This window comes from Arthrobacter glycogeni (assembly GCF_054511155.1).
Map to the genome: position 1 here is coordinate 1 of NZ_JBTNDE010000025.1, position 48,975 is coordinate 48,975.

Annotated in this window: 31 protein-coding genes, 1 tRNA gene and 1 pseudogene; 8 read left to right on the forward strand and 25 right to left on the reverse strand. The window is 63.1% G+C overall.

The window, feature by feature from the left end:
- Both ACX80O_RS14605 and mfd read right to left on the reverse strand, forming a co-directional pair.
- Window positions 1-501 (reverse strand): annotated as a pseudogene (locus ACX80O_RS14605) (deoxyribose-phosphate aldolase); the annotation flags it as partial.
- A gap of 176 nt (window positions 502-677) precedes the next feature.
- A complete protein-coding gene (mfd, locus tag ACX80O_RS14610; RefSeq protein WP_459307814.1) occupies window positions 678-4,337 on the reverse strand; it encodes a transcription-repair coupling factor in 3,660 nt (1,219 codons plus the stop codon).
- A gap of 222 nt (window positions 4,338-4,559) precedes the next feature.
- Between mfd and ACX80O_RS14615 the strand changes: the two genes are divergently transcribed.
- The 3 genes from ACX80O_RS14615 to nhaA are packed head-to-tail and all read left to right on the forward strand — an operon-like array spanning window position 4,560 to window position 6,667.
- Window positions 4,560-5,063 (forward strand): DUF2505 domain-containing protein, encoded by a 504-nt coding sequence (locus ACX80O_RS14615; protein ID WP_459307813.1) that lies wholly within the window; start codon window positions 4,560-4,562, stop codon window positions 5,061-5,063.
- Window positions 5,064-5,074: 11 nt separating this feature from the next.
- A complete protein-coding gene (locus ACX80O_RS14620) occupies window positions 5,075-5,296 on the forward strand; it encodes an SCO4848 family membrane protein (protein WP_459307812.1) in 222 nt (73 codons plus the stop codon).
- Window positions 5,297-5,314: 18 nt separating this feature from the next.
- Window positions 5,315-6,667, forward strand: a complete 1,353-nt coding sequence (nhaA, locus tag ACX80O_RS14625) for a Na+/H+ antiporter NhaA (RefSeq protein ID WP_459333880.1) — start codon at window positions 5,315-5,317, stop codon at window positions 6,665-6,667.
- A 24-nt stretch (window positions 6,668-6,691) separates the two neighbouring features.
- On the opposite strand, the gene sufU is transcribed toward nhaA, so the two are convergent.
- The 6 genes from sufU to ACX80O_RS14655 all read right to left on the reverse strand — a co-directional run bounded on the left by sufU (window position 6,692) and on the right by ACX80O_RS14655 (window position 14,705).
- Window positions 6,692-7,144, reverse strand: a complete 453-nt coding sequence (gene sufU / locus ACX80O_RS14630) for a Fe-S cluster assembly sulfur transfer protein SufU (protein WP_459307810.1) — start codon at window positions 7,142-7,144, stop codon at window positions 6,692-6,694.
- Entirely contained in the window at window positions 7,144-8,442 is a 1,299-nt protein-coding gene (locus tag ACX80O_RS14635; RefSeq protein ID WP_459333881.1) for a SufS family cysteine desulfurase, read from the reverse strand. The genes sufU and ACX80O_RS14635 overlap by 1 nt, the downstream gene beginning before the upstream one ends.
- Before the next feature lie 119 nt (window positions 8,443-8,561).
- Window positions 8,562-10,196 carry a hypothetical protein gene (locus tag ACX80O_RS14640; protein WP_459333882.1) on the reverse strand — a complete coding sequence of 545 codons (1,635 nt, stop codon included), beginning with the start codon at window positions 10,194-10,196 and terminating at the stop codon, window positions 8,562-8,564.
- A 252-nt stretch (window positions 10,197-10,448) separates the two neighbouring features.
- On the reverse strand, window positions 10,449-11,882 hold the full coding sequence (locus ACX80O_RS14645; protein ID WP_459333898.1) for a glycerophosphodiester phosphodiesterase: 1,434 nt from the start codon (window positions 11,880-11,882) through the stop codon (window positions 10,449-10,451).
- Between the two features lie 21 nt (window positions 11,883-11,903).
- The gene (locus ACX80O_RS14650; protein ID WP_459333883.1) at window positions 11,904-13,124 is read right to left on the reverse strand and encodes a hypothetical protein; all 1,221 of its coding nucleotides are present in this window, start codon (window positions 13,122-13,124) and stop codon (window positions 11,904-11,906) included.
- A 150-nt stretch (window positions 13,125-13,274) separates the two neighbouring features.
- Entirely contained in the window at window positions 13,275-14,705 is a 1,431-nt protein-coding gene (locus tag ACX80O_RS14655) for a tyrosine-protein kinase domain-containing protein (RefSeq protein ID WP_459333884.1), read from the reverse strand.
- Between the two features lie 229 nt (window positions 14,706-14,934).
- On the opposite strand from ACX80O_RS14655, the gene ACX80O_RS14660 reads away from it, so the two are divergent.
- From ACX80O_RS14660 to ACX80O_RS14670, 3 genes are read left to right on the forward strand one after another with little or no spacing between them, the layout of a single operon-like run.
- On the forward strand, window positions 14,935-16,089 hold the full coding sequence (locus ACX80O_RS14660; protein ID WP_459307804.1) for a glycosyltransferase family 4 protein: 1,155 nt from the start codon (window positions 14,935-14,937) through the stop codon (window positions 16,087-16,089).
- A complete protein-coding gene (locus ACX80O_RS14665) occupies window positions 16,074-17,582 on the forward strand; it encodes a lipopolysaccharide biosynthesis protein (protein WP_459333885.1) in 1,509 nt (502 codons plus the stop codon). Before ACX80O_RS14660 ends, ACX80O_RS14665 begins: the two co-directional genes overlap by 16 nt.
- 30 nt (window positions 17,583-17,612) lie before the next feature.
- Window positions 17,613-18,581 carry a glycosyltransferase family 2 protein gene (locus ACX80O_RS14670; protein ID WP_459333886.1) on the forward strand — a complete coding sequence of 323 codons (969 nt, stop codon included), beginning with the start codon at window positions 17,613-17,615 and terminating at the stop codon, window positions 18,579-18,581.
- On the opposite strand, the gene ACX80O_RS14675 is transcribed toward ACX80O_RS14670, so the two are convergent.
- The 14 genes from ACX80O_RS14675 to ACX80O_RS14740 all read right to left on the reverse strand — a co-directional run bounded on the left by ACX80O_RS14675 (window position 18,562) and on the right by ACX80O_RS14740 (window position 43,942).
- Entirely contained in the window at window positions 18,562-21,207 is a 2,646-nt protein-coding gene (locus tag ACX80O_RS14675; protein ID WP_459333887.1) for a PKD domain-containing protein, read from the reverse strand. The two genes, ACX80O_RS14670 and ACX80O_RS14675, sit on opposite strands and share 20 nt — an antisense overlap.
- Window positions 21,208-21,219: 12 nt before the next feature.
- Entirely contained in the window at window positions 21,220-22,230 is a 1,011-nt protein-coding gene (locus tag ACX80O_RS14680) for a hypothetical protein (RefSeq protein ID WP_459333888.1), read from the reverse strand.
- Window positions 22,231-22,292: 62 nt separating this feature from the next.
- Window positions 22,293-26,150: a PKD domain-containing protein gene (locus ACX80O_RS14685; RefSeq protein ID WP_459333889.1), complete on the reverse strand. Its 3,858-nt coding sequence runs from the start codon at window positions 26,148-26,150 to the stop codon at window positions 22,293-22,295.
- 2 nt (window positions 26,151-26,152) lie between these two features.
- Complete coding sequence (locus ACX80O_RS14690; RefSeq protein WP_459333890.1) at window positions 26,153-27,022, reverse strand: hypothetical protein; 870 nt, start codon at window positions 27,020-27,022, stop codon at window positions 26,153-26,155.
- Complete coding sequence (locus tag ACX80O_RS14695; RefSeq protein WP_459333891.1) at window positions 27,019-27,849, reverse strand: CDP-alcohol phosphatidyltransferase family protein; 831 nt, start codon at window positions 27,847-27,849, stop codon at window positions 27,019-27,021. The genes ACX80O_RS14690 and ACX80O_RS14695 overlap by 4 nt, the downstream gene beginning before the upstream one ends.
- Window positions 27,846-29,069: a DUF1972 domain-containing protein gene (locus ACX80O_RS14700; protein ID WP_459307796.1), complete on the reverse strand. Its 1,224-nt coding sequence runs from the start codon at window positions 29,067-29,069 to the stop codon at window positions 27,846-27,848. Before ACX80O_RS14700 ends, ACX80O_RS14695 begins: the two co-directional genes overlap by 4 nt.
- A complete protein-coding gene (locus ACX80O_RS14705; protein ID WP_459307795.1) occupies window positions 29,069-29,566 on the reverse strand; it encodes an FAD synthase family protein in 498 nt (165 codons plus the stop codon). Before ACX80O_RS14705 ends, ACX80O_RS14700 begins: the two co-directional genes overlap by 1 nt.
- Window positions 29,566-31,062, reverse strand: a complete 1,497-nt coding sequence (locus ACX80O_RS14710; protein ID WP_459333892.1) for a sugar transferase — start codon at window positions 31,060-31,062, stop codon at window positions 29,566-29,568. The genes ACX80O_RS14705 and ACX80O_RS14710 overlap by 1 nt, the downstream gene beginning before the upstream one ends.
- A 497-nt stretch (window positions 31,063-31,559) precedes the next feature.
- Window positions 31,560-34,250 (reverse strand): helix-turn-helix transcriptional regulator, encoded by a 2,691-nt coding sequence (locus tag ACX80O_RS14715; RefSeq protein WP_459333893.1) that lies wholly within the window; start codon window positions 34,248-34,250, stop codon window positions 31,560-31,562.
- Window positions 34,243-36,891 (reverse strand): helix-turn-helix transcriptional regulator, encoded by a 2,649-nt coding sequence (locus tag ACX80O_RS14720; RefSeq protein WP_459333894.1) that lies wholly within the window; start codon window positions 36,889-36,891, stop codon window positions 34,243-34,245. Before ACX80O_RS14720 ends, ACX80O_RS14715 begins: the two co-directional genes overlap by 8 nt.
- Before the next feature lie 442 nt (window positions 36,892-37,333).
- Window positions 37,334-40,030 carry a LuxR C-terminal-related transcriptional regulator gene (locus tag ACX80O_RS14725; protein WP_459333895.1) on the reverse strand — a complete coding sequence of 899 codons (2,697 nt, stop codon included), beginning with the start codon at window positions 40,028-40,030 and terminating at the stop codon, window positions 37,334-37,336.
- Entirely contained in the window at window positions 40,027-42,366 is a 2,340-nt protein-coding gene (locus ACX80O_RS14730; protein ID WP_459333896.1) for a LuxR C-terminal-related transcriptional regulator, read from the reverse strand. The genes ACX80O_RS14725 and ACX80O_RS14730 overlap by 4 nt, the downstream gene beginning before the upstream one ends.
- A gap of 345 nt (window positions 42,367-42,711) precedes the next feature.
- Window positions 42,712-43,299, reverse strand: coding sequence for an aminoacyl-tRNA hydrolase (gene pth, locus ACX80O_RS14735; RefSeq protein WP_459307789.1), 588 nt, complete (start codon window positions 43,297-43,299; stop codon window positions 42,712-42,714).
- A 19-nt stretch (window positions 43,300-43,318) separates the two neighbouring features.
- Window positions 43,319-43,942 carry a 50S ribosomal protein L25/general stress protein Ctc gene (locus ACX80O_RS14740; protein ID WP_459307788.1) on the reverse strand — a complete coding sequence of 208 codons (624 nt, stop codon included), beginning with the start codon at window positions 43,940-43,942 and terminating at the stop codon, window positions 43,319-43,321.
- Window positions 43,943-44,281: 339 nt separating this feature from the next.
- Between ACX80O_RS14740 and ACX80O_RS14745 the strand changes: the two genes are divergently transcribed.
- Window positions 44,282-45,595 carry a UDP-glucose dehydrogenase family protein gene (locus ACX80O_RS14745; protein ID WP_459307787.1) on the forward strand — a complete coding sequence of 438 codons (1,314 nt, stop codon included), beginning with the start codon at window positions 44,282-44,284 and terminating at the stop codon, window positions 45,593-45,595.
- A gap of 28 nt (window positions 45,596-45,623) precedes the next feature.
- On the opposite strand, the gene ACX80O_RS14750 is transcribed toward ACX80O_RS14745, so the two are convergent.
- The 3 genes from ACX80O_RS14750 to ACX80O_RS14760 all read right to left on the reverse strand — a co-directional run bounded on the left by ACX80O_RS14750 (window position 45,624) and on the right by ACX80O_RS14760 (window position 48,320).
- Window positions 45,624-46,604, reverse strand: coding sequence for a ribose-phosphate diphosphokinase (locus tag ACX80O_RS14750; RefSeq protein ID WP_459307786.1), 981 nt, complete (start codon window positions 46,602-46,604; stop codon window positions 45,624-45,626).
- Complete coding sequence (gene glmU / locus ACX80O_RS14755) at window positions 46,601-48,052, reverse strand: bifunctional UDP-N-acetylglucosamine diphosphorylase/glucosamine-1-phosphate N-acetyltransferase GlmU (RefSeq protein WP_459307911.1); 1,452 nt, start codon at window positions 48,050-48,052, stop codon at window positions 46,601-46,603. Before glmU ends, ACX80O_RS14750 begins: the two co-directional genes overlap by 4 nt.
- Window positions 48,053-48,248: 196 nt before the next feature.
- Window positions 48,249-48,320: transfer RNA gene (locus ACX80O_RS14760), tRNA-Gln, on the reverse strand.
- Between the two features lie 364 nt (window positions 48,321-48,684).
- Between ACX80O_RS14760 and ACX80O_RS14765 the strand changes: the two genes are divergently transcribed.
- Window positions 48,685-48,975 (forward strand): hypothetical protein (locus ACX80O_RS14765; protein WP_459333897.1); only part of this gene is annotated, 291 nt, incomplete at its 3' end.

Below are 48,975 nucleotides of genomic sequence, written 5' to 3' on the forward strand. Positions count from 1 at the left end.
GGCCCCCGCAGCGACAGCATCAGCGGTGTCCGAGAGTTTCACCGACCGCGACGACCGCCCGGACGGGAACGCCGTAGCAACCGCCGCAACATTGATCCGGCCCGGCGCGTCACCCTCGTGTGCCCTGCCCAGCGCCTCAACAGCATAGGGCACCATGTCGCCGTACACACACACCGCGGCCACCCGGGGGGTGGAAAGATCATCGGCGTCGGGAACCAGCGCCTTCGCGACCAGCGACCTGACCTTGCCCGGAGTATCGGACCCCTCAAGGGTGGTCAGGTCCATCAAAGTGATGATCTTATCCAAAGCCCAGGCCTTCGACGTGGTCTTGATCGACCGGGTCCCCAACGACGCCGCACGAGCCTCAAGGCCCACCGCGTCAACCCCAGCGATGCCCTCAAGATAACGCTTCAGCGCCTTCTCGGTCAGATCCCCGCCAATCACTTCCAACGCCCGGGACGCAGGAGCAATAGCTGTGCTCCCGGTGGTAGTAGTTTCCATCGTTGAGTGTTCTCCGTACGTCGATTCGGTGCCTTGCGGGACGGTTCCCACAGCGCAGATCGCGGGCCGCGGCTGGTCTGCTGGCGGCTGGTTTCCGGGGCTGTGGGACAGGGGGTCGTTCCCGTAGGGTCGGGTCCCACTTTACCACCGTGACCCTCCCGCAGCGATGCGCCGGCTCATTCGGTGAAGATGGCATCCACCACGTTCTGGGCCCAGGTCAGAATGTCGGCGTCGGCGAGATCCCGCCCGCCCACCGGCGACGATTTCGGCTTGGGAATCAGAGCGGCGTTCAGGGCAGGCTTCAGCGACGACCCCGGATACATGCGCTTGAGCCGCATCTCCTTCGACTCCGGCAGCGTGGCCGGCGCGAACTTAATGAAGTTCCCCTGCAGGGCCACGTCGGTCAGGCCCGCCGCGCGCGCCGCTACCCTGAACCGGGCGACGGCGATCAGGTTGACCACCGGAGCTGGCGGCTCCCCGTAGCGGTCGTTGAGCTCCTCGACTACCCCGTCAATCGCCTCAACGGTCAGGGCCGAGGCCAGCTTGCGGTAGGCCTCCAGACGCAACCGCTCCCCCGGCACATAGTCGTGGGGAAGGTGCGCGTTGACCGGCAGCTCAATTTTCATCTCGGCTGCCTTCTCCTCGGCCTCACCGCGGAAGTCAGCAACCGCCTCACCGACCAGCCTGATGTACAGATCGAAGCCGACCCCCTGGATGTGGCCCGACTGCTCACCGCCAAGCATGTTCCCGGCGCCGCGGATCTCGAGGTCCTTCATCGCCAACTGCATACCGGCGCCGAGTTCGTTGTGGGAAGCCACCGCTTTGAGCCGCTCCAGGGCGACCTCACCGAGCGGCTTCTCCGACGGGTAAAGGAAGTAGGCGTAGGCCCGCTCCCGACCGCGGCCCACCCGTCCACGGAGCTGGTGCAGCTGGGACAGGCCATAGTTGTCGGCCCGGTCGACAATCAGCGTGTTGGCATTGGAGATATCCAGGCCGGTCTCGATGATGGTGGTGCACACGAGCACGTCGAAGCGTTTCTCCCAGAAATCGACAATGATCTGCTCCAGCCGGGACTCGCTCATCTGCCCGTGAGCGACGGCGATCCGGGCTTCCGGCACCAGCTCCTTCAGATGCGCCGCGGTCCGGTCGATCGAGGACACCCGGTTGTGGACGAAGAACACCTGCCCCTCGCGCATCAGTTCACGCCGGATGGCCGCCGAGGTCTGCTTGTCGGTGTACGGGCCCACATAGGTGAGCACCGGGTGGCGTTCCTCCGGCGGCGTGGCAAGGGTCGAGGTTTCCCGGATGCCGGTCAGCGACATTTCCAGGGTCCGCGGAATGGGCGTCGCGCTCATGGCAAGGACGTCCACATTGGTGCGCATCTTTTTCAGCGCCTCCTTATGTTCCACCCCGAAGCGTTGTTCCTCGTCAACGATCACCAGCCCCAGATCCTTGAACTGCACCTGGTTGGAAAGCAGCCGGTGGGTGCCGATGACGACGTCGACGGCACCCGAGCTGATCCCTGCGGTGGTTTCCCGGGATTCCTTGGCGCTCTGGAACCGGGACAGGGGTTTGACCCGCACAGGGAAGCCGGAGAACCGTTCGGAAAAGGTTTCGTTATGCTGTTGCACCAGCAGGGTGGTGGGCACCAGGACGGCCACCTGCTTGCCGTCCTGGACAGCCTTGAACGCTGCGCGCACGGCGATTTCGGTTTTGCCGTAGCCGACGTCGCCGGAGACCAGCCGATCCATGGGCACTTCGCGCTCCATATCGGCTTTGACCTCGTTGATGGTGGTCAACTGGTCGGGGGTCTCGATATAGGGGAACGCTTCCTCGAGTTCGCGCTGCCATGGGGTGTCGGCCGAGAAGGCGAAGCCGCGCGACGCCATCCGCGCCGAGTACAGCCGGATCAGCTCCCCGGCGATCTCCTTCACCGCCTTGCGTGCCTTGGACTTGGTGCTGGCCCAGTCGGAGCCGCCCATCTTGCTCAGCGCCGGCGCGTCGCCGCCCACGTAGCGGGTCACCTGATCCAGCTGGTCGGTCGGCACAAACAGGCGGTCCCCCGGTGCGCCGCGCTTGGATGAAGCATATTCCAGCAGGAGGTACTCGCGGATAGTCTTCGTGGGTCCGGCGCCGGTAGCGCGCTGCAGCAGTTCGACGAACCGCGCGACGCCGTGCTGTTCGTGCACCACGTAGTCGCCTTCACGCAGTTGCAGCGGATCGACAGCGTTCCGCCGTTTGGACGGCATTTTGCGCATGTCCCGGGTGCCCGAGGCGGTGGTCTTGCCCAGCAGGTCAGCTTCGGTCAGCAACCCCAGCCGGAGGGAGTCCAGCACGAATCCCCGGCCCGCCGAGGCGGTGGTGATCTCGATGATTCCCGGTTGCGGTGGTGAGTCGAGGGAGTCCACCCGCGCGGCCGGAATGTCGTGATCGTGGAACAGTTCGGCAAGCCGTGCTGCTGGTCCGGGGCCTTCGGTGGCAACGACCACCCGCCACTGGTCCCTAACCCGCTTCCCCAGGAACTCCATCATTTCCGCCACATCGCCCTGGTAGCCGCGCGGCTCGCGGGCGTGAACGGTGAACGTATCAATCTCGGGCAGCAGGTCCTGCAGCGAATCGTCGGAGGCAAAGGAGGTGATGGACCACCAGGCAACGTCATTGGCCAGGGCCGACGACCGGGTGTCGGTCAGCGACCTGAAGCTTGCCATCTGCAGGTCAGCTCCCAGCGTCCCGCCCAAGTCCAGGGGTGCGGCGCCGCCGTCGGACGCTGTCGCCCAGGCCGCCTCGAGGAACTCCTCGTTGGTGGCGGCGAGGTCGTGGGCGCGGGTACGCACCTTCTCGGGTTCGATGACGACGGCGATCGATCCGGCGGGCAGCTCCCCCACCAGCGGCACCATGGAATCCACCAGGACCGGGGCAAGCGATTCCATCCCCTCGACAGCAATGCCGCCCGCGATCTTCTCCAACATGGCTGCGGCTGCCGGCAGTTCGGGTTTCAGGAGGGCGGCCCGCGACATCACCGATGGGGTGATGAGGATTTCGCGGCACGGCGGCGCGAACAGCTCTGCCGGGCTGCCGTCCTCCTCACGCGCCAGTGAGCGCTGGTCGGCAACCGCGAACCAGCGCATCGCCTCGACCTCGTCGCCGAAAAACTCCACCCGGATGGGGTGGTCCTCGGTGGGTGGGAACACGTCGAGGATTCCGCCGCGCACGGCAAACTCGCCGCGATGGGTGACCATGTCCACCCGGGCGTAGGCGGCGTCGGACAAGGCACGCACCACGTCGGAAAACGCAGCGTCCTGGCCCACCGTCAGCGTAACCGGCAGCAGCTCGCCGAGACCGGCGACGAGAGGTTGCACCACCGCGCGGATCGGCGCCACAATGATCCGCGCCGGCTGGCCCCCGGGGTGCGCCAGCCGGCGCAGCACCGAGAGCCGTCGGCCAACGGTGTCCGACCGGGGAGACAACCGCTCGTGCGGCAGCGTTTCCCAGCTGGGGAACTCCTCAATGTCCGACGCCGGCAGGTAGCTGCGGAGGGCAGCCGCCAGCTCCTCCGCCTCGCGGCCGGTCGCGGTAACGGCCAGCACCACGGGAACCCTGCCGCCCTCACCGCTGCCCGCCAGTGCCCTGCCGCCCTCACCGCTGCCGGCCCGTTCGCTGTCACCGGCGGCGGGCAACCCATCCACCATCTCCGCCAGCAGCGCTGCGCGCAGGCCGGCGGGGGCGCCGATCTGCAGGTCGGAATTGCGCTCCGGGACACTCGTCGACGCGTTGGTGCGCACCCTGGCGAAGGAGGAATCTTCGCTGAGGGCGGCACGCAGTCCGTTCAGGCTCAATGGTTCTCCTACAGAATCCGTCGGTGCCAGCGAAACGTCAGACCCGAGTTCAACAAATGTCGACCGCTGGAAATTTTCAACACAAAAGCCCGAAATTCTGTCGAATTCCGGGTACCCTACCAGCCTACCCTGCACCGTCCCCGCGTCCACCTTCACCGTCCTGCCCTAAGATAAGTGGGACGGAAACCCCTTTCCACCACCCCTTTCCAGCATGGAGGAACCTTGGCCCTGAACGCCTCAACCACCCTTCCCTACGACGCCGCCAGTGTGACCGGCGTCTTCACCGACGAGGCCTTCCTCAAGCACGTCAGTGAGCGGGTGGGCGGCACCCTGAAGTCAGTGACCGTCGACGGCGACACCTCGGGGCCGTTCACCCTGACCGCGGTCAGGACGCTACCCACCAGCCGCCTCCCGGACATGGTGCGCAAGTTCGTCGGCGACAGCCTCACCGTCACGCAGACCGAGCAGTGGGCAGCACCCCTGCCCGATGGATCCCGCGTTGCCAAGGTCGCCATGACCGTCGCCGGCGTGCCGGTCACCGTCGACGCCGAACAACGCCTCGTCGCCGCCGGAACAGACACCCAGGTGGAACTGACCGGCACAGTGAGCTCCTCCATCCCGTTCATGGGATCGAAGATCGCCTCCGCCGCTGAGCCCATGATCGGCAAGGCCCTGAACCTTCAGGCCACCGAAGCACTCAAGTGGCTTGAAAGCCACCAGGCTTAGGGGAGTCACCAGTGTCGCTTCCTACCCCCCTGGCCCTGATCCTGATCCTGGCCGGCGTCTGGACCCTGATCGTGTGGCCGCCCTTTTTGCGGCGCGTCTTCAAGGATCCGCGCGCGAAGGACGAGTCGGGTGCGCCCACCCGTTTCCTCAAAGTGCACTTCATGTTGATCACCACCTCAATGATCCTGGGTATCGCCACCCTGGTCATCGGCGTCCGCGCCCTGATCGGCTAAAGCAGTGGAAGGTCTAACGTGAGCAACCCCGAGGACGGCCACCCCCAGAAAAGTGTTCTGGGGCGCTCGAGTTACCCCGAGTATCTGAGAATCAACGAGATTCTCCGCAAGGAGACCGTCGGCGGCATCCTGCTGCTGATCGCAGCCGTTGCGGCGCTGATTTGGGCCAACTCCCCGGCATCGGCCAGCTACTTCGCCATCCGGGACTTCGAATTCGGGTACGAGCCCTGGCACCTTCGGTTGAGCGTCGGGACCTGGGCCGCTGACGGGCTGCTGGCGATCTTCTTCTTCCTGGTGGGCCTGGAACTCAAGCGCGAGTTCGTGGCCGGCGACCTGAGGAAGTTCAGCAGGGCCGTCGTTCCGGTGACAGCCGCCGCCGGGGGCGTCATGGTTCCCGCCCTGTTCTACGTGATGGTCAACCTGTCCTCACCCGAGTCGCTGCGCGGCTGGGCCATCCCCACGGCAACCGACATCGCCTTCGCCCTCGCGGTGCTCGCCGTAATCAGCTCGCACCTTCCCAGCGCGCTGCGGATCTTCCTGCTCACCCTGGCGGTGGTCGATGATCTCATCGCCATTGGCATCATCGCGTTCTTCTACTCTGAGGACGTCGAGTTCGCCTACCTGCTGTGGATGCTGCTGCCCCTGGCACTGTTCGGGTTCCTCGCCCAGAGGAACCCCAAGTTTTTCGGCCGCCACGTGCCGGCTGCATGGCTGATCCTGCTGCCCATCGGCGTCGCCGTCTGGATCCTGATGCACGCCTCAGGCGTGCACGCGACGGTTGCTGGGGTGCTGCTCGGCTTCCTGGTTCCGGTACTGCGGAAGGGCAGGGATGGCAGCGTACAACTGCCTCGACCCAATAAACCCGGTCTGGCGGAAATCTTCGAACACCGGTTCCGTCCCCTGTCCACCGGCTTTGCCGTGCCAGTATTCGCCTTTTTCTCCGCAGGGGTGGCAATCGGCGGCGTCGACGGCCTGGTGTCGGCTTTGGGCGACACGGTGACTCTCGGCATTCTCGCCGGACTGATCCTGGGCAAGCCCATCGGGATCCTGCTGACCACCTTCGTCCTGACCAAAACCACCCGCGCCAGTCTCGACCCGGATCTGCGGTGGATCGACCTGCTGGGGGTCGGACTGCTCGCCGGCGTCGGCTTCACCGTCTCCCTGCTGGTCAACGACCTCAGCTTTGCGCAGGGCTCACCGCAGAACGACCACGCGAAGGTGGCCATCCTCGGCGCGTCGCTGGTGTCCGCGCTGGTCGCATCGGTCATCCTGCGCAGCCGCAACAAGCACTACCGCGCCGTGCTGGAGGCCGAGAAGGTCGACGCCGACGACGATGGCGTCCCCGACCTGTTCGAGGACCGAAGCCACTGACCGGTACTGCCGGGCGGCCCGCGCCTACTTGTTGGCGGCGAGCAGCGCTTCCTCAAGTGCAACCCAGGCGAGCATGGCGCATTTGACCCGTGCCGGGTACCGGGAAACCCCGGCAAGCGCTGCCGCGTCACCGAGTACTTCTTCGTCGGCGACGATCGTCCCCCGTGATCGCATCACGGTCCGGAACTCGTCCACCAGGTCCATGACGTCGTCGCGCGCCAGACCGATCATCAGGTCGGTCAGCACCGACGCCGACGACATGGAGATGGCGCAGCCAGCACCATCCCAGCTGACACTGGTGAGCGCGCCGTCGGAGAGGACTGCCCGCAACGTGATCTCGTCGCCGCAGACCGGGTTCAGTTGGTGAGATTCGCCGAGGGTGCCGGCACCGTCGAAGTCCTGCAGCCCCGATCCGTGGCGTTCCTTGGCATGGTCGAGGATGATCTGTTGGTACAGCTGCTGCAGGTCGTCGGACACTATTTGACTCCAAAGAATGGGCGGACACCGGCGACGGCGGCCAGGAAGGCAGCCACTTCGTCGCTGGTGTTGTAAAGGTAGGTGCTGGCACGGGTGGTCGCCGTCAGACCGAGCCGGCGGTGCAACGGCTGGGCGCAGTGATGGCCCACCCGGACGGCGATGCCCTGGTGGTCGAGGTACTGCCCGACGTCGTGGGCGTGGACGCCGTCGACGTCGAACGCTGCCAGGCCGATCCTCGGCACCCCGGCCGCCGGACCAAGCACCCGGACCCCCGGTAGCTGGCTGAGGCCTTCCACCAACTGCTGGCCCAGGTTTTCTTCCCACTCCTGGACGCGCTGCATCCCGGTCTCGGTGAGGTAATTCGCAGCTGCTGCCAAGGCGATGGCCTGGGAGATGCGCTGGGTGCCGGCTTCGAACCGTGCTGGCGCGGTGAGGTACTCGGCGCGTTCCATGGTGACCGTGGTGATCATCGAGCCGCCGGTCAGGAAGGGGGGCATGGCATTGAGCAACTCGGCTCGACCGTAGAGCGCCCCTATTCCGGTGGGGCCCAGCATCTTGTGGCCGGAAAAGGCCATAAAGTCGACCCCGAGTGCATGGACGTCGACAGGGAGATGCGGCACCGACTGGCACGCATCAAGGACCGTCAGCGCGCCGTGCTCCCGTGCCATTGCCACCAACTCGGCGACCGGGTTAATGGTGCCGAGCACGTTGGAGGCGTGGGTGAACGCGACGATCGCCGTGGCGGGGCCGATGATGGTGGCCGCCTCGTCAAGCTGGAGCGCGCCGTCGTCGTCGACGGGGATCCAGCGGAGCGTCGCCCCGGTACGTGCTGCCAGTTCCTGCCAGGGAATGAGGTTGGCGTGATGCTCCATCTCCGTGACAACGATTTCGTCGCCTGGACCCACGATGAACCGGTGGGCTGCCGGCCCACCCCGCCCGACGGAGGCGTTGGAGTAGGCATAGGCCACGAGGTTTAACGCCTCCGTGGCGTTGGAGGTCCACACAATTTCCTGGACCGACGCCCCGACGAACGCGGCGACCGTTTCCCGTGCGGCCTCGTAGGCGTCGGTGGCGTAGACCGCCAGCGTGTGGGCCCCCCGGTGCACGGCGGCGTTGCGTTGTTCGTAAAACTCCTGTTCCGCCTCCAACACTGTGAGGGGGTTCTGCGAGGTGGCGCCGCTATCGAGATAGACCAGCGGCTGCGAGTTGACCTGGGTGTGCAGGATCGGAAAATCGTTGCGGATCCGCTGCACCTCGGTGTCAGTCAACGGGTGCTGCGGGGCGGAGGGTATGGACAAGCGGGCTCTCCTCGGTTATTGCGGGGCAGCTACATTCTACGCGTCACGGCTACCCCGTGCCCCACACAAAGCCAGCCCGTCACCGGGGAAGGTGACCGGGCTGGCTACAGTGCACTGTTCTAATGTGCCCAGGTGTACGGCACAGGTGACACGCCGTCATCACGAACAACGGTGGGCGCAGTCTTGATCGTGTTGTCGTTCGAACTCCGGTAGCTATTGGGTGTCAGCATCAGCATTCTTTTGCCCTTACCGATTGGCCCGGATTCGCTTCCGCTGATCCATCCGTCAGTGACGGCGCCGATGATGGTGAGCTTGCCGTCCGATGTGTTGGACATAAAGTTCACGTGCCGTCGGGTGTACGAGCTGTGCATCACGGGCTGATGATGCACTATGTTGAAGCTTTCCTCGTGGTTGATCCCGGTGACGTTGCGGATCGACTGAAGGTTCCAGGTCTGGGCATCATTGGACTGCCAAAAGGTCGGCATCCCAACCTTGGAGTCATGGGTGAATACGTCGTAGAGCCTTGCCCGGTCGTGATTGTTGTAGCCAATCGGGGAGGCTCCGACGATCGCGCCCTTCACCCGCGAACCGAAGGTGTTACCCGTCCACCGGTAGCCGTCGATTTCCACGTTCCTCGTCACCGAATCGCTACCGCGCCACCAGTTGAGTCCGAATGTCTCTCCGGGGGGAGTTCCGGCGTCTCCGGGCACGCCCGTGATGAGAATGTCTTTGACGGTGGTACCCGGTGAAGACTGACCCACCATGATCCCGTTATACAGGTGGCCCTGTTCGGTGCCCTGTAGCCAAAAGTTGGAAAGGACCTGGTCCTGCCCGTCGTTCATCCGCAGGAGGTACAGCTGGTTGGTTTGTCCGCTGCCTTGCGTTGGCACGGTGGCCGCGAAGCTCGATGTGTTTGTCTTCATCCGAATGATGGTGTCCCGGCCTTCACCGACAATGCCTTTCACTGTGGAAGGCACACGGATGGCAGCGGCGGGGTCACGGAAATTTGATACTTCGAAGACTCCGGCCGGCAGCTTGAGAACCTTCCCGGCGAGCTCCGGCTTCGCCAGGACTGTATTGATATTCTCTCCGGGGCTGGCAACACTCCCCCAGTTCACCCAGTTGCTGGCCGGAGCCGGCACAGGGGCCGGCACAGGGGTCGGCGGAACCGGAGCGGGCGGGGCCGGCACAGGAGCAGGAGGGGTGGTTCCCTGAGGGGCTGCTACCCAGAATTTCGGTCCTTCGTCGCTCCAACCATCCTGGGCGAGTTCTGCCCGCTCCACCGATGTCGTCGCAAAACGGTGGGTGTCACCTTTGAGGTAACGGTGTACCGGTACGGCGCAGTCCAAAGGAGTCGTCGATGCGTAGAACTCGAGGTGTTGAGTTTGGTAGCCGTGGCTATTCTGGGCATTTTCGAACTCTCCCACGCCGGGGGTGTCCGGCATCCAGACGAAATTCCCATCCCGGTACATCCGGTAGACGGGGTGAAGACCATCACCGGCTGCCGAGGCCGCCCGAAAAGCTAGGCCCTTATCCTCGGTAAATCCGAAGCTTTGCCTGGCCGCTGCAATTTCGGCAGTCGAAGTGCTTAGGAGGGTTGCGCCGCTTCCTGGATTCACACTTCTGTAGGTGTTCTTCGTCATTGCCTCGCAGGGTGCCTGACCCGCGGGCGCCGCGTGTCCCGCTGTACTGGCGAGCGGCAGAAGCGACAGGACGAGCAGGAAGCCGATTGAACGGGTGGTTATTTTCCTCATAGAGGGTCCTATGTTAGATGCGGTGAATGGCAGGAATCAGCCACGTGCTGTCCTGCACTCCTTGCAACTAAGCCCAGCCCTTAGCGTTGTTGACTTTTCTCCGGTGGGAGATCGGGCGAGAAGCTAAGCTGGCGCACCCACTCCGAGATGTGGGATCCGCCCTTCTACCCTGGTTTGCTGGCGGGCGAAACTGCCAGCAAACCACGGAAGACTGTATCACGGAAGGATAACGTCCTGTCTCGACGGGATCCATCAGGTAACTGTCACAGCGCGGAACTCGACTGGGGGGTATTCGAAGTAGTTACGGCAGAGCGAGAAGTAGCCCCCACGGTATACGTCAGATGAAACGCTGACTGTACCTCCTTCCCCATCAGTTCTGGAACACCTGATAGATTCTGCCGATACGTCGATCTGGAAGCTCATCCATACTCCAGTGACGGGCTGCGCAGTGGACGTGCGCCCCAGCTCATAGCCGTCAATTTCGTCAGCTACGCGGCCAAAGAGCACGAGCTCACCGTCACTCCGAAGAATCATGTGATATCCACCTGAAGAGGAAGGTTCCCGCACCCGGTATGGCGAGTCATCCCGTTGTCCGAACGCCAGCCCAGCATGATCCCCGTCACGGGGCAACGAGTCGGGCCACCGCATCTCGAAGTTGATGCTGTAGCTCGACGCTGGGACTGGACAGAGGGAGCCCATGCAGTAGCTTGCTTTGTCCCCGTGCGACAGCAGTATTGACGATCCCGAACTGATAATTTCCGGTTGATGCGTCCAGGCAAGTGCCCACGGCAGGTCGCCGGCGCCCCGCAGGCCGGTCGCGAATACATCCGCAGAAGTGCGCGCGGTCGCCGTTGTGACGTACGGGATATTCGAACACATCATCCCCCGCACACCCAGGTTCATCAGTCGGTCCCGCAGCGAACGCGTATGTACCTCCCAGACAACGACGGGCGTGCCAGTCTGCACCAACTTAGTGATGAGTTCGTTGGGGGCTGAGTGATGGATCCCGAGGAGATCGTGCCGTTGAGCGAGACCTTGAAGGCTTTCTGCTGCGACCACGTCGAAATCCTCGTTGGTCAGATACCCCCACGTCTTGTATCCCCGCCGGGTGACCTCGGGGGGCACCTCGGCCAGTGCCGGCTGCTTCCACACGAAGTGGCGGGTGGGATGCGGATAGGTATCCATTAGATCGAGCAGTGCTGCAGTGTTCGTGCGTTGTTTGTCCTCAATAAAAACAACTGAATGGGTCGCATGAGTAGTGAGGACGTCTTGTAACAGTGGAATTGGCAGCAGAAGACTTTTGTCTCCTAGCCACGGGCGGGCGTCGTTCAGGAGCCCGGCCAGTTCATCGTAAGTGGTGTCGGCGATAACCCGGTCAGCGCCAGTCATTCGGAGCGTAGTGAGATCATGATGACACACCAGCTGGCGGTCGGCTGTAGCGCTCACCGACACTTCAATTGCTGTGGCCCCTGCAGCTACTGCCTGCTGATACGCCTCGACGGTATGTTCGGGCCAGTTGTCCATGGAGCCTCGGTGCGCAACGTAAAACACCTCGTCGGCCAGCAAATCGTCCACTGTAGTGATCGGACGCGACTTTTCGCCGGGTGAAGGCACGGAACATCCCGCGAGCACCAGTCCTCCGGATGCGCCAAGGATGAACTGTCGTCTCGACAGCGACGCCGACATGTGTGGCACGCCTCCCCTCCCCTATCGCCCGATCCAACGCGCCCCTGAATCGACACTGCGGCTGGATTTCACCCGATTCCGGGGAACGACCCCTCGGAGGCGGTCAAGGTGACCCGGCAGGACACTTTCCCGCTCGGCGGCAACCACTGTCATCGCAACGATAGTCCACACGATGATGCCGGCTACCGACCGCGTTGCCAGTCCGCTGTACGAATGGGGAATCAGCACCACTATCAAGCCGGCAATTGTTAGGCCTGGCACCGCGTGTCGGGTCCGGTAAGCCACCACGATATACAGCAGGGAACCGAAGTACAGCAGGGCGAACACTATGCCGATATCCACCGCATACATCAATAACGAACTTTCGAAACTGGTTTGGAGGCCAGCGTATTCAGATGCCTCGTAGCTCGAGGTAACCCCCTGACCGGTGAAGAGGTAGCGGTCCCAGTCGCGAAGGAAGATGCCGTACGCCCTGTTCCGGGCCTCAGTGGACCCGGTGTCGTCGGAGACCCGGCCGAGTATTCCAGCTGCGAGGGGGGAGGCAAGCAGGAAGAAGAATCCGGCGGCGATAGCCGCCAGAACCACCCCTTTGGTTCGCCGGCGGTGGTGGGCAAACACAATGGCATAGATGGCGCCAGCGGATGCCACGACAATTCCGACGCGCGACTGGCTGATTAACACCCCGGTCATGAACAGGGCCACCAATGGGACCGCGAGGAACAGGCTACGGACTCCTGCGAGGAGCGGCATCAGGGTGCACAGGACGAGAGACAGTGCCAGGGGTTGGTCAAATGTGCCCATCCACCGTTGGGTTTCCGGGTTGAACCAGAACTGGGTCAGGAAGCCATCTTCATAGAAAATGACGCGTCCCTCGAACCATTGCCAGATAGCGATGCAGGTGACCAGGCTGGCGCAAAGAAACAGGAAGTTCCGCAAGGTGATGGCGAGAAGGAGGGTGGTGGTGCCTGCCGCAAGGATGAGGAGGAAAATCATTGCGGGGGCGACCATCTGGTCGATGAACAGCACCATGCCCCCGCCACTTTGCATCGTTCGAGTCGTCAGAAAGGACACGGCGAAGATCAGCACCAGCACCAGGAACAGATAGCTGTGCCGGGTAACAGCTTGGCGGAGGGCCTGGGGATTACGACCCAGCTGGGTGACAAACACGGCGAAAGTCAGCCAGGTGGACGCGTGGAAGGTGAGGGGACCGACTCGTTGCCCCGTGATGAGGTAACTCCCCACTGTGGGCACGAAAAACCACAGCGCAATGATACAGAGGATTGCCGCGGCTGGGCGGGTGCGCAGAAAGAAAGCTGCTATGAAGCAGAGGCTTACCCACGCGAGAAGTTGCACTTCACTCCGCTCTGTAAAGTGTCAGAGGTGCGCCGCCGGTCATTGACTTTCGACATGCAGACCCCGCTTCCCGTCTGGGGCTGGGTCCTGCTGGGGATCGTTTCCGGTGCCGGACTCCGGCACCTTCGAGGGCGTCTGTTCAGGGGACAACCGGTTCCTCAATCGCCTGTCGATGGGCACCGCGTTGAAGACGAGACCCAGTACCTTGGCGCCTACCAATTCCAGGGTTTCTGCTCCTGCCCTCAGGCTGTCTGGAGTCGAGACCCCATACCTGGCCACGACGATGACGCCGTCCGATAGCGCGCACAGTGTTCTGGAGTCGGCAAAGGGCAAAAGCGGGGCACTATCGAGGATGATCAGATCAAACGCTTCCCTCGCCTGTCTTAAGACGGACTCCATCGCCTTCCCGCTCAGCAGTTCGGACGCCCGTCTGGATGCCGTGCCAGCGCACATGATCCAGAGGTCCTCCTGTGGGCCGGGGTCGAAAGCTGAGCTAAATTGGCCGCCATGCTGGAGCACATCCGACAGACCGTTTTCCTGACTCATCCCGAGACGCTCTGCGAGCCGCGGGTTTCGCAGGTCAGTTTCGATAAGGAGTGTCCGGTAGCCTGCTTCGGCGCAGGCCGCCGCCAGGTTGTAGGCGACTGATGACACGCCGTGGCCCGTCTCAGTCGATGTCACCGCTAGCGCACGCAGCGAATCTGCATCTGACCGGAAGTGGAGATTGGTGCGCAGGTTACGAAGCGCTTCAAACTGGAGTGAGTTCGCCGACGTCACACCGAGGTTCCGCACCTCGCTTTTCTTGGCCGCCGGCACCGTTGCTAGCAACTGTAAGCCACTGACGGCTTCAAGTCCGTCCATCGAGCGCAGTGCATCGTCATTACGGTGTCGAAAAATCACCACGCCCATTCCGATGGCGAGTCCGATAAGGATACCCAGCCCATAGTTCAGGGTCTCGCTGGGGGAAACGGGGTTGTCGTCCTGAGTTGGCCCGGCGACGACGTTCAACACTGTTTCAGCGCCCTCAGGATTTCCCGCGCTTTCGAGATCGTTGACCAGACGGTTGAAATTGGTGGCAATCGATGACGCGATGGCCGACGCCTCGTCTTGCTCAATGCTTCTTACATTTGCGGTCAGAATCAGTGTCTCTGCATCCCCATTCGCATTGATCATGCCGGTGACCGTCTCAACCGATTCGTCGACACCACTGGCTTTCGAAATCTGTTCCACAATCTTTTCGCTCGTCAGCAGACTGGCGTAGCCGATAATTCGCAGCCGGGCGAGTTCGTCAGCCTGAAGGGCTGATTGGCCCGTAGCGGTCGGCGCGAAGACATAGAACCTGACCGTACTTTGGTACACGGGGACGGTAGCGAAAGTGACGGCCGCTGCGATGCCTGTGCAGATGACGACGGACAGCAGAATAATCCACCAGCTCTTGCGGGCGGAACGAGCGAGCGAGCTCTGAAGCATGTGGATACCTGTCTACATCAGGGGCATCGGAGCCTGCGCCCGAAGCATCGCCCGCAGGAGGTGAGAGGGTAAATCTCGCGCCTGACACGGAAGGACCGCCCGGAATTAGTTCTACTACACAACCGGTCGCTGCGTAACCCCATTGACAACACTGCATACAATCATTTCTAGTTACACGGAGTCACTGGGAACTGATTTTTTTGGCAACTCCAGGACAAGGGGGCGTGCAGTGAGAGGTCGGAAATTGCGGGTGCTGGTGGCTCATCCGAGCAGCGAGTTGTATGGCACCGACCGGGTGCTCCTCGAAAGCATCGATGGCTTTTTGGACCGGCACTGGACCGTGGCTGTCGCGCTTCCCGTCAATGGGCCCCTTGTCCCGGAATTGCAGGCCCGCGGGGTCACGGTTTACCGCTGTAGCTCACCAGTGCTACGCAAAAGCCTTTTGTCGCCCCTGGGTCTCTTCCAGCTCGCTATCGCCGCGATGACCGGTGCTGTCAAAGGTTTCCGCGTGATCAGGCAATTCAATCCCGACATCATCTACGTCAATACCATAACTATTCCGCTGTGGCCTGTCTTGGGCCGCGTCAGCGGCCGGCCCGTTCTTACCCACGTCCATGAGGCCGAAGGAAGCGCTCCGCGTTTGCTGCGGATGGCGCTCGCCGCACCACTTGTCCTGGCGAGTTCCATCGTGGCAAATAGTCGGTACAGCGCTGAGGTCCATGCGACGGCTGTTCCCCGGCTGCTGGGTAGGGCGGAGATTGTCTACAACGGTGTGCCGGAGCCGACCTCGACAGCAGCCGCACGAACCAGTGAACCGCGACCACTCCGGGTGCTCTATGTCGGCCGGCTGTCTCACCGCAAGGGGGTCGACGTCGTGATCGACGCAGTCGGTGAGCTGCACCGGCGGGCTGTGCCGATAGTGTTGGACATCGTTGGTGCCGTGTATCCCGGATACGAACCCTACGAGCAAAGCCTCCGGCAGAGCGTCGCACGGCAGGGCCTGGATGACATTGTGACGTTTCACGGGTTTCACACCGATGTGTCACACTTCAGGTCAGATTCTGATGTTGCGGTCGTACCGTCACGGCTCGACGAGCCCTTTGGCAACACTGCCGTGGAAACCCTCCTTGCCGCACGACCACTCGTGGTGAGTGAAACGTCTGGTTTAAAGGAAGCAGCGGGGGGTTACAAAAGTACGCAGTTCATAGCACCGGGCAACGCTGCGGAACTGGCTGATGCCCTCCACCGGGTCATCCGGAACTGGGATTATTTTCGACGCGCGGCTGCTGGTGATTCCCTGGCGGCCGCCGCCAAGCACGGCACTGGTGCGTACCGGCGAGCCTTATCGGACGCTATCTTGCGAACCGCATGCGCAAACGATTGAAGGGTACCGTCAGCGCCTCCCCCACAGTGGATCCGACGGGCAGCGTCGGTGGTGGGTTTCAGCAAGACAGAGCAGTGCATGGGGTTCGCTGGTCCCTGTTAGCCGTGGTCGGACGGCAGGGATTTCAGATCCTCGGCGCACTGGTCCTCGCCCGGATTCTTGGTCCGGCAAGCTACGGAATCATTAGCGTGGCAAGTATTTATGTGGTGCTGGTGACGCTCCTGCTGGATCAAGGATTGTCGGCAGCGCTGGTGCAGCGACCACAGCTCGCGTCACGGGCCCCAGGCGCCATAGTGACGCTGAATCTGGTGACCGCTGTTGTCCTCGGCGCGTTAACCTGGCTCACCGCTCCGTGGCTGGCGGGTTTCTTCTCAGTTCCAGAATTGATCCTTGTGCTGCACATTTTTGCCGTCGCGCTCCCGATCAAGGCCCTTGGCGTCGTGCCGCGGGCGATGCTTTCCCGTGAGCTCCAGTTCCGCGGTATGGCCGTTTCGGATGTCGCTGGTGCCGCGGTCGGCACCGTTTGCGGCGTCACGGCCGCTCTGCTTGGGGCAGACTACTTCGCCGTCGTCTACCAGGTGATTGCCATGGACCTGGTCGCGGGGGTGGTTTTGCTGGTAGCGGCGAGGGGACCGGTCCCGAATTTGCACCTGAATGAGGTCCTTCCCCTGCTGCGGTTCAGTGTCGGAGTGTTTGGTGTCAATGCCCTCGCCTATTTCTCTCGCAATATCGACAACATACTCGTGGGCCGCGTCCTCGGCGTCACAGCTCTGTCGCTGTATGGCATGGCCTATCGGGTGCTCGCGGTGCCGGTGATGCTTTTTGGTCAAACGGTCAACCGGGTCATGTTTCCGGTATTTTCGCGCACCTCCGCCAATCGGGCCCTGGTGGCGGGAAACCTCCTGAAATCCATGCAGGTGCTATCAATGCTGGTTGTCCCAGTCATGGTCTTCACGGCCTGTGCGTCGCCCGTTCTTGTCCACTTTGTACTGGGTGATGAGTGGACGGAGGCCGCACCCCTTCTCAGCGTGCTTGCTGTCGCGGGCGCACGGGAAACCATTTTCTTTATCGCTCCGTCGCTGATGCGAGGCATGGGAAAGGCTGGCCTCAATCTGAAGTACGAAATCCTGGCGACAATCGCTCAGGTGACCGGAATCGCCGTCGGCCTGCAGTTCGGCTTGTTCTGGGTCGCTGTAGGTTACGCGGCGGGAGGGTTCCTACTGACCCCAGTCCTGCTTCTGATTCAGTCACGGCTGTGCGGAGCGACGGTCAAAACCCAGCTCGCAACCATCTGGCCGTCGGTACACTGCAGTTTCTGGGGCGCTTCCGCCTATCTAGCCGTCGGGCTCCTGGACTTGTCGGACGGACGTCAATTGATTGCAGGGTTTGTCGGTTTTGTCGTCACCTCCGCTGTGATACTGGTCGTGTTCCACCGCCGACGGACCAGGGTGTTCCTCTCGCGTCTGGTCACCCTGACCAACCTGCGCAGGTAGCCCCCGCGATTTTCTCCTAGAAAGGACACAATGCCAGACACTGACGCGGAATCGGTAGTCATTGCGATATTGACGTACCGCAGGCCGGAGGACCTCGCCGCTACTCTGCCTGAGCTCGTCTCACAGGCGCTTTCAAGCACTGTCCCGGCGACAATCCTCGTGGTGGATAATGACCCCGACGCGGGCGCACGCGGGTTGATCCACCAGTATGACGGCACCCTTGTACGCTATGTCCACGAGCCTGAACCCGGCATCGCCGCAGCCCGCAGCCGAGCCCTGACGGAGGCTGCGGACTTCAGTCTGCTGGCGTTCATCGACGACGACGAGCGACCCACACCGGACTGGCTAGCCCTCCTGCTGGAGGCTCAGCGCTCAAGCGGTGCGGCCGGCGTCGTGGGTCCGGTCGTCTCCGAGTACGCTCACCCGCCAGATCCGTGGATCACTGCCGGAGAATTCTTCACCCGCCGGAGAATGCCCACAGGTACCGCGGTCACCGTCGCGGCAACGAACAATCTACTGCTGGACCTCAGACAGGTCCGAACGATGGGTCTCGACTTCAATCGCGAGTTCGGTTTGTTGGGCGGCGAGGACACACTGTTCACCCGGCTCCTTGCCCAGCGGGGCGGCAAGATGGTCTGGTGTGATGACGCCATCGTCATGGACCGTGTACCCGCCCAACGGCTCACCCGCTCCTGGGTCATGCGCCGTGCGTTCAGCAGTGGCAACAGCTGGAGCCGGGTTAGCCTCGAACTGGTGGTGGGCCGACGCTTCCACCGGCTTTTCCGACGCCTGCGATTGTTTACGGCCGGACTCCTCCGGATAGCCGGCGGGTGTGCGGGATTGATTCGGGGAATCGCGACCCGTTCAATGGCGCACCGGGCGAAAGGACTGCGCACCGTTGCACGGGGGGCGGGAATGATGTTGGGAGCGGCCGGCTACGTGTACCGGGAGTACCGGCGCAGGCCGCCGACCGCAACCCCTAAGGCGCCTGGTCGCTGATCAAATTGTCGAATCTCACCAGCAGCGGCGCATTGCCTGCACCGCTCGATAAATAGGTGAAGAATCCAATGCCGCCCGATGCTTGCAGGGCGGCTGTCGCGTCCGTCGCAGTCACCAGCCAACCGGCCGGTTCGGTAGCCCCTACCCGCCACACTTTCGCACTGATGACGGTCGGGGATACCCCAACAACACGCACCCGCACCTGCACCTGTTGCCCTGCCGCATACTGGATGCCTGGAACGGGGCTGGAGCCTAACGAGGTTTCGGTTCCTCCAATTGTGCGGGTTGCGTCAAGCCGGATGGCCCCGCTTGCTGAGATATGAACCTTCGCCTGGTACCGCGCCGATCCGCTGACGGTCCGTCCGGAAAGCCAGAGATAGGTGCCGCTACCCGTGCCCAGCTTCGACAGCGCCACCTGAACGCTGGTATCGGTTCGGGTGGACACCACGGACATAAGGCTCGCTGACGGCCCTGCCCCAGCCCGGTCGAGGTTCATGATTCCTTCCCCGTTGGCGACCGAGAAGAGAGACGCCGAACCCTCAAGGGTCCACGCGCCGCCTTGATCGGCAGCACCGAGACCCGATGACACGTTTCGCGTGAAGGTGTCCCGGGCAAGAGCTTGTTGGTTAGGCGGCGGGGGATCCGTTGACAGGGTTACCTGGCGGACCGTAGTTGCTGTCGCTGCGTCATTGTCGGTCACCGTCAATCTGAGGGAGTAGGTGCCAGCCGCGCCGTAGGTACGGGTCGCGGTGGCCCCGGTTGCGGTGGTCCCGTCACCGAAGTCCCATATATATCCGGCGATCGTACCGTCCGAGTCGGTGGACCCTGACCCGTCAACGGTGACGGTGAGCCCCGCGGTGGTGTGCGTGTACGCTGCGGCGGGAGCTGTATTGGCTGCCGGTCCGCCGCCGCCTACCGGCACGTTGACGCTGACGGTCCCCGAGCCGACCGTGTTGCCGAACGGATCGCTGGCAAGGATGCGGTAACTGTGATTACCCGCTGACAGGCCGGTATCGGTGAAGTCGACGAATGGGCGGTTCCAGAAGGTGGACTGTCGGACGCTGGTGTGAACTGGCGCAGCGGTGTTGCCGTCGCGGATCACCTGATAGGAAAGGTTTTGGTTATCCCTGTCCCAGTTTGTCTGCCATCTCACGCGAACCTCACCGGCACGCAGATAGGCTAACGCCGGATTGGTGGGAGTACCCGACACCCGTGGCCCATCAGCGTTGGGCGCTACCCCCGGGGCAGCAAACCGGACCAGTCCCTGCTGAGGCCTGCCGTTCACGTTACGGAACTCCCCGGCCATCACTACGTACTCCTCGGTGCCAGTTACGGTCCATGGTCCCTGTGATTGGCCGGTCACCGTGCCGGTATCCAGCTGTGGAAACCAGTTAAGCAGTGCCGGGGCGGGTTTGCCGGTGAAGCTCGGATAGCCGTAGATGTCAGCGGTAGCGGTCCTGGTTGCGGCTTTGGAAAAGGCAATTGCACGCCACCACGTCCGCGGTTCCGTCTGCGGGAATCCTCCGATGTTGCCGCAATAGTGGGCATGACCTGCCGTATATACGGCCGTCGATGACGCCCATACCCCGTATGTGTCCCCATGGCAGTCTTCGACCCATTTGAGGTTGCCGTCGGCCCAGTTTCCGGCGAAGGCGCCCTCCAGGTTCCCTCCCGTTCCGAAGATGTACCCGGTGCCGTAGAAGCTGGTGCCGTCCGAGGACAGGGAGAGAATCGCCGAGTCGGTGCCGCCATTGCGGATCGTGTCATTGACGCCCAGCGGGATGGAAGCACCGGTGGTAGCGTTCACCCGTCCCAGGCCGTAGCCCGGCCGGGCCGAGCCGTTGAGGGTAGTGAAGGCGCCGCCTACGACGACAGTCGACCGATCCGGTGAGATCACCAAAGCGTTCACCCGGTCATTGGCGTTGGGATTCCACGGAAGAAGACCGCCATCGGACGCCCGGACTGCGGCTAGCCGCGAGCGGGCAACTGACCCGACTGATCCGAATGTGCCGCCGAGGTAGACGGTGTCATTGGTTGCGGCGATAGCTCGCACCGACCCACTCATCCGGGGATTGAAACTTGAAATCACGGCTCCGGTAGCGGGGTTCAACGCGGCCGCCCGCAGCCGGGAGGTGCCGCTTACCGTAGTAAAATCGCCTCCGACGTAGAGGCGTGACCCATCGGGTGCTGCAGCGATGGTCAATGCCTGACCATTAAGGTTCGGTGCAAAGGATCCCAGTAGCGCGCCGGTGGTCAGGTTGTACGCGAGAATGTTGTTCCGCGAAACTGTGGACGTGTTTGGGGCAGCACCCGAGGGACGTGCGGTGGTGAACCGTCCCGCCACATACACCACATTCCCGATGATTGTCTGCTGCCAGGCGACGCCATTGATCTGCGCGGTCGGGAGAGCATCGGACGATACGGTGACGGGAGTGGCAGGATTCTGCGGATCCGCCGGTGCGGTATCTGCCTGGACGGGACCGCCGACGAGGGCGGTCGACAGGGCAAGTAGCAGACCCAAAATGGCCGCGGTGACGGCCTGCCTGGTGAGCTTGACCCTGAATTTTGACTGGGCGGCGACGGCGCGGAGGACCGTTTCCCCCCTCGGCGGTGAGTGATCGGTCATAATGTAACTGCCTTAGTCGAGCATTGGACCCACTGGTAGATAGGGCCTGTGGCCGGTCGGAGCCGGCACCAGATCCTGTGACAGCCCGTGGGCGTCGCTGACGGCGGACGCGGGCGCAACGGGGGCAAGACCGCGAATCTTCAGGCGGTCGCTTGCCGAATACAATCCCCGGATCCACGCATCGTTGCCGGATCCTTCGACGTTATTGGACTTCATGAGCGCCTTTTCCTGCGTTCCCGGTATCAGAGCGAAATGGCGCGGAGTTGGGGAGATCTGGCGCACCGGATATCCTGCGCGCAAAGCGACCCAGTGGAGCCAGATGTCATCGGCAGTCGGACTGAGCTCCAGGAAGGCTGTGCCCCGTCCAGCGAGCTCCCTCAGCATGGCCGGTGGGTAAATGACTCCTGACACCCCCAGCGCGATGTTCGAGAAATCAGCCCGGGTGTCCGAGCAGTTCGGCCAGGTGTGATAGCTCCGGACGTTGCCGTCCGCAAACATGATTCTGCTCGCCCAGTGACAATTGATGCTGGTGGGATGGTCCAGGTAGGCAAGCTGCAGCCGGCGGAGCCAGTGAACCGGGTACATGATGTCGTCGTCGGCGGTCACCAATGGGAACCGGTGATCCTGCGTTGACTGGACGTAGGGGAAGTATTTGGTGTGCGGCCCAAGGTTGTCGGTCAAGAGGATCTCGAGACCTCGGGCTTCGAGCCGGCGCAGGGCTGGGGGTCGCGAGGCATGGATCTCCGGGTCGTCGAGCCAGAGAATGATCCGAGACGGTTTGCTACTGCCACGGGCGATCGATTCGATGGCCATGGCAGCGGCATCGATACGTCGCCCATAGGTGGTGATCGACACGACAATCGGCGTTGACCCGGTGATCGTCTTTCGGACGACGACGTTCCGAACGGCAAGATAGAACCAGAGCAGGATATTCCGCAGCCGCCGGGTGCCACGTCGGAGCGACCGCAAAAGGAGGCGGAGGCTGGTTGTCCCAGGTGTGCGTGCAATCGGTTCCGTAGTCATCGGGTCCCTTTCCGGCGCTGCTGGATTCCGCCCGAGGGAAGAACCCAGCAGGACATAGCTTATTACGGCACGGTGGTGGTGGCGAGGTCGTCGAACCGGACGGTGACCGGCGCGTTGGTTGCTGAACCCGACAAATAGGTCAGCAGGGCCACACTGCCCGGAGCCTGCAGGGCCGGCGTGCTGTCGGTCGCGCTGACCATCCAGGCCACCGGCTCAGTAGTGCCCACCTTCCACACCTTCGCCCTGATCGTGGTCGGGGAGGTTCCCGTCACCTGCAGACGTACCTGCAGCTGCTCTCCGGCCGCGAGACGAAGCCCGGTGACACTTCGTGTCGCAAGGGTGGTCAGTACGCCGTTGACAACACGGGTCGCATCAAGCGTCACGGTGCCCGTCGAGGACACCCAGACCTTGCCGCGGTACTCCGCAGTCGAGACTTTACGACCCACCAGGTAGACGAATGTCCCGCCACCGCTGCCGACCTTATCCACGCCAAACTTCACCGAGGATTCGGAACTGGCCGAGGACACGGAGTTCAGGTACGCTCCCGGACCCGACCCAGCGGAGCCGATCCGGATCGATCCGACACCGGCCGCCACCGAGAACAGCGAAGCCGCGCCCCCCAGGGTCCACGCACCACCCTGCTCGGCAGTTCCGAAGCCGGAGGCAATCGTCCTGCCGAACGTATCCGCGGCCAGCACGCCGGCCCCCGCGGGAGGCGAAGCCACAGAGACGTTTCTGGTGGTGCTGTGGGTTGCGCCGTCGTCGTCGGTGACGGTCAGCCGCACCGGGTAGGTCCCGGCCGCACCATAGGTGTGCGACGCGTTCACTCCGGTACCCGTGCCACCATCACCGAAGTTCCACGCATACCCGGCAATCGTCCCATCGGAGTCAGTCGACCCCGAACCGTCTACCGCCACCGCAGGCCCGCTCACCACCGATGCGAACGCAGCGACCGGCGCCACGTTGGCGACAGGTGGCGCAGTAACAGTTACGTCCTTTGTGGTGCTGTGGGTCGCGCCCTCGTCGTCTGTGACAGTCAACCGCACGGGGTACGTTCCCGCCGCCGCATAGGTATGCGACGCGTTCACCCCAGTACCGGTGCCGCCATCACCGAAGTTCCACGCATACCCGGCAACCGTCCCATCCGAGTCAGCAGATCCGGAACCGTCCACTGCAACACCCAAACTATTTACCGTCGACGTGAACGCAGCAACCGGCGCCACATTCGCAGGTGGCGGGGCCACTGTGACGTCCCTGGTCGTGCTGTGGGTTGCCCCATCATCGTCGGTGACAGTCAGCCGCACCGGGTAGGTCCCGGCGGCAGCGTAGGTATGCGATGCGTTCACCCCGGTACCCGTGGTTCCATCACCGAAGTTCCACGCATACCCGGCAACCGTCCCATCCGAGTCAGCGGACCCCGAACCGTCCACCGCCACCGCGAGCCCACTCACCACCGACGTGAATGCGGCAGTCGGTGGAGCGTTGAGCAACACCCCGGTGGTTCCGGCGTCGTAGTGGGTCTTGACTGCGCCGGCGCTCAGGGCAGTCGGGTAGATTGCCACCTCATCGACGTCGCCCTGGAAATACCTGCTGGTTGGAATTGACGGCCAGCCCCCCAGATTGTCGCCGCCTACCCGCCAGTACCCGTCCACGGACCTGCCCGTTGTTGGTGTGTCACGCCCAGCGGCACGCACTCCGTCAATGTAGAGCTGCATTCCATTGGCCCCGAGTGTCGCGACGACATGGTGCCATTTCCCGTCGTTGTATCCGGTGGTGCTGTTGACTGTCCACCGGAAGCCCTTTGGCGCCACTCCGAAGAAGATCCTGCCCGTGTTGTCCATATAGACGTGCCGGTCCACCACGGAGGACAGGGTGTTGAGCGCGTCGCCGAAGCCGATGATCTTGCCTCCGGTGGTGGTACTGGTCCGGATCCAGGCTTCGGTGCTGAAGGTGTTGGGCCGCTTCGCTCTGGTGGGGTCGGCAAGGATCCCGCTGGTGGTTCCGTTGAGCGTCACGCCTGTGTTGATGTCTCCGCTGAGTGCCCCTGCCGTACCGAAGGCCACCCCAGCCGAAGCCGCAAGGTCATCCGGACCCGACGAGTCGAATCCTGTCGGGCCAGCGGATTCACCGAGCCGCCAGCTATTGACTGGTCCGTCCCGTTTGATGGTCTGGTGATATGCGCTCGGAGGTGGCTCCTCCGAGGCTGCGGTGACTGTCACGGTATCCGAACGGACCTCATTGCCCGCAGGATCAGTCACGAAGATACGGTAGCCATACTGGCGCCCGGGCACCAGCCCCGTATCCATGAAAGTCATGCCGGGCCGCTCCCAGAACGTCGATTCCTGCGACAACGTCCGGATCACGACCGTGTCCCTGCGGACCTGATAGGTGAGGTTCTTGTTGTCCTGATCCCAGTTGGCCTGCCACCGCACCCGCACCGTTCCGGGTGCGGACGACACCAGGGTCGGGTTGAAATTGGTGCCGGTAACGCGCGGGCCTCGCCTATTCGGTGCGACTTCCTTGACCGCGAAACGGACAAGGCCCTGCTGCGCGATACCGTTGACCGACGGGAATTCGCCGCCGTATGCCATGTACTGCGTGTTTCCGGTGACAGACCAGGCGCCCTGGTTCTGGCCTGTATACCGCCCGTCCAGAATGGAGGGGAACCAGTTGAGCAGGGTTGGGGAAGGATTTCCCTCGAAGTTGGTATACCCGTAAGCCTCATCCGTCACAGTGCCCGTCGCGCTCTTACTGAAGGCCAAAGCGCGGTTGAACTGCCAGGGGGCCTCCTGCGGGAAGCCCCCGATATTACCGCAGTAATGCGCATGGCCGGCCGAGTAGATAACGTCGCCCTGCGCATGAACCGAGTAGGTGTCGCCGTGGCAGTCCTGGATCCAGTCTGTCGAAAAGTCGGACCACTTCACGGAAAAGATGCCTTCGAGGGTGCTGGCACGGCCGAAGGTATAGCCGGACCCGTACACGTTGGTCGAGTTGGACGACAGGCTGGTGATGGAGCCACTCGGGCCGCCGTTCCTGACGATGTTGTTGGCGGGAAACGGAAGGGACTGGCCTGTTGCGACGTCGACAGCACCCAGCCCGTATCCGGGCCGGTCCGACCCGTTGAGGGTAGTAAACGCTCCTCCGACCACCATTTTTGTTCCATCTGGGGAGAGGGCGAGCCCGTTAACCTGCCCCCCGACTGCGGCGGGCGCCCAGTCGAGCAAGGACCCGTCGGTGGCGCTGAATGCTGCCAGGCGAGCTCTGGTGACGGTGCCCACCCCGGTAAAGAGCCCACCGAGGTAGACCGTGTCGTTTGTTGCCACGATGGCCCGAACCGAGGCGTCCATCTTCGGTACGAAGTTGGTCAGGAGACGACCGTTGACGGGATCCAATGCCGCCACCCGCCACACCGTGGCCCCGTTCACCGCGGTGAATGATCCTCCCACGTAGATTCGGGTCCCATCGGGAGAGGCTGCCACGGCCGTGGCCTGGCCGTTGAGGTTCGGTGCGAAGGAATCGATCAGCGTTCCGGTGCGGATGTCGTAAGCGAGGATGTTGTTGCGCACCACGGTGTTCACGCCGACCGGGGAGCCAGCGGGCCGCGCAGTCGTGAAGCTGCCAGCGACGTAGACGGTGTTCCCCACGATGGTCTGTTGCCAGACCACCCCGTCAATCTGAACTGTCGGTAAGGCATCGGCAGTAACGGTCGTTGGGCTCGCCGGATTGGTCGGGTCCAGGGGCGCGCTATCCGCCGATGCGGGCGAAGTCCCCACAATTGCCATGGATACGATCACTGCAAGGGAGCACAGGGCGGCGGTGAGACCGCGTGCCCTCGGTGTTCCCCCCCGCCCGCGTGCCGCCTGCGTCTCCTGCGACTGGCCCGGACCTCGCGTCGCGCGGTGCGGCAAGTATGCTTTCACGGCTAACCTTCTTCGCCTGGTGCTGCACCTTCGAATGCAGCAATGGGTGAGGATGCCTCCAAATTTAGAAGAATCCGTACTTGGTCCCGCTGGTCGGCAGGAACCGTAAAGACGAGGGTTGCTGACGCGGAACCGCCCGCGTCAACCGTCGCCGGGAATCCCGTTGCGCCGGATCCCGTGAGTTGCACGGCTGGCAGACTCTCCGGACCAAATTCAACGTTCACCACTGAGTTGCTCAGTGACACCGGGTCATCTGTCGTATTTTCCACAGTGATCACAAACCTCAACGCCGGTCCGGCGATCTCACCAATCCCGAACGCTTCGGCCTCGATCGCCTCCATGGTGCTGATCCTTGCCGAGATTCCCTCAGTGACTACCGTGGGCTCCTCAAGGTCGACCGGCTCCGAGACCGGCTGCTCAAGGGTGGCCAGCTCCGCATCGGTCGCCGCAGGCTCATCCTCCTCGGCTGTCCCGTCCTCAACTGTTGCTGTGGCCGGTGCTGTGGGCGGTGCTGTTGCTGTGGCCGGTGCTGAGGCTGGTGCCGTGGGCGTGGCTGGCGCTTCGGCCGCCTGGTCCGGCTCCGGCCCCGGATCCGTCGTCGGCTCCACCTTGGTGGCTGCGGCCGGCGGCGTTGGCTCTGCCGACTGTTCAGTTGCGGCCTCCGTTGTGGGCTCGATGCCCTGCGGCGAGCTCGGGGCAGCCGGAGTGGGAGTGCCGTTTGCGGTGGCGTCGGTACCTGGCTGACCGGATACCAGGTAGCCGATCCCCAGCGCCAACGCGACGGCGCAGACAAGCACCCCTGCAGCGACCTTGCGGAGGGTACCGGAACGGTGTCCCTCCTCGGGCTGGCCGGCCTCTACTGGAGTACTCACTGCAGAGGCCTTCCTGCAACAAGGACATGCCGTGCCCCGGTTGGGGTGTTCTGGGCGGCACGTGTGGTGGCATCGAGCCGGACCATGTCCCTGAACCACTTGATTGACGCCAACACCAGATGTCCAAGATTTGCGGCGAAAACCACCGTGTACAGCACCATAAAGGCCGTAGGTGCACCCAGCAGGATGAAACTCAGGCACAGGAACCCATAATCGGTGGGAATCAGGAGCAGCGACTTGAGCCGGGACCCTGATCCTCTGACGGGAACCGTTCCCGTCTTGAGGGTATGAATCTCCTTGAGGTGATCGTTGAGGATCATCGAAAAGAAGGAGACCGCCGCAACGACGCAGAAGGCCAGTGGAACGAGCAGCCACAGCGGCGTGGACAGCTCGAAGCCGCGGTAGGCTGCGATCAATACCGCAAGATGGATGCTGGAAAGCTTCGCGCTATCCACGACGTGGTCGAGCCACTCTCCGGACAGCGAACCGCCGCCCCGTAGCCGCGCAACCTGTCCGTCGGCGGCGTCGAACGCGTACCCGACGGCCAGGCACAGCCAGACCGCAATGCCCAGCCCCCATGATGGAGTACCGAACGCGAGCATCCCAATACCGGTGAAGGTGAACACCGCGCTGACAATACTGACGGCGTTGGGTGTGAGGCCGGCACGATGGCAGGCAGCGGCGAGATAGCGGCCGGCCCGTCGGTTGATGTAGATCGAGTAGGGCGGGGCTCCCGGCGCGGCGGCCTTTTGCGCGGCGGCAAGATCCAGAACCGTCTGGCGGTAGCTGCCAGGGGTGGGCCGAAGGTCGGCGAGTGCCTGGCTCATGACACCACCACCTTCGGCGCTGCCACGACAATTCGGGGGGCTCGGGCGGCTTGCCTGCGTCCGGCGCGGCGACGTGCGGGGGTCCGTGCCAGCGAATAGCACAGCTTCTCGTAGCGTGCTGCGACGTCGTCCCAGTCGTAGCGCTCGGCGGCCTGCCGGGCAAGCCTGCCCCGACGTTCACAGTCAGGCGCGTCCTGTTCGGCTGCGTGCATCAGCCGCGTGACGTCGTCGCTGTCGGCGAAGTAGCGGCCCGCCGCTCCCAACACCTCCGAATTGAAGTCCACCTGGTACGCGTTGGTTGCCGCGCCCGCACCGATCGCACGGAGTAGCGACGGGTTGGTTCCCCCCACTGAATGACCGTGCCAGTACACCCGGGCGTGGGCGTACAGCTGGTCGAGCAGTTCCTGATCCCAGACTCCCCCCAGGAAGCGGACCCGTTCATCCGCAAGGGAGTGGACTTTCCTGATGTAGGAATCCGCGTAGGGCGCTGTGCCGACCACGACGAGGGGTAGTCGGGCCGAGCTCCTTCGGTAGCCGTCAACGATCATGTGGACGTGGTTCTCGGGCTCAAACCTGGCGACTACCAGGTGATAGTTGCCAGGTTCCAGGCCAAGACCCGTGACCTTGTCGCTGCTCGGGCTCTCAAGGAGCGGTGCCCCGTAGGCGATGTACTCGGTCGGGGCGTTGAAACGCTCCCTGTAGTAGGTCTGGATACCGATGGCGTCGGCGATCAGGGCGTCGGACCATTTCACAGCGAGGGCTTCGACGGTGCGGTAGTACCGTTTTCCGGTTTTCCCCCACTTGGCTCGCTTCCATTCCAGTCCGTCCACATGGGTTGCGACGGGGATCCCGGCTGCGCGAATCACCGGAAGCCACGGCGCATTTGCCGCGTTGAAGACGATCGCCGCGTCTGTCCGGTGCCCGAAAAGGTGACCTACCGACAACCCGGTGTGGCTCAACGTTTCGAGGGACCGTTTCCTGAGAAAGGGCAGTTGGACCAGCCGCATACCACGATGTTCCTGCACTACGGCGTCCGCAGGGGTGACGGGGCGGCAGTAGACGGTGACGTCATGCCCCATCGCTGCGAGGCGACTGCCTACTTCCTCGATGCAGGTTTCAAACCCGCCATAACGTGCGGGTACCCCGCGGGTGCCGATCAGCGCGATGCTGAGCGGTATATTTCGCTGCGAGCCCAGCGGATTGTTCAGTGATTTCAGCATTAGTTGGTCCCATTCAACAGTGGATATTCGTGGCGTTCCCGGTTCAGATTCAGGTTCTCCAGCGCCAGCCGGAGGGAAGTACTCGAGGTGTGGACGGTGTAGGGGAAGTAGATGACAGCCACGTTCCTGGCGGCGAACTGCTCTTCCAGCCGGCGGGCACGTTCCGTGCCCTTCCAGTCGTCCCCTTTGAAGAAAATGTTGAACCTCAGCTGATCCCAGACAGCCATTCTGTCCGGCACCGTCTCGGCGCAGACCCGATCCACCAGCCCGATGTTCTCGACAATTTCCATCCGCTCGGTGAGGGGAATGACCGGACGACGGCCCTTCGTCTCCGCGAGGATGTCGTCGGAGACCACACCGGCGATGAGAAAATCGCACCGCGACTTTGCTTGGCGAAGAATGTTCAGGTGTCCCACATGGAACAGGTCGAAAGCACCCGCCGCATAACCGATGCGGATCCCCTGGACGTTTTCGTTGCCTATCGTGTCGTAAGCCATCAGTAAGCTCCTGTCGGTTTGACCAGTACTTTGAAGGTCCGCCACATGATCATCAGATCCCCCATGACCGACCAGTTCTCGACGTAGTAGAGGTCGAGGCGAACGCTTTCGTCCCAATCGAGGTCCGACCGTCCGCTGATCTGCCATAGACCTGTCAGCCCTGGTTTAATAAAGAGCCGGCGGTGGGTATGCCCGGCATACCCGGACACCTCACTGGGCAGGGGAGGCCGGGGTCCCACCAGTGCCATGTCCCCCCGCAGGACGTTGTAGAGCTGCGGGAGTTCGTCGATTGAGTACTTGCGTAGCCAGCGCCCCACGGTCGTCACCCGAGGGTCGTCGCGTAGCTTGAAGAGGACCCCGTTGCCCTCGTTGTGCTCCCGCAGTGCCACCAGGTCTTCTTCGGCTGTGGTCACCATGGAACGGAATTTGTACATCGGAAACTCGGCCGACGACCGTCCGACCCGGTTCTGTGTGAAAAATACCGGGCCGGGGTCGTCGCGTCTGATCAGAAGGGCTACCACTGCGAACACTGGAGCCAGGGCGATCAGCGCCAGGAGTGCTACGACCACGTCCATGACCCGTTTGACTACGTGCCGTCCGCCAGTGAACTGGGGCATTTCCACATGCATCAGGGGCAGGCCCTCGACTGGCCTCATCTGGATCCGGGGGCCCGCCACATTGGTAAGCGTCGACGCCAGCACCAGTTCGGTAGCGGTGCGTTCCAGCCGCCAGCCGAGTTCCCTGATGTATTTGCTTCCCTTGTGCAGGTGTCCCGCGACAATCACCGCGTCAGCCCCGGTATCAGCTATCGATTGTTCGACACGACTCAGCCCGTACACCACCGGAACCAGCCGGTCCCCCGCCCGGATGAGCTGGGATCGATCCCGACCTTCCAGGACCGTGCCGACGACGTCGTAAACGGCCCCGGTCTTCTTCGCCAGTTGCCCGACGACGTACTGCACGTCGTCATGCTGGCCTACCACGATGACCTTGGAAAGGAACAGCCCGAACTGGCGTTGGCGCATGAGCCAGTTCCGCCAGATCCAACGGCTGCCCAGCAATCCAACGAGCCCTGCTGGCAGGGTGACGATAAGGAAACTGCGGAAGTCGTTGGCACCGAGGAGCACCACAGCGACGGCCATCCAGCTGAACGTGGCGGCGCTGGCCTGGACAATGCGCTTGTACTCGGGGGCGCCGAAGCCGATCAGGCGGGGGTCCCGGGTTCGGAACATGGACAGCATGATCAGCCAACCGATGCTGACGGCGACGGCGAAGGCCAACGTTTCCGCGGGGGAAGACCCGCTTGCCATGCTCGTCAGGATCCAGTCAGTGCTGATCAGGACGACAGTCAGGACGATCAGAGTGTCCGTCACCCGCAGGGACATCTGGTAGCGCTGCCGCCAGGGGACGCCCGAGACGGCGGCCGCACGGACCCTGGTGCGCCGCGAGACGGAGGGGAACGGGAACCTGAGGGTCTGTTCCTGGGTCTGGTACATGTCAGAGACCTACCCGGCGAACGAGGCCGGCGCAGTGGGCCCGCATCGTAAAAGGAGCCGACGACGGCTGGGGACGAGCCTTGGTCTCGGAAGGCTCCGACGTCGCCGGCCCCGAATGGGGAGGACGTATTTCAGGGCGGAGGTCCGGTGCCGGCGCGGAGAGCGGCCGGCTGGCTCGCAGCTGCGTCCAGGACGGAATCGGGTGGTCTGAATCGACCATGGTTCCGCCACGTGAGAGAAGATGGGAAGGTAAAACTCTTGTGAACCGGCGGTTTGCACCGCAGGTTGAGATGATCGACATTTCGAGACCCGCTTCATAAGTTCCCTAGAACTGCTTTCGGGGCAAGCCTATGAATCAGTTGCATCCCGGACACGAGTGGTAGCTACTCGAATTGGAACGGGTGGTACTACTCGGATGGGCACATCCGATTCGGGTAGTACTCGATGAGTGAGGAGATGCTACGCGCAGGTGGTAGGGGGAGCCCGGGTGAGCGCTGTCAGGCCTGGAAAAGGTCCTGCAAATCCTCGCGGCGGCTGATGCCCAGCTTGGCGAAGATCCGGTAGAGATGGCCCTCAACTGTTCGGACTGAGACGCCATGCAGTGCGGCGATGTCACGGTTCGAGTGGCCCTGGGAGGCTAGGCTGACGATGTCCTGTTCGCGTTGGGTCAATTTGGTGGCTGACAGTTCTTCCGAGAACTGTTGGCCATGCATACCCTCGAGCTTCTCGACCACCGAGTTCAGGGTGGGCTGTAGGGCACGCGAGCGCTGGGACTGTCCCTGCTGGGCGAGCAGATTGATAGCCATGCCAAGGCATTCGGCAGCGATGAGGAGGTAATCGCCCCGCAGTGCCTGGTGGGCTGCCGCTTCAAGAGCGGCGACATCCTTGGCGAGCATGGCGCCTGCCATGGCGTTCACAATGGCGCCGTCAGTTCCTTCGAACCCGCTGGTGATTCGCTGGAGCGGGGCGAGGGAGTGCGTGTCGCCTAGATGAACTGCCAGTTCGAAGGCGGAGGCAGCGAGGGTAGTCATGCCGGCGGAATCTGCTTTGTCCCCGATCAGACAGAGTTCGGAGATGCTGGCGGTAGCGCCCCTGAATTTCGCTTCGCTGGCTACCGCATGGATCCGGCCCTGGAGCCGGGCCTGGAGAGAACCGTGGGGCGGTAGAGTGGCAAATTCTGCTGAATAGTGCTGAGCGCCTGCGGTGTCGCCGGCCATCGCGCAGGCATACGCTGCCATGCCCGTGGACATAGCCAGAAGCTGGGCGGTGTCCGACTCACGAAATCCCTCAACAGCGAGCATGAGGCGCTTTCGGGCCGTCCGCATCCTGCCCTGGCGCAACGCAATAATGCCCTCGAAAAATTCGAGCATCCCCCCGAAATACACCATCCCTCCGTCCGCGGCCTGCGAGTAGGTCGCGAGCAGGGTGCCCACCTCGGTGAATTGGCCCCCTCGGATCAGGGACATACCGTGTCTGGTGATGACAAATCCCTCATGGCGCTTGAACCGATGACCGTTCGCCGCGATGATGGCGAGTCCTTCGGTGGTTACCGCGGCTCCCTCTAGGGACCGACCAGTAGATCCGAGTACCTCACCGAGCAGTGCGAGGGCGGCAAGCCGGGTTTCGTCTGTACCGTCTGGCTCGGCTCTGATCTGACGAAGGTGCTTTTCCGACTCACGGTACTGGCCCTCAAGATTGAGCACAAAGCAGGAAAGAAGCCGGCATCCCATCCGGGAGATACGAACTGAGCGGCTGGATGGGACTTTCCGTTCCCGTTCGATGCGGTCTATGGTCTCGGCCCACCGATCGACGTCGTTCTGGATCTCCCTTGAGCTACTTCCTGACCTCATCCGCAGGTCTATCGAAAGCAGGGTTGCTTCCTTGGCAATCCTGAGGCTGCCGCAGTTCAGCAGGGCCTCATCAACCAGCTCACGGGCATAGTCGAAGTCGCCGCGGGTCATGCGGGCGTGGGCAATCTCAACCAGCGCCCGCGATTTCAGTTTTGGTGCCTTCACTACGCGGGCTGCACGAATAGCGAAGGCCGGATCGAACAGACGGTTGGCGACGATCGCGGCCTTGAGCAGCGTTGCGTCATCAAGCACGGCGCCGCAGTCAAGACCCCAGGAGACCCATCGGAGGAAGCCCTCAATGGATCCGGTCTGGTCTTCCGACAGCTTCAGGAGGCGTCTGCGGATGGCCATGCTTCGTCCGATCGGCACCTGTGCGCGAAGGACCTCGCCATACAATGAATGCGCCAGAGCCACCCGGCTGTCGAACCCCGGGCTGAGGGCCAGGAGCTGAGCATCAATCAGCATGTCAACGGCATGAGGGTCGCAGCTTTCCCGTAGCACGCTGAGCGCCACGGGTTCAGCGAGGGCGACCGTTTCCAGAATCTCCAACTCTGCTGTCGTACGTCCGCGGAGCTGGCCCTTGATAAGGTCGGTGAGCCGTAGGTCGATCCCGGGCCGTTCCCCGGACAGACACCACACCCCATTGCGCTGCACCAGATACTTCGAACGGGCGTCAGGGTGCAGCAACGCCAGCAGAAACATGGGGTTACCCTCGGAGGTTCTGCTGAGAAGGGCACTCACACTCGCAAGAATCTGGTTCCCGAGTACCCTCACACATAGCTCGTGAATGTCCTGCCGGTTGAGTGGCTCGAGATCGTACCGCTTCAGCATTCCGTCGTGCCAAAGAGCGACAAATTCCGACGGCGGCCCGGGCGTGGGGCGGGCGAGCACCAGGGCCCGCGCACGCCGGGTAGCGATGAGTTGCGCCAGCAGGACACTTGTACTGTCATCGAGGTCATGGGCGTCGTCGACAATGAACAGGGGTGCCGGCGAGCCAGCCTTGTGCTGCCCCAAATGCCGGATCAGGGCACGGTAAATCGCAACAGGTGATCCGGCGTCGGCCACTGAAAGGTCGGTTAGGTACGGGGCCAGCGCACCGAACGGAATTTTTTGCAGGGAGGGCTGCGCCGACACGTGCACCACAGTGACCTCGTCGGCCAACGCCTCGGCGAGCGCCCGCGACAGGGCGGTTTTCCCGAGCCCCGGTTCGCCCACCACTATGGCACCATGATGCTGCGCTTCGGAGAGCATCAGGAGAATTTCGCTGACTAGGGATTGCCTGCCGACCAGGTCGACCGAGGCGGCGGCGAGACCTTTGGTTGCCTCGTGACTATTCAAGGATCATCTTTAGCTGGCTGCGGTTGGATACACCCAACTTCGCATAGACCTGATACATGTGCCCTTCAACAGTTCGGATGGAGAGGGTCAGCAACGATGCTATGTCCCGGTTGCTGGATCCTTCTGCAACGAGGGATGCAATGCTCCGCTCCCTTTCGGTGAGCTTGTCGAGCACACGCTGGCGCAGTTCCCCACTCCCGCGACCAACCGCGCGCAGGACACCGTCAGCTGCGACCGCGGCACGCCGTTCGCCCTCCCCCGGGTTACCGATGGTCAGCCGCTGCACTAGACCTGCGGCGTCGGAAGCCAGCCGGCGGTTGCCGACGCCAGCAGCCAGCGTCGCTGCCTTAAGGATTTGAGCAGTGTCTCCTGACGCAACCCCTTTGCCGTACAGCGCACAAATCCGGGCATAGGCTCCCTGGTTATCCATTCCGCTGGTCGCGAGGCGCTCAGCTACCTCGCTGAGTCCGAGCTGCACTGCCTGGCAGAGGAAGAACAGTTCGTGCCCAAGGTTCCCCCCAGCCCTGTCCTCGTCGGCGAGGTGCAGCATCTCCTGGGCCGCGTCGAGCGGATCCCGGGTTGCCGTTGACGCCAGTACCGCGAAGTACCTGGTCGCCCTGCTGGTGTGCCAGTCATACCGGCGGGAGTCAAGATCCACCTCGGCGAGATGGGACATGGATAGGTGGGCGTCACCGCTAAGTGCATATGCGTAGGCGGTAGCGGCTTCCGCAAGGGACAGGAACTCCTGGCGGTCGCGGATTCTGAGTTGGCTCAACGCCGGAAGGAGCTTAGCGAGCGCCTCAGGACCCCTTCCCGCATATGCATAAAGGCAGCCTTCAGCAAGTTCAAGGGACGTGCCGTCGAAGATGCCAGCCAGCGGCCCTTCGGCGTGGTTGTTCAGCATCGAGAGGCACTGCTCCCATTGGCCGGAAATCAGCAGCACCGAGAACAGTCGCACCTGAGCGGATTCGGCAAGCAGCGGATCTTCGGAGGAGTCTGCGAGTCGCGATACTACCAGCCGGCTGAGCTGCACTGCGTCGTCTTGGCGACCGGTCATGCAGAGTGCTTCTGAGAGCCACCCACATAGTTGGTGACGGACGGCGGAGTCCAGGCCGCTCTGCTTGAGCAGGTCGTCGAGGGGTTCAATCATTGCTGGGTAGTCGCCGTTATACGCGCTCAGCTCGGCATCGAGCAGTTCGGTGTCGGCCAGCAGCCCGGCGAGACCTTCGCGACCCGCTTGTCCCTCCTGCGCCAACCGCTCCCGAAGGTCGTCGAGGACGGCATCCACCTCAACGAAACGGACATGATCCCTGGTGAGCAGTCGGCAGGTGAGCACCTTCATACCCACCCACTCCTTAAGGGTGGACCGATCCCGTTCCGATCCAACAAAACCATCGAGGATTTCGAGCGCACGTGTAGTGTCGCCCTGAATGCCATAAGCTCGCGCTTCCTCGGTGACCGCGGAGGCGCCCACCAACTCGGGCGGGATGACCCCGAGGAACCGGAGGGCCCCTACCGGGTCGAAATAGCGGTTGGCCAATCGCGCCGCTTCGATGGCCAGGTCCGGATCAATCTCCATTGAGCAGTCAAGGCACCAGGCGGCATAGTTCATGCGGCTCAACGCTGGCATCGGTAGTTTCAGGGAAGCGGCTGCGAGCTGGTGCAGGAGCTCCCTGCTCCGCCCAATGGGCACCTGCCGTCGAATCACCTCGCCGATCAATCCGATGGCGACCCTCACCATAGGCGGCTGCGACAGTTCGATCTGGAAGATTCCTGTTTCCATCAGTGCGTCCACCTCGACCCCGCCAGCAAACTCGGTGATGAGTTCCAGCGGCATGACGCCGACAATCGAGATGATCTCGGCGGTTCTGCGTTGATCGGGGGTCAGTCGGGCGAGACGTGACAGGATCCGTTCGGTGATCGTGCGACCGGGATCGGGTGCTCTGTGTGTGCCTGCAACCCAGATCCCATCCTGGACAGTGATGTAGCCGGAATCCACCTGCTCGCGGCTGATCGCCTGAAGAAACAAGGGATTACCCCCGCTGGCGTGCCACGTGTCCAGGACGACAGATCTCGAGACCGGGGCCGCCAGGCCAGCGGTGAGCAGCTGGGCGGTATCCGTCAGCGACAAGGGTGCGACGTCGACCCGGCGAATGAGTTCGTCCTTCCACAGGTCGCTGAGCTCGTCAGGCGCCGCCTGCAGAATCTGGCAAATGAGGAGAACTTTGATTGCGCCACTCCTGACCAGGTGCGCGATGGCCATCGCAGAGGCGCTATCCAGGTCTTCGATGTTGTCGACAAGAATGAGTGTGCGCTTCCCGTCTACCCGCCTGGTGAAGAGGTTCTGCAAACTTTTCAGAAGGATCAGCGGGTTGCCGACCGCATCGTCGTCGAGCCCGCTGAGGACGAAGTTGAGGGCGCCGTACGGCATGTCCGACGTAAGGACGCTGCCCCTGAGGTACAGCAGTTCGTACTCATCCTTGACGTCACTGGCTGCCCGTTGAGCCAGGACTGTCTTCCCGATGCCCGCAGGACCGGTGAGAACAGCTCCTCTGCTGTCCGGTTGTCCTACAGCCTCCCGAAGGATACTCAATTCATCATTCCGGCCAACAAGTGGCCACACTCCTTGCACCCCAAACATAGCGCCCCACTACATGGTGCAGGTCGGCACGGCGAGTCGTCCCAGCCCGACAATTGTTGAGAAGCGGTGTGTCGTCCCGCTTCCGGGTCATACGCTTGATGCAGTGGTAAATCCGGCATCATCCGTACTAGGGCACAACCCTACGCTGGATCCCCCGATAAGGCACGAAAAATCGCAGAAAACCTGTGATCGGGCTCATGGTTGATCCGGTGGCGCGTGGTCAGGGAGCCCACGGTAGGCTGACGGCGGGCTGGGGATCAGCCCGGTCTCAGGAGGCTGGCCGCCGTCGGCCCGACCGTAGGTTCACCGTTTCAGGTGAACGATGTCTCGCCAGCACGCCCGGCCTGGTTGACCTTGTCAGTCTAGGGAAATACCCCACCCGCGCACACGGGTAGTGGCTACTCGTTTTCCCGCGGACGATTACTTAACCCGCAGATCAGCCTTACGTACAGTTGTCACTGGGTGGGAATCCTGCTGCTGAAAGACCCCTGGAGAGTTCCTCCCGGCCACTAATTCCGAGCTTGAGATAGATCCGGTACAGGTGGCCTTCCACCGTCCTGCGGGACACGGTGAGGCTCATGGCTATCTGGCTGGATGCCGCACCGCGTGCGGCGAGCCTCGCGATCTCCAGTTCACGCCGGGTCAGCGCCACCCGGGCCATTGCCTCATCACTGATCGGGCCAGTGCGAACCCCGCCCACGACCGGGCGCAACTCCCGGACCTGCTGCAGGACGGCTCGCTGAGTTCGCCCTTCTCCCCGGGCGCCATAGCCGGCTGCGGCCCGAGCCAGGCATTCGGCCCCCAGCAGGCGCCGTCCGGACCTCAGGGCACTGGCAGCCGCTGCCATGAGCAGGGCCGGATCCTGCGAGGCTGTCGCCGCTGCCATCGTTCGAACAGCATCCGAGGAAGCCGCGCCCATCCTCTCCGCCAGCGCGCTGAATCGTTCAGCCGCGAGTGGATATTTCATCAGGAAGAGAAGTTCGAGAATTTCCGCTTCGGCGTGGACCAGGCCGAAGGACTGCGCTTCGTCCGCCCGCGCCAGCACCGCCGACGCGTTGTCGGGGCTCACCTCCGGCCAGGTCTGTGCGGCTGCAACATAGGCATCAGCGACCAGACTCTGCGGCAGCGAGCCGCGATACTGCAGCCTCCCGTAGTCCATCGCGTAGGTGTTGGCCCGCTCCAAATTTCCCACCAGCCTGTTGGCGAATGCAGCAGCTCCCAGGGCCAAGGGCAGGAGCAGCTCTGGGTCGCTTCGTCGCAATTCCTCAATCCCGTCGGCCAACAGGTCACAGCCGCGCATGATCCTTCCGCACCTTAATTCCATCACTCCTTCGAGGCTTCTCATCTCCCCTCCGAAGTAGTGCAGTTGGCGGGGCGCGTGCTGCTCATGCCATTGCAAAAGATCGGCAAACCCTGCTTCGTCGCGGGTCTGCAGCAGCAAAGCCCCAAGCCGGGCAGAAATGGCTCGATAATGCTCCGAGAGGATCCCGCCAGCTCCGGTCGCCGCTATCGAACGGAAGGTGAAATCCCTTGCGTCAACGGAGTGCCCCATTGCGCCGAGAGCCTCCCCAAGGACCTGCTGGGCCACCATGCCTGCCAGTGATTCCGGGGGGCTGTCCTTGAGAACCCTGCGCAGGCCTTCAATGGCAGCCCCGTACTTGCCAGCCAGGCTCAGAGCCACGCAGGTCAGAATTGCGGCGCCCTGCGTGGCATTCTTGTCCTGGTCCGGTGGCAACCCACGGGCAATTGTTGCCCAACGGCCCGCGATGTTCATTAGACCCTCGGGTCCCTGACCACACTGCAACGCTACCCTCGCCTCGGTCACCGCTGCCGCGGCCAGGACTTGCGGGTTGGCCGCCGAATCCTGCATTACGCCACGAATCTCAGTAGCGGCAGCAGCAGTGTTTCCCAGACCGAGGTAGCCTCGCGCCGTTTCCACCCGCGCCGCCATCGCGCATTCCGGCGACGTGACCGCGGCAGCGAACTGCTGCGCCAGACGGGGCGAACACCGGTCATTGGCAAGCTGCGCGGCTTCCAACAGGTCACTGTCAGCAATTGTGCAGCCCAAACTCATCTCCCAGGCCACTACGACGCTCATGCCTGCATCGTGGAGCAGTTCACTTCCCACGGGTGATCGCCGAAGCCCGGTCAGAATTTCAGCACGCCTTCCGGGCGGAATGAGGTCTCTGACCGCTTCGCCATACAATTTCGGTTCAATGGTGAGGCAACTTCTGTCGCTACCGTGGTGCCGCGAATAGGAGATGATCTTGCTGAGGAGGGCCTCTTCCAGACCGCCGGCATCGAGGAGGAGCCGGGCAGCCGCCGTCGGCATACATCCCAGCAGCGCAACAACCTCGACGGCGTGCCGCCCGGCTGGGCTGCAGCTCATGAGCATTGGCTTCACCTGGTTCTCAAGTACCTTCCCGGCCGAATTCGGCGCGCAGACCAGTGACCACACACCGTTCTGCTCAACCACCGATCGAGAGCCGCGGAGATGCGCGATCAGTGCTTTGGCTAGGTAGGGGTTGCCCTGAGACCAGTCCGAGACAAAGGTGACGCATCCGAGACTGACCCCGCCGCCCAGCTCCCGTCGACACAACTCGCCAGTCTGATCGCGGGTCAGCGGTACCAGTTCGAACCAGGCGAGCAGCCCATCCCGACATAAGGCGTGTAGCTCTTCAGGCTTGTTGCCCGAATCGGTCGACAGGACCAGGAGCCGGATTTCGCGGGCAACTGCAAGTTGACCAAGTAGATGGCTGGTTTCCTGGTCGAGGTGGTGGGCTTCCTTCAGGACGACGAGTATCGGGAGCATTCCGTTAGCTGCCAACGCCCGGAAGGCTGACCTGACCGTGCGGAGCACCGACAGCGGCGAGTCGGGGTCCGGGGGGAAGCTTCCTCTGAAGACCGGTCCCAGCGCACCATAGGGTACGCTCTCGAGCGATACATCCGCGTAGATCATGACGGGCACCACCCGATCCCCTAAATGGACGAGGACATCGTCGACTGCAGCAGACTTGCCTACGCCGGCTGCACCGCACACCAGAGCACCGCCGATCGCCGGGTCGAGGATGCTCGCCGCTATCGCCCGGATGTCGGCTGCCCGACCGACAAGCCCGGCAGGCCGGTTGAGAGTTCTCATGGGGTGGCCGACGCGCCGAGGGCGGCCTTGGCCAACAACTCTGTCCTCGTCCGGACGTGAAGTTTCGCGTAGGCCCGGTGGAGGTGCCCCTCGACCGTGCGGACGCTGACCCCTAGCCGCCGTGCCAGCTCCCGGTTGGTCCTGCCCTCCACCACCGCCTGCACCACTTCGGCCTCTCGGGTCGTCAGGGCTGCCAGCTGCCGGCGCGCGCCAAGCACCGTGCCGGGTGGCCCGATTATCCTGCGGACTCGTTCAGCCACATACGCTTCGGTGCCCGGATCGCCCGTCTGGGTAGCAAGCTGGGTTGCTGTTGCTGCTGCATCGCGGGCGAATAGCAGGTCCCCCAGGCCCAGCGCCAGATCCATTGCCTGCAATACCAGTTCGGCGTCGTCAGCATCGACACCTTTTGCATATAGCTGGCAGAGCGACGCATACCGGCCCTGGCAGGTGGCGCTCAGCAAGAGAATACTCGGCGCAACACCATGATCTCCCTGCCTCATTGCACTGCACAGGGCAATCAGTTGCCAGGTAACATTGCCGAGCGCTTTGTCCGCACAGCTCAGGGCCCGGAGTTCGAACGCAGCCCGTTCACCCGATACGGTGCCCTGCAGGGCGAGGGCACCGAAATGCCTGGTGAGCCTCCGCACGGACCAGGAGGCTGCGGGCGAGGCGATCGAGGCTAATGATAGGTAGTGATCAGCCCGCTCGGGGTCATCAGTCGAGTTGATCCATGCCAGGGCCGCTGCAGCCAGAGGCGCGACGCCCGCGGGATCGTGGATCTGAAGCTGGCGCAGGGCTGGGAGCAGCGCGCCCTCGGCTTCGGCGGGGTGGCCCCCTGCCGCGTAGATCAACCCCTCGGCGAGCTCCTCATAGGTTCCAGCGCCCCGGCCAAGATGCTCCGCTGATACGTCCAGCATGGCGTACAGGTTCCCCGCTGCTGCCTCAAGTGTTGCCAGGCTCACGGCGACCCTGGATGACAGTGCGGCCCCAACGTCGGTCTGGGGTAGCAATGCCTGTGCGGCCTCCTTCGCATCATCCACCCGGCCGGTGAACGCCAGGGCCTCGCACACGAGGACTGCTGCACGACGGCGTTTCCCCGAGTCGAGGACATTGGGATCAAATTCAGAAGACTGCAAATTGCTGAGCACCGTCCCGAAGCGGCCAGCGAAGGTATCGGCGATCGCACGGTCGAGGAATCCTTCTGCGGTTAGCCTCGATCGGTCGGGCCCGGACGGCGTGGACTCTTTCGCTCCGCTCCCCACCGCCAACTCGTCTGGCTTCCACAGTTGGACCTGGCTGGCGCGACCAAGGATCAGGTCGCTGAGCAGTGAACTGGTCACCGAAATGGTCGCCCATCGGTCAGTGTCAATGGACAGGATTCCAAGTTCCAGAAGCTCATCTAACGCGCCCAGACTATTGGTCGGGATGCTCTTCAGAGGGCTGGGGCCAGTTTCCGCCAGCCGGTGAAGAACGGCGCGCTGCGGTGGCAGTAGCGTGGAGAGTCGCTCAGCCAGGAGGCGTGCCGTGCGCGGGCCCGGATGAACTTCGGTAGTGGTCAGAACCCCGACGCCGCTGACGCACCGCAAAGCACCCGAGGCCAGGTAGTCATCAAGCAATGCGCCAAGGAGCCTGACGTTTCCTCCGCTGTGGCGGTAGAGCGCGAGCGATGACGCACGGGAGACAGGGTGTCCAAGCGCAGACCTGAGGTAGTTTGCGACGTCCTGGCGGGCTAAGGGTGGCAACTCGATCTGCCCTAGAGTTCCCTCTCGGTGCAGCCTCTGAAAGTACTCGGGCGCACCGGAAATACCTCTGCATGCGACGATCAGCCTGATGGTACCCGATTGCACCATCTGACCCAGCACTGTGGTGGAGGTTCCGTCGAGGTGGTTGGCGTCATCGACTATAACGATCACCGGTAGGCCGTGCGCCTGGTCTGCCAGCGCTCGGGTCAGCCCGTTGATCACCCCGACCGGATGGCCCCACGCTTCCTTCGGCAAATCGGTTAGGTGATCCCGTAGTGCGCCGTAGGGCTGTTGGCCGCTGACCGCCGCGCACCGTAGGTGGATAAGGTAGGCGGTGGCCCGCAGGCGGTCGACCACTGACCGCAGCATAGTGGTCTTGCCACTTCCCGCGTCGCCGGTGATGATGACACCGCGCACGCCGGATTCGGCAGTCAGCTGTTCGCCCACCGTATCGGCGAGCCGGTCGCGGACAGTCAGCACCCGGGAGGTCGGCCGTCCGAGCCCCGTGGCGGCTCCCGGAGGGTCGTCGTGTTCCAGGACGAGCAGCAGGGCAGGGGCGGGTTGGCAGGCGTACGTACTGACATCGACATTCATTGAGAGACCTGTTTCTTCGCATTCCCAGCGTGGTGAAGTACTGCACACGCTAGAACCCGGGCGGGCGTCACACATGAGTAGCGACTACTCGAGTTTCCCCAGCGGATTACGCAGCGACTACTCGGCCCCGTCGGCGCGGGATGCAGAGGGAGCCGGCTTGCGGGGCCCTCGTGGACGAGCCGGGAAGGCCGGGCTGATGGGCACAAAAAAAGGGACCGACGTTGGGATGGGGGTGGCCCAGTCTCAGAGGCCGCCCAACGTCGGCCCCCGCATTTGGGGCCTATTGGCCTGATCTAGCCAAGGCTTCGCGCGCCCTGACCGGTAATCGTGATTCTAATCTATACGCTATTTGCCCGCAGAGTGGAACTTCTGCTGTGCGCTGACAAGTCCCTCGTAAATCAGGGACTCGACTGCATCGGCTGCATCCTCGAACAGGAAGCTGAGTTCCTTTTTTTCGACAGTGCCGAAGTCCCGGAGGACGTGCTCGGCTGCGTCCTGCCGCCCGGGTGGCCGGCCCACACCTACCCTGACCCGCAGATAGTCCTTGGTGCCGAGCGCCTTACTCATGTCCCGGAGACCGTTATGGCCCCCCTCACCACCGCCGTATTTGAGCTTGACGGTGTTGAAGTCAATATCTATTTCGTCATGGACCGCTATGACGCGTTCGGGAGGGATGTCGTAGAAACGGCATAGCGCACTGACTGGCCCACCGGATAGGTTCATGAAGGTAAGCGGTTTGGCCAGTACCAGCCGGGGCCCGCCCAGACCCAGCCGGCCCTCCAGGACGGCCGCGTGCGCTTTGTGGCTTTTGAACTTCCCGCCCAGGCGTGACCCAAGGACGTCAAGAACCATCTGCCCGACATTGTGCCGGTTATGGCTGTAGTCGGGCCCAGGGTTACCGAGCCCGACTACCAGCCACGTATCAGTTGCCACAAGCGCGCCAGATGGGTGGCTACTCGCCTTCTTCTGACTTCTCGCCGGAGGCAGCTACAACGTCGCCTTCTGCAACGGTTTCGCCGTCGTCCTCGCCCAGGTCCTGGACGGTCGGCTCGCTGATGTTGACGATCAGGGTGTCGTCCTCGATCAGCAGGGTGACGCCCTTGGGCAGTTCGATATCGGACGCGTGAATGTGCTCGCCAACCGTCCGTCCTTCAACATTGACGGTCAGGGAATCCGGCAGGTGGGTGGCTTCTGCTTCAACCTGAACCGAGTTGTGCTCGAGGTTCATGACGGCGCCCGGGGCCAGTTCGCCTTCAACGTGGATAAAGACGTCGACGACGACCTTCTCGCCGCTACGAACGGTCAGCAGGTCGAGGTGCTCGACAATGCGCTTCAACGGGTTGCGGACAACGTACTTGGCGAGAGCCAGGTGCTCCTCCCCTTCGACGTCGAGGGTCAGCAGCGCATTGGAGGTCCTCAGGGCCAGCGTGGTTGCCTTGGAGGGAAGCAATACGTGGATGGGGTCGGCGCCGTGGCCGTAGATAACCGCAGGGATCTTGTTCTCGCGGCGTGCGCGGCGTGCTGCACCCTTACCGAATTCGGTACGAACTTCTGCTGGGAGCGTGAGGTCAGACATGAAATCTCCTGTTGTGGCGATGAGTGGATCGTTGCCAGGGTCACGATCGTCAGCTGTCTAGAAACAGGTCATCGTCAACACAATCCGTGTCGGACGTCAGTCGCTAGCCACCGTCGATCACGGAACAGTTCCCGGGTCTTCCCGGGATGCTCCCTCGCCTAGGCATCGGGATCAATGGTACAGCACGTTCGCCTGGGCATCGACCGGGCCCACGGATGATCGCCCGAAACTGGCTGACCTCCCCTCATCATCCTCTAATGTGTGAGGCATACCGTTAAAAGCTGATGGAACCCGTCGGATTCCTCACGGAATCCCGGGCCAGCCCGACAAAGGATCACCATGCGAATTTCTGTTATCGGTTGCGGCTACCTTGGCGCTGTTCACGCGGCGTGCATGGCGAAATTGGGGCACGACGTCGTCGCCATCGATATTGATGAGCGGAAGATTGCCGAGTTGCAAGCCGGACGATCGCATTTTTTTGAGCCCGGCCTCCCTGAACTCCTGGACGAGGTGCTGCAGACCGGCCGGCTCAAGTTCAGCGCTGACATCGCTGACGCGCGTGGGGCCCAGGTCCACTTCCTCTGCGTGGGGACCCCGCAGCGGAAAGGCGAGTATGCGGCTGACCTGCGGTACGTCGATGCGGCGTTTGCGTCTCTCGCGGATTCACTCGAGGCGGGGAACCTGGTTGTCGGCAAGTCGACTGTTCCGGTGGGCACCGCTGCGCGGCTCGCCGATGACCTGGCTGAGCGGTTCCCCGAGGCGAGTCTCGCGTGGAACCCTGAGTTCCTCAGGGAGGGCTTCGCCGTCAAGGACACGCTCAGCCCCGACCGGCTGGTGTACGGGGTTCCGGCCGGGGAAGCCGGCGAGCAGGCAACAGCGATGCTCGACGAAGTGTACGCGGGGCCGATGGGTTTGGGCACCCGGCGGCTGGTCGCCGACTACGCCACCGCGGAACTGGTGAAATCGGCGGCCAACTCGTTCCTCGCCACGAAGATTTCCTTCATCAACGCCATGGCGGAGGTGTGCGACGCCGCCGGCGCTGACGTCACGCTGCTGGCCGACGCCCTCGGGATGGATGACCGGATCGGCAGGAAGTTCCTCAACGCGGGTATAGGCTTCGGCGGTGGCTGCCTGCCCAAGGACATTCGTGCCTTCATGGCCCGGGCCGGGGAGCTGGGGGCTGACCAGGCGTTGACGTTCCTCCGCGAGGTGGACGACATCAACCTGCGGCGCCGGATCCGGGTGGTTGAGCTGACCCGCCAACTTGTCGGGGGTTCCCTTCTCGGAAAACGGATCACCGTGTTGGGTGTGGCCTTCAAACCGAACAGCGACGACGTCAGGGACTCTCCGGCGCTGAGCATTGCCGCGCAACTTCAGCTCCAGGGCGCCGACGTGACGGTGACCGACCCTGAGGCCCTGACCAATGCCCGTGGCCGCTTCCCCGAGTTGACCTATGAGCCCGACTTCGACGCTGCCGTCGCCCACGCCAACGCGGTGCTGGTCCTCACCGAATGGGACCAGTACCGTTCGCTCGAGCCAGCCGCGTTGGCCCTCCGGGTGGCAAGCAAGAACATCCTCGACGGCCGGAACGTGCTAAGTCCCGCCGAATGGCGCGCGGCGGGGTGGAACTATCAGGGCATCGGGCGCCCGTAGCGGGCGCCTCCTGCCCTGAACCGTGTCCCTACGCGATACCGTCGAAAAGGCTGGTGACCGATCCGTCGTCGAACACTTCACGAATGGCCCGCGCAATCAGGGGTGCGATGGACAGCACGGTGAGCTGCGGGAACCGTTTTTCGGAGGGAATGGGCAGGGTGTTTGTCACCACTACCTCCCGGGCGCCGGATTCGGAGAGACGGCGTGCCGCCGGGTCGGAGAACACCGCATGGGTCGCCGCGATGATCACGTCTTTGGCCCCGGCATTCTTCAGCACCTGGACTGCGCCGGAGATGGTTCCGCCGGTATCGATCATGTCGTCGATCAGCACACAGGTCCGACCCTCGACCTGACCCACCACCTGCTTGGACACCGCCTGGTTGGGGACGGTCAGGTCGCGGCTCTTATGCACGAAGGCCAGCGGTGAACCGCCGAGCCGCTCGGCCCACTGCTCAGCTACCCTGACCCGGCCGGTGTCCGGGGACACCACCGTGACGTTGTCGGCGTCGACCCGGGTGCGGATGTAGTCGGCGAGCAGCGGAATGGCCATCAGATGGTCGACCGGCCCGTCGAAGAAGCCCTGAATCTGTGAGGTGTGCAGGTCAACGGACATGAGCCGGTTGGCTCCGGCCGTCTTATACAGATCCGCGACGAGGCGGGCGGAGATCGGTTCGCGGCCGCGGCCCTTTTTGTCCTGGCGGGCATAGGGGTAGAACGGGGAAACCACAGTGATCCGCTTGGCTGAGGCCCGCTTCAGGGAATCGATCATGATGAGCTGTTCCATCAGCCAGTTGTTCAACGGCGCCGGGTGAGCCTGGATCACGAACACGTCGGTGCCGCGGACACTTTCGCCGGACCGGACGTAAATCTCACCGTTCGCGAAGTCGTAGGCGGAGATGGGCAGCAGCTCAGTGCCGAGTGCCGCGGCAATTTCCTCGGCCAATTCCGGGTGTGCCCGCCCTGAAGCCAGGACCAGTTTCTTCTCGCCGCGTGCGGTGATCTCGCTCATGAACTGTCGCTTTCGTCAGTGCTCTTGGTACTGCTGGTAGGTTCAGCAGCCGGGTCAGTGGTGGCCGATTTCTGAGCTGCAGCCGCCGCATCGGCTGCGGAACTGCCGGGACGTTTGGCCTGCACCCAGCCCTCCGAGGTGCGCTGCGGCGCAACGCTGAAGGCCAGCGCTCCCGGCGGGACGTCGTTGCGCACAATCGCGCCCGCACCGGTGTAGGCACCATCACCGATTGTCACTGGCGCCACGAAAACCGTATTGGAACCGGTGCGGACATTGCTGCCGATGGTGGTGCGGTGCTTGTTGACCCCGTCGTAATTGGCGGTGATATTGCCGCAGCCGATATTAGTGTTCTCGCCGATCTCGGTGTCCCCCGCATATCCGAGGTGCGACAGCTTTGATCCGCGGCCAATGATGACGTTCTTCGTCTCGTAGAATGCGCCGATCTTCCCGCCTTCACCCAGCACCGTGCCGGGACGCAGGTAAGTGAACGGGCCAACAGAGGCGCCGGCGCTAATCCGTGCGCCGGAGCCGTGGGTCCGGAGCACCGTGGCACCCTCGCCCACCACCACATCGGTGAGGGTGGTATCAGGGCCGACGACGGCGTCGCGCGCAATCTCACAGACGCCGTGGAGCTGGGTGCCCGGCAGGATTGTGACGTCCTCCGCCAGGTGCACCGAGGTATCAATCCAGGTGGAGCCGGGGTCAACGATTGAAACCCCGGCGCGCATCCAGCGGGTCAGGGTGCGGCGGTTGAGCTCGGCGCCGAGGGCTGCAAGCTGGACCCGGTCGTTGGCGCCCTCGACCTGCCAGGGATCATCGGAAACGACGGCGGCCACCCGGCCGCCCCTGGCTGAGGCGATGCCGAGGACGTCGGTCAGATACATTTCACCCTGAGAGTTACCTGCCGTGACTGATGTGAGCGCGTTGCGCAGGGTTGTCGCGTCGAACGCGTAGATGCCCGAGTTGATTTCGTGGATGGACCGCTGGGCGTCGGAGGCGTCCTTGTGCTCGACGATGCCGGTGACGGTGCCGTCGTCGGCCCGCAGGATCCGGCCATAGCCGGTCGCGTCCTTAAGGACGGCGGTCAAGACGGTCACCGCGTTGTCTTGCGTGGTGTGCGCCGCGACGAGCTCGGCCAGAGTGTCGGCGGTCAGCAGCGGTACGTCGCCGTAGGTGACCACTATCGTGCCATCGAGGGGGGCTTCACCCGCCTGATCCAGCGCCGCAAGCGCTACCTGCACCGCGCGACCAGTACCTGGCACGTCGTCCTGGTCCACAATGAGTGCCTGCTCATCCAGGCTGGAGATATGGCTGGCGACGAGGTTCCGTTCGTGCCGGACCACCACGGCCATTGCCTCGGGGACCACACCGCGGGCGGCTGCCATCGCATGTCCCACCATCGACCTGCCGCCGAGGGTGTGGAGGATCTTCGGTGTCCGGGATTTCATCCGGGTCCCGGCTCCTGCTGCGAGCACGATGACGGCTGCTGGCCGCAGGACTCCTGTCACTGAATCTGATGTCTGGTGGTGCGTGTTTGAGGTCTGCGGACCCATTGAGGAGACACTCCTGCCTGTAGTTTCGCTGTCAACCGGAAAAGTACAGGCTCACACCGGCAATACTACCCGCGGCACTACTGCCCTACAGTTCCGCCCATAGGATTCGAACCTATACTCCACAGCTCCAAAGGCTGGGGTGCTGCCATTACACCAGGGCGGACTACGCCTGAGGAACTGCCAAATTTCCGTCACGAAGCGCGGTTATCCAGTTTGCCATGAGTCGGGTGCATCCTGCGACTTGGAAACCCCTCCGGGCTGTTCCCTGGGTGGGGACAGGACTCCTTTCCGGCCCTCCCTTCCGGTTCTGCTTTTCCGGCTTGCGCCTCCCTCTTCGCCGAACCGTGAGCTCTGGTGGGTCATCGGGCCTGTGAGGGCCCGATCTAACGCCTCAGCGGGTGGGTTGTGGTTCCCTTTATGCCGCCGATCCAAAAACTTTGATCTGCCAGGAAAAATAGTTCAAAATTCTTTTCCGGGTGCCTTCCTGCGGACCTTGTTTTGTCAGTGCCCGATGATGGAATGAAGGTATGAAAAGCAGTACAGCTTCTCCTACCGGAACGGGATACCCTCCCGAATCCGGCCCGGACTCCGGCTCCAGTAGAGGGCCCGCAGATACGTCTGCGGGTACGTCCACGGGGGCGTCCGCGGGTGGGTCCTCGAACACGCCCGGCGGGACGCCCGGCGGGGCGTCGGGTGGGGCGTCTGGCGGGGCGTCTGGTGGGTATGGTCCGGGGGGTCCGTTGGGCGTCGGCGCGGTGTGGACCGCCCCGGCGGCTGATCGGGAAGCGGCAGCTGATCGGCCGGTGTTGATGGGCGGG

Bases quoted from the DNA above. Each gene is read 5' to 3' on its own strand.
- ACX80O_RS14655 (WP_459333884.1), bottom strand. From the start codon at position 14,705: ATGCTTCAGAGCTCGCTCGCTCGTTCCGCCCGCAAGAGCTGGTGGATT.
- ACX80O_RS14670 (WP_459333886.1), top strand. From the start codon at position 17,613: ATGCCAGACACTGACGCGGAATCGGTAGTCATTGCGATATTGACGTAC.
- ACX80O_RS14675 (WP_459333887.1), bottom strand. From the start codon at position 21,207: ATGACCGATCACTCACCGCCGAGGGGGGAAACGGTCCTCCGCGCCGTC.
- ACX80O_RS14705 (WP_459307795.1), bottom strand. From the start codon at position 29,566: ATGGCTTACGACACGATAGGCAACGAAAACGTCCAGGGGATCCGCATC.
- ACX80O_RS14720 (WP_459333894.1), bottom strand. From the start codon at position 36,891: ATGTTTGGGGTGCAAGGAGTGTGGCCACTTGTTGGCCGGAATGATGAA.
- ACX80O_RS14750 (WP_459307786.1), bottom strand. From the start codon at position 46,604: ATGAGCGAGATCACCGCACGCGGCGAGAAGAAACTGGTCCTGGCTTCA.
- ACX80O_RS14700 (WP_459307796.1), bottom strand. From the start codon at position 29,069: ATGCTGAAATCACTGAACAATCCGCTGGGCTCGCAGCGAAATATACCG.
- ACX80O_RS14730 (WP_459333896.1), bottom strand. From the start codon at position 42,366: ATGAATGTCGATGTCAGTACGTACGCCTGCCAACCCGCCCCTGCCCTG.
- ACX80O_RS14745 (WP_459307787.1), top strand. From the start codon at position 44,282: ATGCGAATTTCTGTTATCGGTTGCGGCTACCTTGGCGCTGTTCACGCG.
- ACX80O_RS14740 (WP_459307788.1), bottom strand. From the start codon at position 43,942: ATGTCTGACCTCACGCTCCCAGCAGAAGTTCGTACCGAATTCGGTAAG.
- ACX80O_RS14640 (WP_459333882.1), bottom strand. From the start codon at position 10,196: ATGAGGAAAATAACCACCCGTTCAATCGGCTTCCTGCTCGTCCTGTCG.
- ACX80O_RS14665 (WP_459333885.1), top strand. From the start codon at position 16,074: ATGCGCAAACGATTGAAGGGTACCGTCAGCGCCTCCCCCACAGTGGAT.
- glmU (WP_459307911.1), bottom strand. From the start codon at position 48,052: ATGAAATCCCGGACACCGAAGATCCTCCACACCCTCGGCGGCAGGTCG.
- ACX80O_RS14695 (WP_459333891.1), bottom strand. From the start codon at position 27,849: ATGAGCCAGGCACTCGCCGACCTTCGGCCCACCCCTGGCAGCTACCGC.
- ACX80O_RS14710 (WP_459333892.1), bottom strand. From the start codon at position 31,062: ATGTACCAGACCCAGGAACAGACCCTCAGGTTCCCGTTCCCCTCCGTC.
- ACX80O_RS14725 (WP_459333895.1), bottom strand. From the start codon at position 40,030: ATGAGAACTCTCAACCGGCCTGCCGGGCTTGTCGGTCGGGCAGCCGAC.
- ACX80O_RS14645 (WP_459333898.1), bottom strand. From the start codon at position 11,882: ATGTCGGCGTCGCTGTCGAGACGACAGTTCATCCTTGGCGCATCCGGA.
- ACX80O_RS14680 (WP_459333888.1), bottom strand. From the start codon at position 22,230: ATGACTACGGAACCGATTGCACGCACACCTGGGACAACCAGCCTCCGC.